Source organism: Paraburkholderia phenoliruptrix (genome assembly GCF_902859825.1).
Classification (GTDB): Bacteria; Pseudomonadota; Gammaproteobacteria; order Burkholderiales; family Burkholderiaceae; genus Paraburkholderia; species Paraburkholderia phenoliruptrix.
Genome location: NZ_CADIKB010000002.1, coordinates 115344 through 173014, shown reverse-complemented (window position 1 = coordinate 173014; position 57671 = coordinate 115344). Strand labels below are relative to the sequence as shown.

General features: G+C 63.8%; 49 protein-coding genes and 2 pseudogenes (1 of these 51 only partly in view). 29 read left to right on the top strand and 22 right to left on the bottom strand.

Going from position 1 to position 57671, the window contains the following annotated elements; genetic code table 11:
* Positions 1-154: 154 nt before the first annotated feature.
* Entirely contained in the window at positions 155-1369 is a 1215-nt protein-coding gene (locus tag HV711_RS03540; RefSeq protein ID WP_035477625.1) for an MFS transporter, read from the bottom strand.
* A gap of 189 nt (positions 1370-1558) precedes the next feature.
* On the opposite strand from HV711_RS03540, the gene HV711_RS03535 reads away from it, so the two are divergent.
* Entirely contained in the window at positions 1559-2479 is a 921-nt protein-coding gene (locus HV711_RS03535; protein WP_082201384.1) for a LysR family transcriptional regulator, read from the top strand.
* A 61-nt stretch (positions 2480-2540) separates the two neighbouring features.
* On the opposite strand, the gene HV711_RS03530 is transcribed toward HV711_RS03535, so the two are convergent.
* Positions 2541-3887, bottom strand: coding sequence for an MFS transporter (locus HV711_RS03530; protein ID WP_013591146.1), 1347 nt, complete (start codon positions 3885-3887; stop codon positions 2541-2543).
* Between the two features lie 321 nt (positions 3888-4208).
* Between HV711_RS03530 and HV711_RS03525 the strand changes: the two genes are divergently transcribed.
* From HV711_RS03525 to HV711_RS03515, 3 genes are all read left to right on the top strand, one after another.
* A complete protein-coding gene (locus tag HV711_RS03525; protein WP_014972553.1) occupies positions 4209-5273 on the top strand; it encodes a LacI family DNA-binding transcriptional regulator in 1065 nt (354 codons plus the stop codon).
* A gap of 190 nt (positions 5274-5463) precedes the next feature.
* Positions 5464-7248 carry an IlvD/Edd family dehydratase gene (locus tag HV711_RS03520; protein WP_035477628.1) on the top strand — a complete coding sequence of 595 codons (1785 nt, stop codon included), beginning with the start codon at positions 5464-5466 and terminating at the stop codon, positions 7246-7248.
* Between the two features lie 24 nt (positions 7249-7272).
* A complete protein-coding gene (locus HV711_RS03515) occupies positions 7273-8481 on the top strand; it encodes a fumarylacetoacetate hydrolase family protein (protein WP_035477630.1) in 1209 nt (402 codons plus the stop codon).
* A gap of 81 nt (positions 8482-8562) precedes the next feature.
* On the opposite strand, the gene HV711_RS03510 is transcribed toward HV711_RS03515, so the two are convergent.
* Positions 8563-9483, bottom strand: a complete 921-nt coding sequence (locus HV711_RS03510) for a LysR substrate-binding domain-containing protein (RefSeq protein WP_028361216.1) — start codon at positions 9481-9483, stop codon at positions 8563-8565.
* Positions 9484-9642: 159 nt separating this feature from the next.
* On the opposite strand from HV711_RS03510, the gene HV711_RS03505 reads away from it, so the two are divergent.
* The gene (locus tag HV711_RS03505) at positions 9643-11100 is read left to right on the top strand and encodes an aldehyde dehydrogenase family protein (RefSeq protein WP_035477632.1); all 1458 of its coding nucleotides are present in this window, start codon (positions 9643-9645) and stop codon (positions 11098-11100) included.
* A 58-nt stretch (positions 11101-11158) separates the two neighbouring features.
* Here HV711_RS03505 and HV711_RS03500 read toward each other — a convergent pair whose 3' ends face one another.
* The 5 genes from HV711_RS03500 to HV711_RS03480 all read right to left on the bottom strand — a co-directional run bounded on the left by HV711_RS03500 (position 11159) and on the right by HV711_RS03480 (position 18268).
* A complete protein-coding gene (locus HV711_RS03500) occupies positions 11159-12289 on the bottom strand; it encodes a DSD1 family PLP-dependent enzyme (RefSeq protein WP_035477634.1) in 1131 nt (376 codons plus the stop codon).
* A gap of 148 nt (positions 12290-12437) precedes the next feature.
* Positions 12438-13244: an oxidoreductase gene (locus HV711_RS03495; RefSeq protein ID WP_035477637.1), complete on the bottom strand. Its 807-nt coding sequence runs from the start codon at positions 13242-13244 to the stop codon at positions 12438-12440.
* 78 nt (positions 13245-13322) lie between these two features.
* A complete protein-coding gene (locus HV711_RS03490) occupies positions 13323-16460 on the bottom strand; it encodes an efflux RND transporter permease subunit (protein WP_035477638.1) in 3138 nt (1045 codons plus the stop codon).
* Complete coding sequence (locus tag HV711_RS03485; protein ID WP_175144998.1) at positions 16457-17566, bottom strand: efflux RND transporter periplasmic adaptor subunit; 1110 nt, start codon at positions 17564-17566, stop codon at positions 16457-16459. The genes HV711_RS03490 and HV711_RS03485 overlap by 4 nt, the downstream gene beginning before the upstream one ends.
* Before the next feature lie 84 nt (positions 17567-17650).
* On the bottom strand, positions 17651-18268 hold the full coding sequence (locus HV711_RS03480) for a TetR/AcrR family transcriptional regulator (protein WP_013591136.1): 618 nt from the start codon (positions 18266-18268) through the stop codon (positions 17651-17653).
* 124 nt (positions 18269-18392) lie between these two features.
* Between HV711_RS03480 and HV711_RS03475 the strand changes: the two genes are divergently transcribed.
* Positions 18393-19853, top strand: coding sequence for an efflux transporter outer membrane subunit (locus HV711_RS03475; protein WP_035480056.1), 1461 nt, complete (start codon positions 18393-18395; stop codon positions 19851-19853).
* A 62-nt stretch (positions 19854-19915) separates the two neighbouring features.
* A complete protein-coding gene (locus HV711_RS03470; protein ID WP_035480053.1) occupies positions 19916-21286 on the top strand; it encodes an MFS transporter in 1371 nt (456 codons plus the stop codon).
* A 69-nt stretch (positions 21287-21355) separates the two neighbouring features.
* Here the strand turns inward: HV711_RS03470 and HV711_RS03465 are convergent, their stop codons facing one another.
* Entirely contained in the window at positions 21356-22150 is a 795-nt protein-coding gene (locus tag HV711_RS03465; RefSeq protein WP_035480051.1) for an SDR family NAD(P)-dependent oxidoreductase, read from the bottom strand.
* A gap of 110 nt (positions 22151-22260) precedes the next feature.
* Between HV711_RS03465 and HV711_RS03460 the strand changes: the two genes are divergently transcribed.
* Positions 22261-23208, top strand: a complete 948-nt coding sequence (locus HV711_RS03460; RefSeq protein ID WP_035480063.1) for a GlxA family transcriptional regulator — start codon at positions 22261-22263, stop codon at positions 23206-23208.
* Positions 23209-23255: 47 nt separating this feature from the next.
* Here the strand turns inward: HV711_RS03460 and HV711_RS03455 are convergent, their stop codons facing one another.
* Both HV711_RS03455 and HV711_RS03450 read right to left on the bottom strand, forming a co-directional pair.
* Entirely contained in the window at positions 23256-23915 is a 660-nt protein-coding gene (locus HV711_RS03455) for a Vgb family protein (protein WP_035480048.1), read from the bottom strand.
* 9 nt (positions 23916-23924) lie between these two features.
* The gene (locus HV711_RS03450) at positions 23925-25151 is read right to left on the bottom strand and encodes a hypothetical protein (protein ID WP_035480046.1); all 1227 of its coding nucleotides are present in this window, start codon (positions 25149-25151) and stop codon (positions 23925-23927) included.
* 123 nt (positions 25152-25274) lie between these two features.
* Here HV711_RS03450 and HV711_RS03445 point away from each other — a divergent pair, with 123 nt between their 5' ends.
* The 7 genes from HV711_RS03445 (at position 25275) to HV711_RS03415 (ending at position 32427) form a co-directional block, all read left to right on the top strand.
* Positions 25275-26042, top strand: coding sequence for a DUF899 domain-containing protein (locus HV711_RS03445; RefSeq protein WP_013591129.1), 768 nt, complete (start codon positions 25275-25277; stop codon positions 26040-26042).
* A 7-nt stretch (positions 26043-26049) separates the two neighbouring features.
* Positions 26050-26868, top strand: coding sequence for a DUF2182 domain-containing protein (locus tag HV711_RS03440; RefSeq protein ID WP_035480043.1), 819 nt, complete (start codon positions 26050-26052; stop codon positions 26866-26868).
* 40 nt (positions 26869-26908) lie between these two features.
* Positions 26909-27418, top strand: a complete 510-nt coding sequence (locus HV711_RS03435; RefSeq protein WP_035480040.1) for a DUF1697 domain-containing protein — start codon at positions 26909-26911, stop codon at positions 27416-27418.
* A gap of 168 nt (positions 27419-27586) precedes the next feature.
* A complete protein-coding gene (locus tag HV711_RS03430; protein ID WP_028361203.1) occupies positions 27587-29521 on the top strand; it encodes a putative bifunctional diguanylate cyclase/phosphodiesterase in 1935 nt (644 codons plus the stop codon).
* 102 nt (positions 29522-29623) lie between these two features.
* Positions 29624-30043 (top strand): hypothetical protein, encoded by a 420-nt coding sequence (locus HV711_RS03425; RefSeq protein WP_035480038.1) that lies wholly within the window; start codon positions 29624-29626, stop codon positions 30041-30043.
* Positions 30044-30158: 115 nt separating this feature from the next.
* Positions 30159-31847 carry a purple acid phosphatase family protein gene (locus HV711_RS03420; RefSeq protein ID WP_035480036.1) on the top strand — a complete coding sequence of 563 codons (1689 nt, stop codon included), beginning with the start codon at positions 30159-30161 and terminating at the stop codon, positions 31845-31847.
* Between the two features lie 136 nt (positions 31848-31983).
* Positions 31984-32427, top strand: a complete 444-nt coding sequence (locus HV711_RS03415) for a hypothetical protein (RefSeq protein ID WP_013591123.1) — start codon at positions 31984-31986, stop codon at positions 32425-32427.
* A gap of 67 nt (positions 32428-32494) precedes the next feature.
* Here the strand turns inward: HV711_RS03415 and HV711_RS03410 are convergent, their stop codons facing one another.
* The 3 genes from HV711_RS03410 to HV711_RS03400 form a co-directional block, all read right to left on the bottom strand.
* Complete coding sequence (locus tag HV711_RS03410) at positions 32495-33253, bottom strand: enoyl-CoA hydratase (RefSeq protein WP_035480034.1); 759 nt, start codon at positions 33251-33253, stop codon at positions 32495-32497.
* Positions 33250-34416, bottom strand: a complete 1167-nt coding sequence (locus tag HV711_RS03405) for a CaiB/BaiF CoA transferase family protein (protein WP_035480031.1) — start codon at positions 34414-34416, stop codon at positions 33250-33252. The genes HV711_RS03410 and HV711_RS03405 overlap by 4 nt, the downstream gene beginning before the upstream one ends.
* Before the next feature lie 129 nt (positions 34417-34545).
* Positions 34546-35433, bottom strand: a complete 888-nt coding sequence (locus HV711_RS03400; protein WP_035480028.1) for a LysR family transcriptional regulator — start codon at positions 35431-35433, stop codon at positions 34546-34548.
* 296 nt (positions 35434-35729) lie between these two features.
* Here HV711_RS03400 and HV711_RS03395 point away from each other — a divergent pair, with 296 nt between their 5' ends.
* From HV711_RS03395 to galU, 4 genes and pseudogenes are all read left to right on the top strand, one after another.
* Positions 35730-37043: an MFS transporter gene (locus HV711_RS03395; RefSeq protein ID WP_035480026.1), complete on the top strand. Its 1314-nt coding sequence runs from the start codon at positions 35730-35732 to the stop codon at positions 37041-37043.
* A 540-nt stretch (positions 37044-37583) separates the two neighbouring features.
* Positions 37584-37967 (top strand): annotated as a pseudogene (locus HV711_RS03390) (helix-turn-helix domain-containing protein); the annotation flags it as partial.
* Positions 37960-38874, top strand: a complete 915-nt coding sequence (locus HV711_RS03385; protein WP_035480022.1) for a hypothetical protein — start codon at positions 37960-37962, stop codon at positions 38872-38874. The pseudogene HV711_RS03390 and the gene HV711_RS03385, both read left to right, overlap by 8 nt.
* A gap of 132 nt (positions 38875-39006) precedes the next feature.
* Positions 39007-39918 carry a UTP--glucose-1-phosphate uridylyltransferase GalU gene (gene galU / locus HV711_RS03380; protein ID WP_035480021.1) on the top strand — a complete coding sequence of 304 codons (912 nt, stop codon included), beginning with the start codon at positions 39007-39009 and terminating at the stop codon, positions 39916-39918.
* A gap of 54 nt (positions 39919-39972) precedes the next feature.
* On the opposite strand, the gene HV711_RS03375 is transcribed toward galU, so the two are convergent.
* Positions 39973-40743: a hypothetical protein gene (locus tag HV711_RS03375; protein WP_035480019.1), complete on the bottom strand. Its 771-nt coding sequence runs from the start codon at positions 40741-40743 to the stop codon at positions 39973-39975.
* A gap of 346 nt (positions 40744-41089) precedes the next feature.
* Between HV711_RS03375 and HV711_RS03370 the strand changes: the two genes are divergently transcribed.
* Positions 41090-41383: a DUF1330 domain-containing protein gene (locus HV711_RS03370; protein ID WP_013591115.1), complete on the top strand. Its 294-nt coding sequence runs from the start codon at positions 41090-41092 to the stop codon at positions 41381-41383.
* A gap of 101 nt (positions 41384-41484) precedes the next feature.
* Here HV711_RS03370 and HV711_RS03365 read toward each other — a convergent pair whose 3' ends face one another.
* The 3 genes from HV711_RS03365 to HV711_RS03355 form a co-directional block, all read right to left on the bottom strand.
* Positions 41485-42336 carry a carbohydrate ABC transporter permease gene (locus HV711_RS03365; protein ID WP_028361192.1) on the bottom strand — a complete coding sequence of 284 codons (852 nt, stop codon included), beginning with the start codon at positions 42334-42336 and terminating at the stop codon, positions 41485-41487.
* Positions 42333-43223 (bottom strand): carbohydrate ABC transporter permease, encoded by an 891-nt coding sequence (locus HV711_RS03360; RefSeq protein WP_035480017.1) that lies wholly within the window; start codon positions 43221-43223, stop codon positions 42333-42335. The genes HV711_RS03365 and HV711_RS03360 overlap by 4 nt, the downstream gene beginning before the upstream one ends.
* A gap of 202 nt (positions 43224-43425) precedes the next feature.
* Positions 43426-44658: an ABC transporter substrate-binding protein gene (locus HV711_RS03355; RefSeq protein WP_035480015.1), complete on the bottom strand. Its 1233-nt coding sequence runs from the start codon at positions 44656-44658 to the stop codon at positions 43426-43428.
* Between the two features lie 289 nt (positions 44659-44947).
* Between HV711_RS03355 and HV711_RS03350 the strand changes: the two genes are divergently transcribed.
* The 3 genes from HV711_RS03350 to HV711_RS03340 all read left to right on the top strand — a co-directional run bounded on the left by HV711_RS03350 (position 44948) and on the right by HV711_RS03340 (position 47755).
* Positions 44948-45721 carry an SDR family oxidoreductase gene (locus tag HV711_RS03350; protein ID WP_013591111.1) on the top strand — a complete coding sequence of 258 codons (774 nt, stop codon included), beginning with the start codon at positions 44948-44950 and terminating at the stop codon, positions 45719-45721.
* A gap of 27 nt (positions 45722-45748) precedes the next feature.
* Positions 45749-46831, top strand: a complete 1083-nt coding sequence (locus HV711_RS03345; protein WP_035480014.1) for an ABC transporter ATP-binding protein — start codon at positions 45749-45751, stop codon at positions 46829-46831.
* A 63-nt stretch (positions 46832-46894) separates the two neighbouring features.
* Positions 46895-47755 carry a MurR/RpiR family transcriptional regulator gene (locus HV711_RS03340; RefSeq protein WP_014972526.1) on the top strand — a complete coding sequence of 287 codons (861 nt, stop codon included), beginning with the start codon at positions 46895-46897 and terminating at the stop codon, positions 47753-47755.
* 158 nt (positions 47756-47913) lie between these two features.
* Here the strand turns inward: HV711_RS03340 and HV711_RS03335 are convergent, their stop codons facing one another.
* The gene (locus HV711_RS03335; RefSeq protein WP_035480013.1) at positions 47914-48750 is read right to left on the bottom strand and encodes an IclR family transcriptional regulator; all 837 of its coding nucleotides are present in this window, start codon (positions 48748-48750) and stop codon (positions 47914-47916) included.
* The gene (locus HV711_RS03330; protein ID WP_035480011.1) at positions 48747-49610 is read right to left on the bottom strand and encodes an IclR family transcriptional regulator; all 864 of its coding nucleotides are present in this window, start codon (positions 49608-49610) and stop codon (positions 48747-48749) included. Before HV711_RS03330 ends, HV711_RS03335 begins: the two co-directional genes overlap by 4 nt.
* A 273-nt stretch (positions 49611-49883) precedes the next feature.
* On the opposite strand from HV711_RS03330, the gene HV711_RS03325 reads away from it, so the two are divergent.
* The 6 genes from HV711_RS03325 to HV711_RS03300 all read left to right on the top strand — a co-directional run bounded on the left by HV711_RS03325 (position 49884) and on the right by HV711_RS03300 (position 56486).
* On the top strand, positions 49884-50843 hold the full coding sequence (locus HV711_RS03325; RefSeq protein ID WP_028361186.1) for an MBL fold metallo-hydrolase: 960 nt from the start codon (positions 49884-49886) through the stop codon (positions 50841-50843).
* Positions 50844-50917: 74 nt separating this feature from the next.
* Positions 50918-52627 (top strand): FAD-dependent oxidoreductase, encoded by a 1710-nt coding sequence (locus tag HV711_RS03320; protein WP_035480009.1) that lies wholly within the window; start codon positions 50918-50920, stop codon positions 52625-52627.
* A gap of 43 nt (positions 52628-52670) precedes the next feature.
* Positions 52671-52907 carry a DUF2783 domain-containing protein gene (locus HV711_RS03315; RefSeq protein WP_013591104.1) on the top strand — a complete coding sequence of 79 codons (237 nt, stop codon included), beginning with the start codon at positions 52671-52673 and terminating at the stop codon, positions 52905-52907.
* 79 nt (positions 52908-52986) lie between these two features.
* The gene (locus tag HV711_RS03310; RefSeq protein WP_028361184.1) at positions 52987-54318 is read left to right on the top strand and encodes an MFS transporter; all 1332 of its coding nucleotides are present in this window, start codon (positions 52987-52989) and stop codon (positions 54316-54318) included.
* Positions 54319-54386: 68 nt separating this feature from the next.
* Positions 54387-55088, top strand: a complete 702-nt coding sequence (locus tag HV711_RS03305; RefSeq protein ID WP_035480006.1) for a 4'-phosphopantetheinyl transferase family protein — start codon at positions 54387-54389, stop codon at positions 55086-55088.
* Positions 55089-55250: 162 nt separating this feature from the next.
* Positions 55251-56486 carry a YbfB/YjiJ family MFS transporter gene (locus HV711_RS03300; protein ID WP_035480003.1) on the top strand — a complete coding sequence of 412 codons (1236 nt, stop codon included), beginning with the start codon at positions 55251-55253 and terminating at the stop codon, positions 56484-56486.
* 16 nt (positions 56487-56502) lie between these two features.
* Here the strand turns inward: HV711_RS03300 and HV711_RS03295 are convergent, their stop codons facing one another.
* Both HV711_RS03295 and HV711_RS03290 read right to left on the bottom strand, forming a co-directional pair.
* Positions 56503-56976, bottom strand: coding sequence for an Lrp/AsnC family transcriptional regulator (locus HV711_RS03295; protein WP_013591100.1), 474 nt, complete (start codon positions 56974-56976; stop codon positions 56503-56505).
* A 546-nt stretch (positions 56977-57522) separates the two neighbouring features.
* Positions 57523-57671, bottom strand: a pseudogene (locus HV711_RS03290) (SDR family oxidoreductase); its annotated part runs 361 nt beyond the window's last position; the annotation flags it as partial.

Genomic DNA, 57671 nt, shown 5'->3' with positions numbered 1-57671 from the left:
GCCTTATTACGCGGCCGCATTGCTGAATCGCGGTTTCGTGGCGTCGCGACGGACTTTGCGTCTGAGCACGCCTTCTGCGACGACCATTTCGATTCAACGACTTACGACCGGACCCTCAGACGCCGCCCCGCCCCTTTGCAACCGCGCCGCGACATCAGGCGTGGCGCGCGGCGTGCGGGCGGCCGATCATCAGGTAGTGCGCCAGCGCGATCAGCGGAAAGGCCGTGGCGACCGCAGCCACGAGCGGCCAGCCGCCGTGTTCATAGAGCGGACTCGCGAGCGCCGAGCCCAGCGCGCCGCCCACGAAGATGCTGGTCATGTACAGCGCGTTCAGCCGGTTGCGGCTCGCCGCATGCAGTGCGTAGATCTCGCGCTGGCCCAGCACCATGTTCATCTGCACGGCGAAGTCGAGCACGATGCCGCTCGCGACGAGACCCGCCACGCCCCACGCCGGATGGATCAACGCGGGTGCATACGCGAGGGCGCCCACCACCAGCGCGATCAGCGTTGCGCGCATCGTGTGGCCGGCATCGGCGAGGCGGCCCGCCAGGGGAGCCGAGGTTGCACCGATTGCGCCGACCAGCGCGAAGATGCCGATCTGCGTCTGCGTGAGACCGAAGTGGCGCGTCAGTTCGACGGGAATCGCGGTCCAGAACAGGCTGAACGAGGCGAACATCAGTGCCTGGTACAACGAACGATGGCGCAATACCGGCATCGTGCGCACGAGGTGGCCGAGCGAGCCGAACAGTTCAAAGTACGTGGCCTGGTGCGCGGGCTGGCGGCGCGGAATGGTCAGCGCGAGCACGGTCGTCACAAGCGCCATCAGCACGGCGGCGGAACCGAACACCGCGCGCCAGCCGAAGTGTCCGGCGACCACGCTCGAGATCGGACGCGACAGCAGAATGCCGAGCAGCAGACCGCTCATGATCGTGCCGACCACCTTGCCGCGCGATTCGTCGGGCGCGAGATGCGCGGCGAGCGGAATCAGAATCTGCACGGCGACCGAGCTGAATCCGACCAGCAGCGAGATGACGAGAAACGCGCTGGGCTGATGCGCGAAGGCCGCGGCGGCCAGACTCGCGATCGACACGAGCGCCGTAGCGATCATCAGCTTGCGGTTTTCCAGCAGGTCGCCGAGCGGCACGAGAAAAAACAGCCCGAAGGCATAGCCGATTTGCGTGAGCGAGACGATCACGCTCGCCATGCCGCCGGACAGGTGAACGTCCGGTGCGATCAGTTCGGTAATGGGCTGCGCGTAATAGAGATTGGCGACGATGGCGCCGCAGCAGAACGCAAAGAGCGCGATGAGACCGTGCGTCAGTTTGACGGGACTGCCGGCGCTAGTCGCGGTGGTTAGCTGGGTTGACATGACAACTCCGTAAAGTGAAGACGCCGAAAACGAGGGGTCCGTGCGACCGGGGGGACGCGAGGCCTGTTACGTGCCTGAACGCGTCAAGCCCTGCATCGAAGCTTAAGCGTTGCGTTTGCGCGGGAGAATACGAATAGAATGCAAGCTAACGTTGCGTTTTTTGCAACGAAACTCCCCATGCGGTCACACATGGACAAATTCCTCGCCGTCAAAACCTTGCTGGAAGTCGCCGATGCCGGCGGCTTTTCGAAGGCCGCACGACGCCTCGGCGTGGCGACCTCTTCGGTGACTCGCCTGATGGATTCGCTGGAGGCGTCGCTTGGCGCGGCGCTGTTGACCCGCACGCCGCGCAAGGTCAGCCTGACCGACGCCGGCCTTGCGTACGTCGAACAGGTGTCGAAAGTCCTCGACGATCTGGCCGAGGCCGACGAGAGCGTATTTGACAGCGGCGCGGCGCCCGTCGGCTCGCTGCGCGTTTCGGTGCCGTCCACCTACAGCCGGTTATGCCTCGCGCCGCATCTGGCGGCCTTTCTTGCCGAGCATCCGCGCGTGGTGCTCGACGTCGCGGTGGGCGACCAGTTTGTCGATCTCGCGGTTGACCGGATCGACGTCGCCATCCGCATCGGCTTTGCGGAGCGCGACGCCAATCTGGTCGTGAAGAAACTCGCGGACAATCCGCGCTATGTCGTGGCGAGCCACGACTACCTGCAGCGCAGCGGCACCCCGCAGACACCCGCGGACCTCGCCGGGCACGAGTGCGTGCGCTTCGCCTATGGCGGCGGCTACCGCGCGCGCCAGAACTGGACGTTCGAGCGCGACGGCGTAGAGGAACGCGTCGACGTGCGCGGCCATCTGCTTTCGAACAATCTGGACATCCTCTTCGAAGCTGCGGTGGCCGGACGCGGCATCGCATTGCTGCCCGCCTGGCAGGTCGCCGCGGAAATCCATGCGGGACGCCTCATGCGACTCTTCGAGTCTTTCGACGCGCGGCTTCATTCAGGCGACGCGGTCGTGTATGCCGCGTATCTGCCGAATCGCCGCCAGTCGAGCAAGGTGCGTGCATTCGTGCAGTTTCTCGAATCGCGGTTGCGGGCGTCGCTCGAAGGTTGAGTGTCGAGCTCGGCTGTGCTCACCGAGCTTCGGGTGCGTGTGCAAGGCGCAAGGCGCCGCATCAAGCCTGCTGGTCGTTGTTCAGCATGCTCTTCGGGATGGACAGGATCAACACGCAACTGACGAGCAGACAGGCTCCCAGCGCGTAAGTGCCGTTGTTGATATTGCCCGTCATGTCCTTTGCAACACTCGTGATCATCGAACCTGTGAAGCCGGACAGGTTGCCCACGGAATTGATGAGGGCAATGCCCGCCGCCGCGGCCGTCCCGGAGAGAATCTGCCCTGGAAAGGTCCAGAATATCGGCATCAGACCCAGGATCGCGCAGGTCGCAATCGTCAGAAAGAGAATGGACAGCGGCACATTGTTCGCGAAGCTCGCGCTGAGAATCAGACCGATGCCGCCGATGCACGCCGGAACCGCTGCATGCAGCCGCCGCTCACCCGTCTTGCGCGAATGGCGTGCGTTCCAGATCATCGCCACGACAGCGCTCAGGTACGGGATGGCCGTCAGCAGGCCGATATTGAGCGTGCTCTTGACGCCGGACGCCTTGATGATGGACGGCAGCCAGAACGCGAGCCCGTAGAACCCCGTGTTGAACGTGAGCAGGATGAAGGTCAGCAGCCACACACGCGGGCTCTTGAGCGCGGCGCCAATGCTGTGGGTCTTCTTCGAACTCTCCTGTTCGAGGTTCTTTTGCAGCAGGGCCTTTTCGGAGGCTGTCAGCCATTTCGCCGACTCGATGCCGTCGCCCATGCGAGACAGCACGAGGAAGGCGACGAGAATCGACGGAATGCCTTCCACCAGCAGCATCCACTGCCAGCCTTCCATACCGAACGCACCGTGTGTGTTTTCCATGAGCCAGCCGGACAGGACACCACCGAGCGTCAGGCTCACAGGAATGGCGATCAGGAACCCGGACATCGCAATGCTCTGGCGCCGTGCGGGAAACCAGTAGTTCATATAGAGGATGATGCCGGGAAAGAAGCCCGCCTCGCAGACGCCCAGTAGAAAACGCAGGATGTAGAACATCGTGGACGTTTGCACATGAAAGAACGCGGCCAGCGGCGCAATAAATGCCAGTGACGAAGAGACCACGCCCCACGACACCATGATGCGCGCGATCCAGAATCGCGCGCCGTACCGGTGAAGCAGAAGGTTGCTGGGCATCTCGAAGAGGAAGTAGCCCCAGAAGAAGATGCTCGCGCCGACGGCGTACACGGCGTCGCTGAGCCCCAGCGAATCGAGCATCTGCAGTTTGGCAAAGCCGACGTTGACACGGTCGAGATAGGCCACGACGTAACACAGCAAAAGCAGCGGCAGGATCCGCTTCAGAACCTTCCGGTACAGCAGTTCTTCGGCATGATCGACCGCGACCGGCGCACCCGCGGTCTGAGCGATGGTTGGCATTCGGTTGTCTCCTTTATGCATGTCTTGAGCGCGAAAGCGGAGCGGGCCGCGCACATCGACTCGACGCTTGCCCGCGTGCAAGCCTCGACCCGGTCGCCGGGTCAGGAATTGACCGGCTATGTTACCGATAACAATTCGGGTCGAAGCTTTTCTCTCTGTTGTTATGTTATCGGTAACGAAGTTAGCATGGTGCGCCCTGAAGACGCAAGCTAGGGGAATCTACCTACGCCGTATGAGGCGTCGCGTCTATCATGGCGATTAGCCGTGAGCCGACGCGTGCTGTGCAACGGCTCGCCCCTCGTACAAGTACCCCAAAGCCCGATGGCCACCACCACCCGAACGCCGCGAACCGCGCGGCCGGCGCGCGCAACGCAGCCCGCCAACCCGCCGCGCATGGCGGACGTCGCGCATATCGCGCGGGTCAGCAAAATGACCGTTTCCCGCGTGCTGGCAGGGCACAGTGTTGCGCCGGCCACGCGCGAACGCGTCGAGCAGGCTATCGCGCAGTTGGGTTACGTGGCCGATGCGGCAGCAGGCGCACTCTCATCGGGCCGTTCCGATTTCGTCGCGGTGCTGGTGCCGTCGCTCGCGAGTTCGAACTTCTCCGATACGGTGCGTGGACTCACGTCCGTCCTGGAACCGGAAGGCCTGCAACTGCTGCTCGGCGATACCGACTATGGCCTCGAAAGAGAAGAGCGCCTCGTGCGCTCGATGTTGCGCTACCAGCCGCGCTGTATCGCGCTGACCGGCTCGCAGCACACGGACGGCACGCGGCACTTGCTGGAGCGCGCACGCATACCGGTTGTGGAGATGTGGGACCTTCCCGCCAAACCGATCGATCTGGCGGTCGGCTTTTCGAATGCCCGGGCGGCGCGCGAGATGGTGCGCTATCTCAGCGCCAAGGGCTATCGCAAGATCGGCTTTCTGTGCGGCGCGAGCGACCTCGACCGTCGCGGCCTCGAGCGGCTCAAGGGCTACCTCCAGGAGATGAAAGCACAGGGTCTAGGCGAGCCTCGCGTGGTGCGTCTCGGCGAGTCGCCCATCACGATGACGCACGGCGCGCCCGCGCTCGATGCACTGCTCGAGCAATGGCCCGATACCGACGCAGTCATGTGTGTGAGCGATATGTCCGCGTTCGGGGCCATCATGCAATGTCACCGTCGCGGGCTTCGCGTGCCGCGCGACATCGCCGTGGCGGGCTTCGGTAATTTCGAAGTTGCGCTCTGCAGCAATCCGACCATCACGACGGTGTCGGTCGACGCCTACGGCATCGGCCGGCGCACGGGCGAGCTGCTGCTGGCCGCTCAGGCGGGAAGCACGCACGCCGCGCGAGCGCAACGCAAGGTGGTTATCGACTATGCCGTCGTGGAGCGCGAGAGCGCCTAGATCTTCCCGTCTCGAAGATGCACAGCGCGTTCGCGCATGCTAATATCAAAAGATGTTACCGATAACACAGCGGCGCGAACAATACGGGTGATGATCCGGCGCAGCAGGCCGGCGCCCGGCATACAGATGAGCGCACAAGAGACGCCTCGCGCCTGACGATCTTCGGCAGGCCAGCATAAAGGAGTACGGTATGACCCCACCCAGCACACGCCGCCTGCGCAGTCAGGAATGGTTCGACGATCCCTCGCACGCCGACATGACCGCGCTCTACGTCGAGCGCTTCATGAACTATGGGCTCACACGTGAAGAATTGCAGTCGGGCCGCCCGATTATCGGCATTGCACAGACGGGCAGCGACCTCGCGCCCTGCAATCGGCACCACATCGAACTCGCCGAGCGCACCAAGGCGGGCATTCGCGACGCGGGCGGCATTCCGATGGAGTTTCCCGTCCATCCGCTCGCGGAGCAGAGCCGCAGGCCGACGGCCGCGCTCGACCGCAACTTGGCCTATCTCGGCCTCGTGGAAATCCTGCACGGTTTTCCGCTCGACGGGGTCGTGCTCACCACCGGCTGCGACAAGACGACGCCCGCCTGCCTGATGGCCGCCGCGACTGTCGATTTGCCGGCTATCGTTCTGTCAGGCGGCCCCATGCTCGACGGCTGGCATCAGGGAAAGCGCGTGGGTTCAGGCACGGTCATCTGGCATGCGCGCAACCTGCTTGCGGCAGGCGAGATCGATTACGAAGGATTCATGGAACTGACGACCGCTTCGTCGCCGTCCATCGGTCACTGCAATACCATGGGCACGGCGCTCTCGATGAACAGTCTTGCGGAAGCATTGGGCATGTCGTTGCCCGGCTGCGCGAGCATCCCGGCGGCGTATCGCGAGCGAGGCCAGATGGCTTACGCAACGGGCAAGCGCATTGTCGACCTGGTACGCGACGACGTGCGACCGTCGCACATCATGACCAAGGAAGCGTTCGAGAACGCGATCGTGGTGGCCTCGGCGCTGGGCGCATCCAGCAACTGCCCGCCGCATCTGATTGCGATTGCCCGGCACATCGGTGTGGACCTGAGCCTCGACGACTGGCAGCGCGTGGGCGAGCGGGTGCCGCTCATCGTGAACTGCATGCCTGCCGGCGAGTATCTGGGCGAGAGCTTTCACCGGGCAGGCGGCGTGCCCGGCGTGCTGCGCGAGCTCGACAAGGCAGGGCTGCTGCACCGCGATTGCGCGACCGTGTCGGGCCGCATCATCGGGGCAATCGCCGGCAGCACTGCCGAGCCTGACCGCGAGGTCATCAGGTCGACTGCGGAGCCGCTCAAGCACGGGGCGGGATTCATCGTGCTGTCGGGCAACTTCTTTGACAGCGCCATCATGAAGATGTCGGTGGTCGGCGACGCGTTCCGCCAAACCTATCTGAGCGAGCCAGGCGCGGAAAACACGTTCGAGGCGCGGGCAATCGTGTTCGACGGTCCCGAGGATTACCACGCGCGCATCAATGACCCGTCTCTTCACATCGACCGGAACTGCATTCTCGTCATTCGCGGAGCAGGCACGGTGGGTTATCCGGGCAGCGCGGAAGTCGTCAATATGGCGCCGCCCGCGGAACTGGTGCGACAGGGCATCACCTCGCTGCCCACGCTCGGGGACGGACGCCAGAGCGGCACGTCCGCGAGCCCTTCTATCCTCAACATGTCGCCGGAAGCGGCCGTCGGCGGTGGACTCGCGCTGCTGCAAACGGGTGACCGCATTCGCGTCGACCTGAACGCCCGCAAGGTCGACGTACTGGTTGACGAAGCCGAACTCGCGCGTCGGCGCGAGCATGCCACGTTTGCGATTCCCGAGGCGCAGACGCCCTGGCAGGAGCTTTATCGCAAGACAGTTGGGCAACTGTCCACGGGCGGCTGCCTGGAACCCGCTACGCTGTACCTGAACGTCATTGAAAAGCGCGGCAACCCGCGCCACTCTCACTAACGGACCGACAAGGAGACATCACAAATGAACGCCATTTCCGCAGCATCCTTCCTTCCGCGCGATGTCGGGCAGGCGCTGCTCGTCGGCCGCGTGTGGCGCAAACTGCATACACCCTCAGGCGAACTTCACGGCCCCTGCGTCGTGCTGGTGCGCAACGGCGAGGTGCTGGACATTACGGCAAGCGCGCCGACGACGGCCGACCTGTTCGAGCGGGAAGACCTCGTCGCGTTCGCGCGAACGGTGTCGGGCGAGTCGCTCGGCCCAGTGGACAAGCTGGTCGAGGCAGCGCTGCGCTCGGGATCGGCGGACGGCCTGCGCCTGCTCGCGCCCAACGATCTGCAGGCCATCAAGGCATGCGGTGTGACGTTTGCCGTGAGCCTCATCGAACGGGTTATCGAGGAACAGGCGGGAGGCGATCCGGCCAAGGCGCAGGAAGTGCGTGCGACCATTGCTGCAACCATCGGCACTGATCTCTCGAAGATCCAGCCCGGCTCCGATGCGGCGATGAAGCTCAAGGCGGAACTCGAGCGCCGCGGGGCGTGGTCGCAGTACATGGAGGTCGGCATCGGCCCCGATGCGGAGGTGTTTTCGAAGTCGCAGCCGATGTCGGCCGTCGGTCCCGGCGCAGACGTCGGCTTGCTCGCAGCATCGAACTGGAACAACCCTGAGCCGGAGATCGTGCTGGCTGTGAACAGCCGCGGAGAGATCGTCGGCGCAACGCTCGGCAACGACGTGAATCTGCGCGACATCGAGGGGCGCTCGGCGCTGCTGCTCGGCAAGTGCAAGGACAATAACGCGTCGTGCGCCATCGGTCCTTTCGTGCGCCTGTTCGACGACGAATTCAGTCTCGACGACGTGCGCAACACCAGCGTGAGCCTGCGCGTGGAAGGGGCGGATGACGATTTCGTGCTCGAGGGCGTGAGCCACATGAGCGAAATCAGCCGCGATCCACAGGATCTGGTTGCGCAGACATGGGGGCGCCATCATCAGTATCCGGACGGCTTCATGCTTTTTCTGGGGACGATGTTCTCGCCCATCAAGGATCGCGACACACCCGGCGGCGGATTCACGCATCACCTGGGCGATGTGGTCACCATCTCGGCCCCCGAGCTGGGCGCGCTCGTCAACACCGTGCGGCTCAGCACGGAAGTCGCGCCTTGGACCTTTGGCGTGCGCGCCCTGTACCGCAACCTGGCGCAACGCGAACTGATCCAGGTCGGCGGAAGGCGGTAGCCGTCGCGCGAATGGCGCCGACTACCTGATCGCCGATCGGGCCGCCGGCGTTGAACCTTTGCATCTTGCTCGACCAGCAGATCAATTCCGCCACGGAATCGGGTCGAAGGCGCGCTTCGCGGCATCAAGAAACGCACGCTGACGAATGGTGAGACCGTGGCGCGTGGGCACGAGCGCCATGACCGGTGCCGGTTCGAGATGCCATGCCGGCAACACGCGGCGCAGCTTGCCTCGCGCAATCAGGTGCGCGCAGTCCCATTCGGACCGCGCGGCCACGCCGAGCCCGTCGAGCGCCCAGTCTCGGACCACCGTGCCGTCGTTCGAGGACAAAGCGCCGTTCAACCGGACCGTGACAGGTTTGCTGACCCGCCTGCCCGCCGCATCGAGTTGAATGAAACGCAGACGGGTCACGTCTTCGTCGTTTTCGCGTAAGGTCAGGTACTCGCAGCGCGACAGTTCCGACGGATGCTTAAGCTTCGAGAGGCCGCGAGCAAGCGCGGGGCTCGCGCAAAGAATGCGTTCGTTCGGAGCCAGAAAATGCCCGATCCACGAGGACGCCTTGACCTGACCAATGGAAATCGCCACGTCGGCGCCCGATGCCGCCGCCAAAGGGCTTTCGACCAGAATCAGCGAGATCGTGAGATGAGGGTGCGAGCGACGCAGGTCGCGCACGAGCGGCGCGATATACGCGCGGCCGAAGCCGAACGGCGCCACCACGCGCAAATGGCCGCTTACGCCGTGCGACTCGCCGGACACGCGCGACGGAATGGATTCGATCCGCTCCAGGATTTCAATTGCCTCCTGAACGAGGCGCTGGCCTTCGTCAGTGAGCGATATGCCTCGCGCCGCGCGCGTGGCGAGGCGCACCGCCATCCGTTCTTCAATGCGCTGAAGACGCACCGTCACTGCAGGCGGCGTGAGATTCAGAAGCCTTGCGGCTGCGGCAAGCGATTGCGACACGCCGAGCGCACGCAGCAGTTGCATGTCTTCCAACTGAAGCATTAAGGCCTCTTTAATTGCGGGTTCATTGGATATTAAACAAGACAAAAACATTTTTCTCTATAGTGGATCGCACGAATCCGGCAACCGCAGTTCTTCTGGCGAGAGCGTGTCGGGTCTCATGGTGTAGGCCGAGTGGCACCGGCTCGAGGACACACTGCAATGAATTCACCTCTTCGTCACCTCCTGCAAGCGGGAAGGCTCGATCGGTTCTTTATCGACGGCGAGTGGGTCGCGCCGGAAGGTGCGGATCGCGTCGCGGTCGTATGCCCGTCCACGGAAAACACGCTCTGCGACATTCCGCTTGGCAACGCGCGCGATGTCGAGCGGGCGGTGCAGGCTGCGCGCAACGCGTTCGAAAGCTGGTCCGCGACTTCGCAGGAGGAGCGCGCCGCGGTGCTCGCGCGCGTTCATGCGCTGATGCTGGAGCGCAGCGAACTATTTGCCACGGCGCTGACCATGGAAATGGGCGCGCCCATCAGCTATGCGCGCGCGGCGCACGTGCCGCTCGCCGCCGAACACCTCCGCGTGGCACGCGACAACCTGAGGCATTACTCGTTCCGGACCCAGCGCGGAACGACCGCGATCGTGCGCGAACCCATTGGCGTGTGCGCGCTCATCACGCCATGGAACTGGCCGATCTATCAGATCACGGCCAAGGTCGGTCCCGCGCTCGCAGCGGGCTGCACCGTGGTTCTGAAACCGAGCGAGCTGTCGCCGCTCAGTGCCCTGCTGTTTGCCGAAGTGATCGCCGATGCCGGCGTTCCTGCCGGTGTATTCAACCTGGTGAGCGGAACGGGCGCGGAAGTGGGCACGTCGCTCGCGTTGCACCCGCAGGTCGATATGGTGTCGATCACCGGCTCCACGCGCGCCGGCGTGCTGGTCGCACAAGCGGCTGCGCCGACTGTCAAGCGCGTCGCGCAGGAGCTTGGCGGCAAGTCGCCCAACATCGTGCTACCTGATGCCGACCTGCGGCGTGCTATTGCGCCTGGCGTTGCGGCCGCTTTCCGGAACATGGGCCAGTCGTGCAGCGCGCCGACCCGCCTGATCGTGCCGCGCAATGCGCTCGATGCAGTCAATCAATTGGCCGTGGCCGCAACCGGACAGATGATCGTCGGCGATCCGTTTGCCGAAGCGACGACGCACGGCCCGCTCGCCAATCGCATGCAGTTCGCGAGAGTGCAGCAGATGATCGAAGCCGGCATCGACGAAGGCGCAGAGCTGATCGCCGGCGGTCCAGGAAGACCGGCAGGTTTCAGCAAAGGCTTCTATGCGCGCCCGACCGTTTTTACCGACGTCCGCACCGATATGAAGATTGCGCAGCAGGAGATCTTTGGTCCGGTGCTCGCGATCCTTCCTTACGACAGCGTCGACGAAGCCGTCGCGATCGCGAACGACACCGTGTATGGGCTCGGCGCGCATGTTCAAGGCACCGACATGGCACTCGTGCGCGCGGTGGCCGCGCGCATTCGCTCAGGCCAGGTGCATCTGAACTATCCGGCGTGGGATCCGCAGGCTCCGTTTGGCGGGTACAAGCAATCCGGCAATGGTCGCGAGTATGGGATCGAGGGTATGGAGGAGTACATGGAGGTGAAGTCGATCCTCGGGTACGACGATTGACCCCGCCGCTATGCCTCGCCCTGCAATTTGCCGACGAGGCATGCAGGGCTCGGGTTTATTACCAGCCGTAGAAGCGCGGCCACGTTTCTACGGTGCCGTCGGATTGCACCGCCAGATAGGCGGGATGCTGCGCCCCCGTGGCGCAGGCGTGGTTGGGCAGAATGCGCAGACGCGTGCCGACGGGAAAGCGCTTCTCGATCTGCTGGTCGGGGCTGCCGGCTCGCGAAATGATGCCGTGCTCCTGGTTAGCACCACTCATCAAATACTCTCCCAGCACCTCGCCGGTCTCGAGGCACACGAGCCCGTAGCCAAAGTCCTGTTTCTGGCGCTGTGTGCCGCGGTCGCGGCTCATGGCCATCCAGCCTGCGTCGACAATGGCCCAGCCTTTTTCGCTCTGATGGCCGATCACGGTGGTCAATACGCTCAAGGCAATTTCGGAGATGTCGTTGACGCCCACGTTGTGCATCACGAGATCGAACATTACGTAGACGCCGGCACGAACTTCGGTCACACCCTGCAGATGCTCGGCAGCCAGCGCCGTCGGCGTCGATCCCACGCTCACCACGTTGCATGGCAGGCCCGCCGCGCGAAGGCGCTGGGCGGCCCGCACGCAGCCTGCACGTTCCTGCTCGGCGATGCGAACCAGTTTGTCATGGGTATCGTAGTCGTAGCTCGAACCCGCATGCGCCAGCACTCCGCCGGCAGGCATGCCGCCGTCGGAGAGAATCTTCGCGACAGTCAGCAGCATGTCGTCCTCGGGCGCGATGCCCGAACGATGGCCGTCCACGTCGATCTCGATCCACACCTCGAATCGCTCGTCATGCTCCCTGCCAAAAGCGACGATGGCTTCCGCGCACGCGACGCTGTCGGCGACGACCTTGAGATCGCAGCCTTGTCGCCGCAGCGCGAGCGCCTGCGGTAGTTTGGTCGGCGCCATGCCGACAGCGTAGACAATGTCGCGAACGCCGCCGGCAAAGAACTGCTCGGCTTCCTTGAGTGTCGACACCGTGATGCCGCTTGCGCCTGCATCCATTTGTGCTCTGACGACCTGCTCGCATTTCGTGGTCTTCACGTGCGGGCGAAACTTGACGCCTAGCGCGTTCATGCGTTGCTGCATTCGCGCGATGTTGCGCTGCATGCGCTCGACGTCGATCAAGGCCGCGGGCGTGTTCAGCGACTCCAGGTTCATCTGTGGCTCCTTGCGATTCTTCGCGCCGCCGGCATGACGAGCCGGGCGCGTGGTGACAAGCCGCCACTATAGAAGTTGGGCGCGAAGTTGTGCTTAATGGCCGATAAACCGGGAGTTAAGCCCAGTTAAATGCGCGCTCGCACCAACCTCACGCGAGCCCCACCGTCTTCCTCACCCCGGAATCGACCGGGCCGGCCGGCATGAAACGGCGCAGTTTGCTGAGCAAAGAAGCCTTCCCCGACGGCGTGCGGCGCATGCGCCACGCGCCGAGGCCTGCTTCCACGATCGTGCTGGCTACGCCGTCGGGCTCGGGAGCGTCCTTTAGATTGTTGGCGACGGAGCGCGCCGCAATGTCGCGTTCGCGATCGTAGTCGGCGATAGTCGAGGCGGCCAGCGGCGAATTCGCGTCCAGACTCGTGCGCGTGTAAGACGGCTGGACCAGCGTGACGCGGATGCCGAATTGGCGCACTTCGTGATCGAGTGTTTCCGACAAGCCTTCCACCGCATGTTTGGACGCCGAATAAATGCCCATATACGGTGCCGGCAGAAAGCCGAGCACGGAGCTCACATTGACGATGCGTCCGCGACGCTGCGCTCGCATGTGCGGAAGGACAGCCTGTGTTGTCCGGAGGACGCCGAACACATTGGTGTCGAATAGAGATGTCGCCTCGGTAACGGCGGTTTCCTCGACCGCGCCGATCATGTTCATGCCCGCGTTGTTCACGAGCACGTCGATACGGCCTGCCCGGTTGATGATGGTTTGAATGCCGCGTTGAACGGAAGCGTCGTCGCGGATATCCATCTCGATCAGCTCGACGCCGGGCAAGGGCGTCGCTTGGGCAAGACGGCGCACGGTGCCGAACACCCGGCATCCGCGCTTCGCAAACTTCGTGGCGGCAGCGCGCCCGATACCCGACGACACGCCGGTGACAACGACGACGGTGGAATTCGACATGGTAGTTCCTTCGATAAGCGTAAGTAAGCAGGAGTGCAGATCAATGTCAATTTATCTTGCGCGCGAGGAGCGCGTCGTTCAACTTTGCCCCGCAGGCGACTCCTCGAGCATCTCTGTCAGAGGCGGCGCGTGCTTGTGCCGCTCGTTCCCTCTCTCCGTACTTCCGGGCCGGATCTTGAACCAGATCGAATACATGGCCGGCAGGAAGACGAGCGTCAGAATCGTTCCCGCAAAAGTGCCGCCGATCAGCGTGTACGCGAGCGTTCCCCAGAACACCGAATGCGTCAGCGGGATGAAGGCGAGAATCGCCGCCAGCGCGGTCAGGATCACGGGGCGCGCACGTTGCACGGTGGCCTCGACAACGGCATGAAACGGATCGAGGCCTGTCTGTTCGTTCTGATGGATCTGCCCGATGAGAATCAGCGTGTTACGCATCAGAATGCCGGACAGTGCGATCAGCCCAACCAGCGCATTAATGCCGAAGGGTTGCCGGAACAGGATCAGCGTCGGCACCACGCCGATCAAGCCCAATGGACTCGTCAGGAACACCATCACCATGGCGGAGATGGAGCGCACCTGCAAAATGATGATGAGCAGCGTGATCGCGAGCATGATCGGAAACAACGGCAGCATGGCGACCGTCGCCTTGCCCGATTCTTCGATGGAGCCCGCCTGCTCGATGCGATAGCCGTTGGGCAGCTTCGCGACGATCGGCTGCAGTTGCTTCGTGATCGCCGCCGACACGTCGGGCGGCTGCAGATCGTCGGCAATATCGCCGCGCACGGTCATGGTGGGCATGCGGTCGCGACGCCGGATGATCGGCTCCTCCATCCGCACGTCGACCTGGCCTACCTGAGACAGCGGAATGCGCTGACCATTCGCGCCGGCCAGCGTGAAGTCGCCGATTCTGGCCGGATCGAGCCGCACGTCGCCGGCCGAACGCGCCATAACCTGCACCGTGCGGATGTCCTCGCGCACGGTGGTGACCGGCACGCCGGACAGCAGGAATTGCAGCTGTTGCGCAACCGCGCTGGAGGTGAGCCCGACCGCCTGCAGCCGGTCCTGCTGCAACGTGAAGTGCAGCGTGGGCGTACGCGTGCCCCAGTCGGTGTTGACTGTGCGCATCATCGGACTGGCGTTCATGACGTGCTCGACTTGAGCGGCAATGCCGCGCAGCTTGTCAGGGTCGGGACCGGAGACGCGGTAGGCAACAGGGAACGGCGAGTACGGGCCGAAGACGAGTTGCGTGACCCGCACCCGCGCTTCGGAGGCGAGCCCGCCTGCCACCGCTTTGCGCAGTCGCAGCTTCAACGCGTCGCGTTCGTGCTGACTGTCCGTGCGGACCACGATCTTCGCGAACGACGGATCGGGCAGTTCCGGTCCCATCGCGAGATAAAAGCGCGGCGCACCCTGGCCGATGTAGGCGGTGACGATTCGCGCTTCCTTTTGCCCGGCGAGCCACGCTTCCACTTTTGCCGTGGCGGCGCTCGTCTCATCAATGGACGTGCCGTAGGGCATCTGCAGCTCGACGAGCACTTCGGGCCGGTCGGAGATCGGAAAGAACTGTTTCTTCACGACAGACATGCCGAGTACGGCCAGCACGAAAAGACCGACCACGGAACCGGCGACCCACCATTTGCGCCCGATCGCCCGCCCGAGCACCTGGCGAAACCGGTTGTAGCGCGGCGTGTCGTAGATCGCACCGTGGCCGCCTTCGACCTTTTTGAAGTCGGGCAGCAGCTTGACGCCCAGGTAGGGTGTGAAGACGACGGCGACAACCCACGAGGCAATCAGCGCAATGCCGACGATCCAGAACATGTTGCTCGTGTATTCGCCGGCGGTGGATCGCGCGAAGCCGTTAGGCATGAAGCCGACGGCGGTCACGAGCGTGCCCGCCAGCATCGGCGCGGCGGTATGGCTCCATGCATAGCCGGAAGCGGCCATGCGGCTGTAGCCCTCTTCCATCTTCACCACCATCATTTCGATGGCGATGATGGCGTCGTCCACCAGCAGGCCGAGCGCGAGTATCAGGGACCCGAGCGTGATGCGATCGAAATTCTTGCCGGTCGCGGCCATCACGACGAAGACCGCCGCCAGCGTCAGCGGCACGGCCGCGGCGACCACGAGACCCACCCGCCAGCCCATGCTGACGAAGCTCACCAGCATGACTACGAGCAATGCGGCGAAGAACTTGACCATGAACTCGTCGACGGCCGAGTTGATGTTCACCGCCTGATCCGTAACCTTGGTCAGGCTCATGCCGAGCGGCAGTTCAGCGTTGATCGAGCGGGCCTCGCCGTCCAGCGCCTTGCCGAGATCGAGCCCGTTCCAGCCGTCGCGCATCACGATGCCGAGCAGCAGCGCGGGTTCGCCGCCGTTGCGGATCATGAACGTTGCCGGATCTTCATAGCCGCGCGTGACGGTAGCAATGTCCGAGAGCTTCAGCGTGCGGCCTTGCACCACGACCGGCGTATCGCGAATTTTCTGCAGCTTGTCGAAAGCGCCGTCCACACGAACGAGCACCTCGGGTCCTTTCGTCTCCACCGAGCCGGCCGGCGTCAGCACATTCTGGCTATTGAGCGCGGCGAACACGTCCTGCGGACTCACGCCGAGAGTGGCGAGGCGGTCATGCGAGAACTGCACATAAATCCGCTCCGCCTGCTCCCCAATGATGTTCACCTTCTTCACACCCGGCACGTGCAACAGGCGCTGACGCAGCGTCTCCGCGTCGCGCACCAGGAGGCGCTGAGGCTCGCCCTTCGCCTTGAGCGCAAAGAGCGCGAAGGTGACGTCCGAGTATTCGTCGTTGACGATGGGCCCAATCACGCCGGGCGGAAGATTGCTTATTTCGTCGCCGACTTTCTTGCGGGCCTGGTAGAACTCCTCCTGCACTTCGGAGGGCGGCGTGCTGTCGAGCAACGTCAGCGTCGTGAAGGCGAGGCCGGGTCTCGTGTAGGTTTCCGTACGATCGTACCAGCGCAGTTCCTGCATGCGCTTTTCGATCTTCTCGGCGACCTGGTCCTGCATTTCCTGCGCGGTGGCGCCGGGCCAGGCGGTGACGATGGTCATCACCTTGACCGTGAAAGCCGGGTCTTCCGCGCGCCCGAGCTTGAAGAATGAAACGAGGCCGGCCAGCGAAATCAGGCAGATCAGGAACAGCGTGACGGAGCGCTCGCGCACGGCGAGCGCCGACAGGTTGAAACGGCGTTCGCTCACGGACGTGCTCCTTGAGTGGCGGCGGCCTGACCGGCGACGCGGACCACCTCGCCTTCGCGCAGCAGATGTGCGCCGAGCGCGACGACCCGCTCGCCCGGCTGAAGTCCACCGGCGATGTTGGCGCCGTCGTCGCCGAGATGCTGGACGGCAACGGGCCGCCAGGCGACCTTTGCCGGTTCACCCTTGATGACCCACACGCCGGGCCCCTTGCCCGCGTCGAACAGTGAGCCGATCGGCACCTGCAACCCGCCCTGCGCGGCGGAATTCGCATCGGGAATGCGGATTGTGACGGTCGTGCCCAAGGGCGCGTTGGCGAGCTCCCCGTCGAGCACATAGCGCGCCTCGAAGGTGCGCGTCAGGCGATCCGCCGTGTCCGAGAGCTGCCGCAGCGTGGCGGTAACGCTCACGTCTTCCTTGCCGAAGAGCGTGGCTTGCGCAATCGAGCCGACCGCGGGGCGCAGTGTTTCGGGCAACTGAATGACCGCTTCGCGGCGCCCCGCATGAGCGAGCCGCACGACGGGCTGCCCCGCGCTGACGACCTGGCCGGGCTCGGCCAGCGTTTCCATGACGACGCCGTCGCCGTCGGCGACCAGCTCCGCGTAGCGGCTCGCATTGCGAGCCACGTCGGCCTGGGCTTCGGCCGCGCTGAGCTGCGCTTTGGCGGCGTCCGCCGCTGCCTTGACCTGGTCGTACGCAGACGCCGAGATCGCGCCGGTGCCGCGCAGGTCGCGGTAGCGGGCTTCATCTTCAGCGGTCTGTTGGGCGCGCGCCCGGGCGGCGCTCACCGCTTCCTGCTGTGCCTGGGCGGCGAGCTTCAGATCGACAGGGTCGATGCGCATGAGCGGCTGCCCGCGCCGCACGCTCTGTCCGGCGTCCACGAGCCGCTCCAGCACCTTGCCGGACACGCGAAAACCGAGGTCGCTTTGCACCCGGGCGGCGACGGTGCCCGTGAAGGAACGCGACGCCGGCGTCGCGCTCTGGACGATGGCGGAGCGCACGAGCGGCGCCTCCGTGCGCGGATCGGATGGGGCTTTGGCGCCGCAAGCGGCCAGCGCAAAGGGCAACGCACAGACGACGGCAGAAGTGGCGAGGCGACGCGAGAACATGGAAGTCCCATCCGCGAAATGATGATGGCTCACATTATGGTTCTAGTGACCAAATCAGTCAATGGTCACAACGACTTCTTTTTCTCAGGGCGAGAGGCTGCGCAGAACGAGGCTCGACAGCTGCGCCGGCGCTTCCTCGGCAGAGTCGAAGCTGTGCTGCAGGATCAGCGGATTCAGATAGGGGCGCATGACCAGGTAAATAGCGGCGGCGGTCTCGTCGAGCGGCGTCTTGCGCTCGAAGTCGCCGCTTTGCCGGCCTTCCTGCAGGATTGCCTGAAGCATCTCCTGAATTCGTTTTTCGTAGGCGAGCGTGACCTGCCAGTGCTCGGTGGCGGCCGACGCGGCGATCTCGTACAGCTTCTGGTCTTCGGAAAAGAGCCGCAGGCTCGCCTCGACGATTGCCTTGAACATGCGGCGCAGCTTCTCCGGCGGGCGGTCGGCCTCGTCGACCGCGGCCTTCACCGCGCATTCCATTTCGCGCAGGCAGTTCGCGCAGATCATTTCTCCGATCGCCTGCTTGGACTCGAAGAACTTGTAGATATAGGCCTTGGAAAAGCCGATTGCCTTGGCGAGGTCGGACACGGTCGTCTTCTCGTAGCCATACCGGCTGAAGTGCTCGGTGGCGGCCGCGACGATCTGGTCGCGGACATCGTGATCGGCCGGGCCGCGGCCCGAGATGGGATAGGTAAGAGCGTTTTTCATAGGGTCCTAGGTTACCGCCGCATGTGAGAATCGACAACGTGTGACCAAAATGTATTATAGTCACTATGACGAGTCGTCACATGACGGGTCGTCTCGTCCCTCATCCTCTCGCCGGAAAAAGCTCATGCTGCTCACACGCACTTTTGCCATGCTCATTGTCGCCGGCCTGGCGGCAGGCTGCGCCGTCGGCCCCGACTACGTCCGGCCAGAGGTGGCCATGCCGGCGCGGTTCGAGGGCCAGGCCGCGGTCGATCAGCGGCAGGCCGCCGCGACTGCAGACCTTGCAACATGGTGGGCCGGCTTTGGCGATCCGCAACTGACCCGCTACGTCGCGCTTGCGCTCGAAACGAACCTCAATCTCGCGCAGGCGTCGGCGCGCGTCGCGCAGGCCCGTGCCGGACTGGGCGCGGCGAACGCGGCGCTGCTGCCTTCGGGCAATGTCAGCGGCCAGGCGGCGAGAGCCTACCAATCCATTGAAACACCGCTCGGGCGGCTCCAGAACGCCACGCCGGGCTTTGACCGCTACGGCAACGACTACGAAGCCAATCTCAACGCGAGCTGGGAACTGGACGTGTTCGGCGGATTGCGGCGCGGCCGGGAAGCGGCGCTTGCCGACTACGAGGCGTCGGAGGCGGGCGCAGCGGCCACGCGCCTCGCCGTGGCCGCACAGACCGCGGACATCTACATCAGCATTCGTGGCTTGCAGGCGCGTCTGAATGTCGCCCGCCGGCAGGTGCAGACGCAACAGGACCTGCTCTCGACCATCAAGCTTCTGTATGGCAAAGGGTTGGCGGCCGAGCTTCAGGTGAGTCAGGCGGAGGGCGCGCTCGCCCAGGTCAAGGCGTCGGTGCCGGTGCTCGAAACCGGTCTCGACGCGGCTATGAACGCTCTCGACGTGATGCTGGGCGCGCAGCCCGGCACGCATCGCGCCGAACTGCTGGAGGGCGGCGACATTCCCGCCGCGCCGCGCATCGGGGCGACCGGCTCGCCGGGCGAGCTTCTCAGACGCAGGCCTGACCTGATCGTGGCGGAGCGGCGCCTCGCGGCATCTAATGCGCGGATTGGCGTCGCGATTGCCGAGTACTACCCCAAGCTGTCGTTGAGCGGACTGATCGGCAGTGCGACTTCCGTGGCGAGCGGCAATCTGTTTTCGAGCGGCGCGAATCAGGCTGCCGGCGTGCTGGGTCTGCGCTGGCGTCTGTTCGACTTCGGCCGCATCAATGCGCAGATCGACGAGGCGAAGGGCCAGAAGGCCGAGATGCTGGCAGCCTATCGGCTCACGGCGCTCCACGCGACGGAGGACGTCGAGAACGCTTTTTCGGCACTGGTCAAGCGCGAGGAGCAGGCCGCTCTTCTGGCTGACGGCGTCGACTCGCTCAGCCGCGCGCGCGCGGCGTCGTTCGCGGCGTATCAGCACGGCGTCGTCAGTCTGATCGAGGTGCTGCAGGCCGACGACAGCCTGTTGCGCGCCTCGGATGCACGAGTGCAGGCGCAAGCGGAGTCAGCGCAAGCGGCTGTCGCCGCCTTCAAGGCGCTGGGCGGCGGCTGGCAGCCGGCGGGGGCGGAGGCGGTGGCCGTGAGGTGACGGAACCTGGCTCCCATCCGCGTGTCAATACAGCATGTCGCGCATTCGTTCGGGGATGCCAAATGACTGCCATACAACCGGGGGCGGCGCCCCTCTCCGAAGAGGACGCACGGCGCCAGCTGCGCCGCGCCGTTCTAGCCAGCACGATCGGTACGACGATCGAATGGTATGACTTCTTTCTCTACAGCACGGTAACCGGTCTCGTCTTTGCCAAGCTGTACTTTCCAAAATCGGACCCGCTCGTCGGCACGCTGGAAGCGTTTCTGATCTACGCGGTGGGCTTCATTGCGAGGCCGGTGGGCGCGGCCATATTCGGGCATTACGGCGACCGTATCGGCCGCAAAGCGACGCTCATCGTCACGCTGCTGCTCATGGGGCTCGCCACGTTCGCCGTGGCGTTTGTTCCGACCTATGCGTCGATCGGAGTCTGGGGCGCCGTAATTCTCACGGTGCTGCGCTTTATTCAGGGCGTGGGTGTGGGCGGCGAGTGGGGCGGCTCAGTGCTGATGTCGATGGAATGGGCCCGCACCAACGCGCACCGCGGCTTCGTCGCGTCGTGGCCGCAGTTCGGCGTGCCTGCGGGGCTCTTCGTCGCGAATCTCGCGGTGCTCGCCATGAGCGCCATTTCCGGCGACGCGTTCGTCACATGGGGCTGGCGCGTGCCGTTCTTTTTGAGCATCGTGCTGGTCGGAATCGGCCTCTATATTCGGCTGAACATTCTCGAAACGCCCATTTTCGCGAAGCTTCTCGCGGAGCGCAAAATCGAAAAGACGCCGATGCTCGAAGTCATTCGCCGCCAGCCGAAAGATATTCTGCTGTCGGCCTTTGCGCGCATGGCCGAACAGGCGCCGTTCTACATCTTCACGGCGTTTGTTTTCACGTATGGTGTGCGGACGCTGGGCGCCTCGCGCGATCTGCTGCTGACGGCGGTGCTCGCGGCATCGGTGCTGGAATTCTTCACCATTCCGCTCTTCGGCCATGTGTCCGATCTGATTGGGCGCCGCCGCATGTATATGATCGGCGCGGCCGCCGCCGGCCTGTTCGGCTTCGTGTATTTCGCCATGGTCGATACGCGCAACCCGACGTGGATCTTCGTGGCCATCGTGCTTTCGCTCGTGCCCCACGCGATGATGTACGGACCGCAAGCGGCGCTGATCGCGGAGTCGTTCACGGGGCGGCTGCGTTATAGCGGCGCATCGCTCGGTTATCAGCTGGCGTCGGTGATCGCGGGCGGCCCGGCGCCGCTCATTGCAACCGCGTTGTTCGCCTACTATCGCTCGGGCTATGCCATCGCCTTCTATGTGTTCGTGTGCGGGCTGCTGAGCCTGTTCGCCGCTTCCCGTCTCGGGGACTACACGAACAAGGACATCTCAGCGGAGTACGACGAGCCGCAGTCGATTAGCGGTAGCGGGCACGGCCATCGGCATGCCTGAATGAACCGGGCAGCGAGCCGGGCCGCGTGCAACGCAATCTGACGCGGCCCGGCTGTTCGTTGCTGCGGCTCAGGCCTTATAGCGCGCGGCCGGCGTATTGGTGGACAGCAGCGGGGCCATCGCGCGGCGCGCAGCCTCGTAGTCTTCCCACTTCTCCACCGCGTGCAGCGACGGAATGGTGACCAGCTCGCGGCGATCGAAGCCGACCAACGCGGCGTCGACCATGTCGTCGGCGGACATCACAATGGACTTGTCGAGGTTATCGAGCGGCAGGCCACCCGTCTGCCAGAATTCGGTCGCCGTCGCGCCCGGCAGAACGGCCTGCACCTGAACGCCCTTGTCGCCCAGTTCATGATGCAGCGACTGGCTGAAGGCCAGCACGAACGCCTTGCTGCCGCCGTACACGCCGTTCAGCACCTCGGGCGCGATGGCCACGATCGACGCAATGTTGATCAACGCACCCTTGCCGCGCGCAACGAAACCCGGCACCGCCGCATAGGTGAGCCGAGTCAGCGCGCTGACGTTGAGGTCGATCATGCGCTGCATCGCGTCAACGTTGCTCCCGAGGAGCGGCGTATGCGTGCCGACGCCCGCGTTATTGACGAGCAACGTAATGCTCGCGTCTTCCTTCAGTTTTGCTTCGACGGCGGCAAGGCCCGCCTTGTCGTTCAGGTCCGCGTCCAGAATCTCGACGCTACGGCGCGTGCCGGTCGTGATACGGCTCGACAGCGCGGCGAGGCGCTCGCGGTTGCGGGCCACCAGAATCAGGTCGTAGCCGCGTTTCGCAAGACGGTCGGCATAAATGGCGCCGATGCCCGACGACGCGCCCGTGATCAGTGCAGTGCCTTTGTATGTTTCAGCCATGGTGTCGCTCCTTCGCATTGGGTTGTGACGGTGTGAGCGAATTCTGGTCTGTTTTGACGGCGGCGCAAATGACATATATCGTCATGTTTTCGGACATGGGAGGCTTCCGCATGCACCGCATCGGATATTTGCTGAGCGACGGTTTCCAGGTGATGGCGATCGCGACTCAGGCCGCCTTCGAATATGCAAACCTGGTGGTGGGCGAGCCGTTCTACCACGTGGAGAATTTTTCGACGGCGGGCGGCGAGGTGCGTTCGTCGCTGGGCATGAGCATCAGTACGCGGCCGGTCCGGTCACGCCGCCAGGTCGACACATGGATCGTCGCGGGCGTCAACGATCCAGTGGGTATGCCGCCGCCTGAGGACGTGCTCGCGTTTCTGCGCAGGACGGGACCGCGCGCGCGGCGCATCGGCGGTATTTGCACGGGCGGCTTCGTGGTCGCGGAGGCGGGTCTGCTCGCGCAGCGCCGCGCCACCACACATTGGGCCTACGCGCGCGACATGCAGAAGCGCTTTCCGGACGTTCGGGTGGAAGACGACCGCATTTATATCGTCGACGGTCCGGTGTGGACGTCAGCTGGCATGACTGCTGGTCTCGACATGGCGCTTGCGATGGTCGAAAAAGATCTCGGCGCCGAGGTGGCGCGCTCGGTCGCGCACAAGCTCGTCATGCACCAACGGCGCTCGGGCGGCCAGTCGCAGCACTCGGAAATGCTCAACCTCGCGCCGAAGTCGGACCGCATCCAGCGCGCGCTGAATTACGCGCGCGAGAACCTGAGCCGCCCGCTCACCGTCGACGAACTGGCGGAGCAAGTGAACCTCAGCCCGCGTCAGTTCAGCCGCGTCTTTACGCTGGAAACGGGACAGTCGCCGGCGCGTGCCGTGGAAAGCCTGCGACTCGAAGCGGCGCGCCTGATGATCGAGCAGAGCCGGCATCCGCTCGACGTGATTGCGAAAGAGACCGGCTTTCGCGACCGGCGCCATTTGCGCGAGGCGTTCATACGCGGTTTTGGACTGCCGCCGCAAGCCGTGCGGCGCGAGGCGCGCAACGCCGCGTGACCCGCGCACGCGCACAGGCGCGATTTGCGGCCCGATGCGAATGCTGCTTATCTGACTTCGGCTTCGCCCGTCTCACGTTGAGGACGTCGCACCGCGCGCACTTTGCCGCTATTGCCGCCGCCGCAGAAGAACTGTTCGCCGCCGTCCGATTCGAGACCCGACACGCCGACGCCCGCGGGCATCTTCAGGCTTTCCAGCACCTCGCCGGTACGCGGATCGATATGCCGCAGCTCGCTCGCATCGTCTTCCCACGTGCCGTGCCAAAGCTCGCCCTCGACCCATGTGACGCCGGTCACGAAGCGATTTGACTGAAGGGTGGAGAGCACCGCGCCCGTCTGCGGATCGATCTGGTGGATCCTGCGCTCCCGATACTCGCCGATCCAGAGCGACCCCTCGGCCCACGCGAGTCCCGAAGCGCCCTCGCCGCCGGGCGCGGGAATGGTTGCCAGGATGCGGCCGCTGGCCGGATCGATCTTGTGGATGCGGCCCCCGGCGATCTGGAACAGATGCTGGCCGTCGAAAGCCGTGCCTGCGTCGGCGGCGATCTCGATGGCGCGCAGCGTTTCGCCGCTCGCGGGATCTAACGCGTTCAGCGTCTTGCCGGCCGCGATCCAGACCTGCCGGCCGTCGTAAGTGACGCCGCCCACTTGCTCGACGCCGGGAAACGGGCCGTATTCACGGATGATAGTGGCGTTTGATTGGTTCATGCTGTCATCCTAATTGAGCGTAACCGGCGTGGGGAGTAACAAGGTTGTCGCGAATCCGGAGGCGGGCGGCGCGGTCCAGCGGCGCGCGCGTCCGTGGCCGAAAGACTGGGCCTTGCCCGCGGCCGCGAGCGAATCGAGCGCGCGTTGCACGGTGCGCTGGCTTGCGCCGAGCGCCAGCGCGAGGGCCGAACTCGACCATGACTCACCGTCGGCGAGAAGCGCGAGCATCGCCGCGTGCGCTTCGTCGACGGGGCGCGCGAGCAGCACAACCCGGTTGCCGCGATGCGGCGCCAACGCGAAGCCGCGCCGCGTCGCGCCGACATCGGCGAATGCGCGCAGCATCGTGCGCAGCCGGCCCATTTCGACGCGCAAGCGCGCGCGATGCGAGTCATCGGCATGCTTTGTCCTGAAAGCGCCTGCGATCAGCGTGTCGCGCGGCACATCGGCGGGCCATGTCTCTGCAAGCTGATAGGCGAGATTGAACAGCACCGGACGCCGTGTCAGCGAGACAACCGTTCCGCCCGTTTGCACGACGTGCCGGCATGCATCGACAACCAGCGCGTCCGAGGCGAGCAAGGCCTCCACCTCGTCGAGCAGCAGGAGCTGCGCTTCGCCGCCCGCGATCAGCCGCGCGGCCGGCAGTCTCAAGGTGTGCGAAGCATTGTCTACTTCGGCAATCAGCGCGGGAATACCGGCTTCATGCGCGGCATGCCTCGCCCGGGCAAACGCGACGCGCGCCGCGGCAGTCTGCAAACGCCGCAGCGCGACGCCTGCTGCGACCAGCTCGTGCGCGGCCCTGAGGGCAGGCGGCAGCGGTTCGGGGTCGAGTGCGCCGAGCATGCGCTCGGCGTCGTCGATATGGCCGATCAGCACCAGCTGCCGGACCTCCAGATAGCCTGCATGCGCGGCGTTGGCGCGGTCGCCTGAGGCTTCGAGTGTCGCGCGTGCGTCGGCGAGCGCCTTGGCCGGCCACGCCAGATCGCGCGACGCGAGCGCGATTTCCGCTTCTGCGACGACGCACCGCGCGCGGGCGACCGCGTGTCTCGCGCCGAACGCGCGCGCCGCGCTTCGCACGAGCGCTTTCGCCCGGATCAGATCGCCGAGCTGCGCCATCGCGATGCCTCGCAGCGCGAGCGCCGGCGCGTCGTCGCGCAACGCGACGCGCTTCAGTGCGCCAAGCGGATCACCGGCTGCGAGCGCCTGCGCTGCAGCCTGAATCAGCGGATCCGTCTTCATCGAAATCGCGCCACACTTGTCACTCCCACCGTCAGGAATCCCGGTACTAATCTAGCACGACCGCTAACCAGTACGTCGTATCGAAACCGACCGAACGACGATGCCAACCCGACGGAGAAAGCCATGGCCACGACACACACCACCGGAACCCGCGAGCAATGGCTCGCGGCGCGCCTCGATCTGCTGAAGGCGGAAAAGGAGCTGACGCGGCGCAGCGACGAACTGGCGCGGCGCCGCCAGGAACTGCCCTGGGTTCGCGTCGACAAAAGCTACCGGTTCGAGACCGAGGAAGGCAGCGCCTCCCTCGCCGATCTGTTTGCGGGGCGCTCGCAGCTGCTTGTCTATCACTTCATGTTCGGGCCGGATTACAAGGCGGGTTGCCCGTCGTGCTCGTCGATTGCGGACGGCTTCGACGGATTCGCGGTTCATCTGGCGAATCACGACGTGCGGTTGATGGCGATATCGCGCGCGCCGCTCGCGAAACTTCAGGAATACAAGCGGCGTATGGGGTGGACGTTTCCGTGGGCGTCATCCGCGGGCAGCGACTTCAACTTCGACTTCAATATCTCGTTCACCGAGGCGCAGCAGCGCGAGGGCACGGTCGAATACAACTATCAGCGCGGGCACCATGCCATGGACGCCGTGCCGGCGCCGGAGCCCGTCGCGCAGTTCGCGGCGACCTGCGGAACGGACGCGTCCACCTACACGCGCGACCGGCCCGGGCTGAGCGCGTTCGTGCTCGAGGACGGCGCCGTGTACCACACGTATTCGACCTATGCGCGTGGACTGGACGGCCTGTGGGGCATGTACCAGTGGCTCGACCGTGCGCCGAAGGGGCGCAACGAGACGGGCATCTGGTGGCGTCGGCACGACGAATACGGACAGCGCTGAGGGCGTGATGGACTGCGTGAGCTCAGACGCATCCGGCAAGCCGGCAAGCAATGAGACCCGTGCGCGGGCCTGTTCGCGGGCGGCTTTCTACGGCGTGTGCGGCTTGCTGTTCGCCGTCAGCGCGGCAGCGACTATCGCGGCATGCATGCCCATGCCCGGCGGCTCCGCGCCCTCGATGATGTGGATGCCTACCTGCGGGCGGACGTGGCTGCGCGTCGCGGCATCGTTCGTGGGCATGTGGCTTGTCATGATGATCGCGATGATGATGCCTTCGTTGGCGCCGGCGTTATGGCGCTATGGCGAAGCGCTCCGCGGTGCAGGACACGCGCGAGTGGCATCGCTCACATGGCTTGCGGGCGCCGGTTATTTCGCCGTCTGGGGCGTGCTGGGTGCGACGGTGTTCGCACTCGGCGGGGCGTTCGCCGCGCTCCAGATGCGCATGCCGGCACTCTCGCATGCCGCCCCGGCGGTAGCCGGCATAATCGTGTTGCTTGCCGGTGCATTGCAATTGTCCGGGTGGAAGACGCATTATCTCGGCTGCTGCCAAAGGGCGCCGCAATGCGGGCAACCTGCATTGCCGTCGCGTGCTAGTGCTGCATTGCGCTACGGTTTGCGCCTCGGCATGCATTGCTGCTTGTGCTGTGCGAGCCTGACCGCGGTGCTCGTCGTGACCGGTGCGATGAATCTGCGTGCGATGGCGCTGGTGACGGCTGCCATGACGCTTGAACGCCTTGCGCCGCGCGGTCAGCTTGTTGCGCGAGGGGTGGGATGGTCGATCATCGGCATGGGTGCGCTGATGATTGTGCGAGCCGCCGCGCTTGTATAAAAAACTGATTCGCAAAACTGAATAAAACACCACGAGACCGATGACCCGATATATCGCTTTTCTGCGCGCCGTGAACGTCGGCGGCACCGGCAAGCTTCCCATGGCTGACTTGCGCGCCATGTGCGAGTCCCTCAGCTTTACTCGCGTCCGCACGTACATTGCGAGCGGCAACGTCGTGTTCGAAAGCAAGCTCGGCGAAGCCTCGGTGAAGAGCCGGCTCGAGCGTTGTCTCGAGGAATACGCGGGCAAGCCGGTGGGCGTCGCGGTTCGCACGGGAGCGGAACTCGCGCAGGTGCTGGCCGCCAATCCCTTCAAGTCGGCAGCGCCCAACCGGACCGTCGCGATTTTTCTCGACGCGCCCCCGCCTGCCGATGCACTCGCTCACGCGAGCGGCCAGCGCGACGAAGAAATGGCGCTCGGCACACGCGAAATCTACGTGCATTACAACGACGGCATGGCGGATACGAAACTGAAAATCCCGGCCGCCAGGACTGGAACGGCACGCAACATGAATACGGTTGCGAAACTTGTCGAGATGGCGAACGAGTAGCACGCAGCTTTCGCGTCGAAATCAGGGTTAACCTTAGGAAAGACTGACATCTGCGAGCGTCGCTTGCCGCCACCGCCTGGCGGAATTAACCTTTTGACCAACGTTTACGTAATAATCAGCGCGCACGCTGCCGGATTCGATCCACCCACCATTAAAAATGCGTAGGTCATGGCTTTTAGCGAACCAAGGTCTCCATTTTTCAGGTGGATCGTCTCTTCCGCTCAGAACCTGAGCGCCGAAAACCGGCAGATACTCCTCGCCAATCTTTTCACGCGCACCGCGTCTATTCTCTTCGCGTCCATCTGCGAAATCAGCGTCTGCGCGACCGCTTACTATTTGCACCCCAGCCTGCTGTACGCCACGTGGACGGGCGCCGTGGTCGCGCTGCTGTTCGTGCGTCTTGCGCTGATCTGGCTGTGCCGCCATCGCAGCGCGCAGAATCTGCCTACGCCCACCGCGGCTTTCCTGTTTGCGAGCATTCTGTGGAGCGCGTTATTCGGGTTCGGCGCGCTGCTCTGCAATATCAGCGCAGACGCGACGCTTTTTCTGCTCGGCAATGTGTGCGCGGTGGGCGTTGTCGGCGGCCTGGCGGGACGTAATGCGGCCACGCCGCGGCTCGTGATGCTGCAAATCGGCTTCATTCTCGGTTTGCTCGGCCTTGGCGCCGCGCTGTCGCCCGGTTCCGGGAAACTCGTGCTGCTGTTTCAGGCGCCGTTTTGCGCAGCGGGTTTTCTGACCGTGGCGCTGCGCAGCAATCGCGACACCGTGGCCCTGCTGCTCGCACGCGAAAGCAGTCAGCGGCTCGCGCATCACGACAGCCTGACGGGCCTGCCGAACCGGGCGCGCATCAACGAGCTGCTGCTCGAACGCACGGCGGCCGGCGCTGCGCAACGCGACGGGTTGTTCGCTGTTCTACTGATCGACCTGGACGGCTTCAAGGCGATCAACGATAGTCTCGGCCATGCCGCGGGCGACCAGATTCTGCAGGAAGCCGCGGTTCGGCTGCGTGAAGTGATGCCGGCCACCGACATTGTCGGACGCCTTGCAGGCGATGAATTCGTGGTCATTTCGGAAGCGCCCGAACCGTCGCGCGATGTGCGCTTGCTTGCCGACAGCATCGTCAAGACGCTGGCGCGGCCATTCTCTTTGAGCGAAGCGCTCGTGCATATCGGCGCCAGCGTGGGCGTGGCGCTGTACCCCGAGCATGCGTCGACCGGGCCCCAACTGCTGATCTGCGCCGACCGTGCGCTGTACGCTGTCAAGCGCAGCGGCAAGAGCGCCTACGCTATTTTCGATGCCGAGCAGCATGTCTCCGACGAAAGCCTGAGCCTGCTGCGTAGCGACCTGGAAGGCGCGTTGCGTACGTTCGGCGGACTGCGCATGGAGTACCAGCCGATTGTGGATCTCGCGAGCGGCGCGGTAACGGGCCGCGAAGCGCTGATTCGCTGGACGCATCCGACGCGCGGCGAACTCTCCCCGTCCGCGTTCATTCCCACTGCGGAACGCACCGGACTGATACTCGCGCTCGGCGAGTGGGCGCTGCTGCAGTCGTGCAAGGAAGCGGTCATGTGGCGTGACAAGGTGCCGGTTGCCGTCAACGTGTCGCCGGTGCAACTGCGCGAGGAGACGTTTGCTTCCATCGTGGCGGGCGTGCTGCGCAAGACGCGCCTGCCGCCCGAGCGCCTGAACATCGAAGTGACGGAGACCGTGCTGCTGAACGACGACATCGTGACGCGGCGCAATATTTCGCGGCTGCGTGCGTTGGGCATCGGCCTTGCGCTCGACGATTTCGGCACCGGCTTTTCGACAATGTCCACGCTCGTGCGCTTCACGTTCGACAAGCTGAAAATCGACAGCTCGTTCGTCAAGGAGTCCGTGCACCGGCGCGAGTCCGCCGCGGTGGTGCGAGGGATCGTTGCATTGGCGCGCGAGATCGGCATGCCGACCACGGCCGAGGGTATCGAAACCGAGGAGCAACTGGACTTCGTGCGGCGCTCCGGTTGCACGCATGCCCAAGGCTTCCTGCTTGGCCGACCCGTGCACGGCAGCGAAATTGCACGTATCGACGAAAGGCTGTCTGCGCAGTCCTTGAACCAGGCGTAAGCGGCCGGCCGCTTTGTCTTGATGCCCGCCCTTGCTGATGCCGCTTTCACGTGAAAGGGCGGTTGTGCGCGGGCGCCGTTTTCATCGAACAGCGAGGCACACGTGGACGCGACACTGAAATTTCAACTCCGGCTCACCGTGTCGGAGGAACTCGCAAACGCGCTGCGCGCCGATTCTTCGGGCGACGCGCACCTGAGGCTTGCGCAAGTCTTGCATCGGCATGATGCGACGGTGAAATGCCAGTACGACGCTTTTGCGGACTACGTGAGCGAAGCCGGGCGATTCGGCATCCACAGGTACCCGCTTTATGAGTGGACGCGCGACACGATCGCAAATCCAGACAAGAAAGCCAAGTACCTGCGATCGTTCACGGTGTACGTGAAGGGCGAACAGATCTACGAGAAGCAGGTGGCCGATGCCATGGAGAACGAACTATTGAAGCTCGTCGGCGAACACGGCATTGAAAGCGTTTCGAAGTTCGACACGAATCCCGCCCACAGCCCGCAGCCGCCAACGCGTTAGTGGCGGCCGTCCGCGAGAGCGTATTGGCGATGCGCCTTTTCATTCAACTGTCACCGTTTCGCGACTAGGATCACGGGTCAAAAGCCGCCTGTCCTTCCTACCCACAAACACAGACATGTCGAATACAAAAAACGCTAAGGCCTCGCCAGCCGATCAGGGCGCTTCCATCGTTTCGCGTCGCGGGTTTCTGAAGTTTGCCGGCGCATCCGGTCTTGCTTCGGCCGCCAATGCGCTGTCGACGGCGCGCGCCGCGAGCAGCACGCCGGACGGCACGCCAGAACAGGTTCACCTGACGTGGGGCAACGATCCGTCGAGTGAAGTGACGGTGTCGTGGGCGTCGCTCGCGGCCGCCGTGAAGCCGCACTTGCGCATTGGCCGCACGGGCGACGCGAAGCACGTCGTGCATGGTGTGCAAACCACCTACACGGACGGCTTGAACGGCGAGGTCGTGTTCAACTATCACGCGCGTCTGCGCGATCTCAAGCCAGACACCCGCTACGAATACGAAGTCACGGCCGAGAATGACAGCAACGCGGCGCAGCCCTTTAGCGGCAGCTTCCGCACAGCGCCGCGCGGCCGCGCGCCGTTTCGCTTCACGAGTTATGGCGACCTCGCCACACCGAACACCGGCTGGGTGTTGTCGTCGCCGCAAAGCCGCTTCGCGGTGCAGGCAGTCGAGCGCTTTCAGCCGCTGTTCCATCTGCTCAACGGCGACCTGTGCTATGCGAATCTGAACCCGACGCACCAGCCCGACGTGTGGCGCGATTTCGGCAACAACTGTCAGACGTCCGCGGCGAATCGTCCATGGATGCCGTGCCCCGGCAACCACGAAATCGAATTCCATAACGGTGAGCAAGGCTTTGCGTCGTATCTCGCGCGCTATACGCTGCCGGAAAATCACACGCGTTTTCCGGGCCGCTGGTATAGCTTCCGCGTGAGCTCGGTGCTGTTTATTTCGCTCGATGCCGACGACGTCGTCTATCAGGACGCCGCCGCCTTCGTGGCCGGACCGAATCCGCTCGTGCCGGCCGCGAGCACCGGCAATCCGTCGATCCAGCCGGGGACCTCCTTCTATGTGCGCGGCTACAGCGGCGGCGAGCAGACCCGCTGGCTCGAAAAGACCTTGCGCCACGCGGCCGAAGACGACGACATCGACTGGATCGTCGTGCAGATGCATCAGGACGCGCTGAGCTCGTCGAAGACGGGGAACGGTTCAGACAAGGGCATTCGCGAGGCGTGGCTGCCGCTCTTCGACCGCTACGGCGTGGACCTCGTGCTGTGCGGCCACGATCACGACTACGAGCGCAGCTACCCCGTGCGCGGCTGCAATCATCACAAGGGCACCGACATCGCAACCGGCCACCCGGTCGATACCTTGCAGCCGAAGCCGGTCATGTCGGCAATCTCGGCGGGCGCGTCGACCTTCGACACGAGCCAGGGCACGATCCACCTGATTCTCGGCGGCGGCGGCACGAGTGCGCCGCTCGACGTCTATGGTGTCGACGCCGGCACCGGCCTGCCGCAAGCGCGTATCTTCACGCGGCCCAACCGTCCGGTGCCGGGCACGACGGCGGGCACCTTCGTCCGGGCAAGCGCCGATGCCGTCGAAGACGCGATCTGGTCCGCGCAACGCGACACCGGCACGGGCTACGGCATCGCCGTGTTCGATCATGATCCGGGCCAGGCCGGCGGCGAAACCACCATCACGATGAACTACTACCATGCGCCCGGTGCCGATCAGACGCCGACTGCCAACTACGAACTGTTCGAAACCATCCAGCTGAAGAAGAAGCGCAAACGCTGAGCCGCGGACAGTAAAGGTAAAAATGACGGCGCCATCATTTGTTACACGTCTTACCGGTAAGGCGTGCCGTAGTTACAGGATGCTTTCATGCCACCGGTTATACTCGGCGCCGTCTCATAAAAAACACAGACCTTTTATGTCCAGAAAAATCCTCCAGATTGTGGCTGTTGCAGCGCTCGCGAGCGCGGCGTCGTTGTCGGCGGTGGCCGGCGACATGAACAACGCGCTGGGCGGCGCGCTCGGTGGCGTCGCGGGTGCGGCACTGGGTGGCGCGGTCGGCGGCAGCACGGGTGCCGTGATCGGTGGTGCCGTGGGCGGCGGCGCGGGCGGCGCGGTGACGTCGAATCGCCGCGAGCGCACGGGCGCGATTATCGGCGGCGCGCTGGGCGGCGGCGCGGGCACGGCGGCAGGCAACGCAATGGGCGGCCGCGGTGGCGGCCTCGTGGGCGCAGCGTTGGGCGGCGGCGCAGGCGCGGCGCTCGGCGGCAATATCTCGCGCTCGAACTCCTATGCCGACGACTACTCGCGCGGCTATCGGTCGGGCGGCAAGAAGCATCATAAGCACCGGCACTACGATTGAGTGATGCGTGACGAGAAGGCGCCGCAATTGCGGCGTTTTTTTGCGTTTTAGCAGTGGTGCTCTACCGTCACCTCTTCGAAGAACTAAACGCCACCACCGCCTCCTTGAAACGGCTGCTGCCGTATACCGCTTCGATCAGATCCTCGTCGTCGAGCCGCTGTTCGATCACGATGCGGCGCAAGCTTTCCTTCACCGCCTGCTGCGTGACCGGCGATAGCGCTATCAACCGTTGCGCGAGCGCATGTGCCGCGTCCTCCAGCGCCTCGCGCGCGCAGATCTCGTGCACATATCCGCATGCGAGCGCTTCGTCCGCGCCCAGGTAGTCCGCGAGCATGAGCATCTTCTTGACGCGCGGCGTGCCGAACGCCGCCTGAAGCCGCGCGAGATTGCGCGAAGACAGCGTGTTCGACAGCGTCTTTGCAATCGGCGCGCCGAAACGCGACGCGCCGGTGCACACGCGAAAATCGCAGGCAGTGGCGAGCGCAAGACCGCCGCCCACGGCCCAGCCGTCGATCACGGCGATGGTCGGTACCGCAATTCGCTCGACGGTGTCGATCACGCGCTCGACAAACGCTTCATACGCGAGCCCATCGCGTCCGTCGCGGAAGTCCCTGAAATAGCCGATGTCCGTGCCGGAAATGAAAGACTTGCCGCCGGCCCCGCGCAGCAGCACGCAGCGCACCCCGCTGTTTGCTTCGCACTGCGCAATGTGCGCGAGCAGCGACTCGTACATGGCGAGCGTCATTGCGTTGTGCCGCTCGGGTCTGTCGATCAGGATTTCTGCCACGCCCGAGGCATGAACGGTAAGGCGAACCGGTTCGCTCATGACGCACCTCCGTTGATCTCCGCGAAAATTTCGTCGTTGTGCTCGCCAAGCAGCGGAGGGTGGCGCCGCACGGTCGGCGGCGTGCCGAGCAGTTTGACCGGGAAGCCGATGTTCTTCACGGTGCCCTCGTTCGGATGCTCGATCTCCATGCACATGTTGCGATGCCGTGCGTGCTCGCTCCCAAATGCTTCGGGATACGAAAGAATAGGTCCAGAAGGAATGCCGGCAGCGAGCAGCACCTCGACCCACTCCGCGCTGTCGCGTTTGCCGAATTCCTGCTCCAGCACCTCGATCATCGCCTCGCGATTTTTCAGGCGCAGCGCGACACTCGCGTAATCGGCGTGATCGATCAGATCGCGGCGATCGAGCACTTCGCACAACCTCGTCCATAGCTTCTGATTGGTTGCACCCATGACAAAGTACCCGTCGCGGGCCTTGACGGCCTGATAGGGCGCGCTCATCTTGTTGCTCGTGCCGAGCGGCGTGGGCGGCACGCCTGTGCCCCAATAGTCGGACATGTCCCAGATCGAGAACGCCATGATCGAGTCGAACAACGACGCGTCGATATGCTGGCCTTCTCCGCTTCGCTGCGCACCGATATAGGCCGACAGCACGCCGTACACGGCAAAGAGCGCGCAACCGATATCCGCGACGGGCACGCCGGCTTTCACCGGTTTGCCGCCCTTATAGCCGGTCACGCTCATCACGCCGGACATGGCCTGGGCCATCAGGTCGAAGCCCGGCCGCGACGCCCATGGCCCGCTTTGTCCGAAGCCGGAAATGCTCGCATAAACGATCTTCGGATTGATCGCCTTGATGGACTCGTAGTCGATCCGCAAACGCTGCACGACACCGGGCCGATAGTTCTCGACGATGACGTCCGCTGTTTTGGCGAGCTTGTAGAACATTTCGCGCCCTTCGTCGCTTTTCAGGTCCAGCGTGACGGAGCGCTTGTTGCGGTTGAGGTTCAGAAAGCCCATGCTGTCGGGGCCCTTCATCTTGAAGCCCATCGAGCTGCGCGTCTGGTCGCCCTCGGGCGGCTCGACCTTGATGACGTCCGCGCCCAGGTCCGCGAGCATCATGCAGGCGAACGGACCTGCCATGACCTGGCTCACGTCGAGCACGCGTATGCCTTGCAGCGGTAATTGCGGTAATTGCGCCATGGGGGCCTTCTCCTCGATCGGGTGACTCGTGTCGTGGCTCCACTGTCGCCGAGTGCGAGGGCGCGCCGCAAGAATCGCCGCGTCATGGCTGGTTTCGCGGTTCGCGAAACCGCGGTGTGTGGAAACGCGCTAGCCGCCTGCCAGCAGCTCAGCGACGACATTGCGCAGCGTCTCTTCCTGCGCGTGTCCTTCGACGCAGGACAACACGTAACTGCGCCGTGACCAGTCTCCGTCGAGGTCAGTCGACGCAAGCGCTCCCTCAGGGTGGAAGCTCTGCAAGACATCAGGCGGCATGAGACCGACGCCGAGGCCGTGACGCACCATCGCCAGCATGGTGTCGAAGCCGGTCACCGTGAAATTGTTCGGAAAGAGCCGGCCGCGGCTGCGATACGCGCGCTCCACGGCCGACAGCACCGCCGAGCCCCTGCCGAGGCTCACAATGGGAACATCGAGAATATCGTCGATGCCGACGGGCCCCTTGCCGAATTCGAAATGCGTTCGGCTATACACCAGCACGAGGCGATCTTCGCGGTAAGCGGATTTGTCGAGATCGAGAAAGCCGCTTTTCTTCTCGTAGATGCCGACGTCGATCACTCTGTCGCGCAGCAGCTGCTGGACGATCTTGCTGTTTTCTTCGACGATCTTGAGCGCGATGCGTGGATACTTGCGCTGGATCGCGGCGATCTCGCGGGCCAGAAACTGGATCACGACAGCCTTCGGCGCGCCGATGATGATGCGTCCTTCGAGGCCGTGAATGAGCGCCTGCGCGTCGCCTTCCATGCGGTCTATCAGGTTGTCGATCTGCCGAACGTATTCCACCAGCCTGGCGCCCGACTCGGTCAGTTCCGCGCCGTGCGGCACGCGCCGGAAAAGCTTCGCGCCGAGTTGCTCCTCGAGGTCCGACACGCGCCGCGACGCAGCCGCGACGGCCAGGCTGAGCTTGTCGGCGGCTCGCGAGATGCTGCCTTCTTCCGCAATCGCAAGAATAAGCCGGACGGTGGTCGTGTCGAATTTCACTTCGTCTCCGTGGGTATGGAATCAGGCATCAAACAAGTATCAACGACGAACCGGCGCCTGCATTGCCCGATAGTGTAGTGCGCCGCGCGCGGCGGCTCGACCTGGCGATGCATGGGCGCACGCGCCGCCACGATAACGAAAACGCTATCGCCCCATGCAGTTTCGACATTGGAGGTCTCGCGTTCCGGTCCGTACACTTGTCGTTCAGTACATGCATACAAGTGCGGCGTTCTGCTGCACCGTGCATGTCCGCAACGACGAATGGTCGTGCATGGCCATCTGGACGGAGACACGATTTGGACAAGCCCACTGGTTCGCTCACGGCCGCCGCAGTGCAGCCCACACGCCTAAACTTCCGCTGGCACGTGCTCATCTGGCTGCTGATCGGCGGGATCATCAACTACATGGACCGTGCGAGTCTTTCCATTGCCGCGCCGGGCATGATTCAGGACCTCGGTCTCACTCGCACGCAGATCGGTTTGCTGGGCAGTGTGTTTGCGTGGACCTATGCGGTGATGCAATTGCCGGCCGGCTGGGTGATCGACCGCTTCGGCGCAAAGCGCGCCTACGCGCTCGCGATGATCTGGTGGAGCGTGGCGACGTGGCTCACCGGCGTGGTGGGTTCCATTTCCGGTCTGCTCGTGATGCGTGCCTTGCTTGCTGTCGGCGAGGCGCCGTGCTGGCCGACCTCCGCGAAAATCACCGCTGCATGGTTTCCGGCAAAAGAGCGTGGCTTCGCAACCGGCGTATGGGATTCGTCGTCCAAGTGGGGACCCGCCATTGCGCCCGTGGTGCTTGTCGCGCTGATGGTCGCGTTTGGCTGGCGCTCGCTCTTTCACGTGACGGGCGCATTTGGCATTGCATTCGCGCTGCTGTTCCTGATGTTGTATCGCAATCCGGTGGACAGCAAGCGTCTTTCGAGCGACGAGCGCGAGTACATTGAAGCGGGCGGCGGCGGTCATGAACGATCGCTCGTCCATTCATCGCTGCGCTGGCGTTCGCTATTCGCGCGACGCAGCGTGTGGGGCATGATTCTCGGCTACTTCTGCACAATCTGGCTGTGGAATATTTTCCTCGTGTTCCTGCCGCTCTATCTGCTCGACCGCTTTCATATTTCATTCGCGCAGCTTGGCGTCTATGCGGGTATCCCTTGGGCCGGCGGCGCGCTCGGCGAGATTGCGGTCGGCTATCTTGCGAAGAAAATGGTCGATCGCCAGTTCGCTTCGCCGATTGCCGCGAAGCGTCTCCTGATTGCATGTTGCGCGGTGGGTGCCGCCGTGTGCGCAATCGCGCTGCCGTTCACGCAATCGTTCAATGTGACGCTCGCGCTGTTCACGGTAGGCCTCGCTTTCGTCGCGGCCGTGGTGGGCTCCGCGTGGGCGCTTGCGGCGGACATCGCGCCTTCGTCGATGATCGCCTCGGTCAGCGCGATCCAGAACTTCGGCGGCTATTTTGGCGGCGCGTTTTCGCCGGTCGTTGCCGGGTTCATCGTGGATCGTACCGGGTCATACGCGCTTGCCTTTATTTCAGGCGGCGCGATTGCCGGATGCGCCGCGCTGTTTTACTGGTTCATGGCGCGCAAGCCGATTGTCGAGGACGCCGCTGCGTAAGCGGCATGACAAAAAAAAGCCTGCCGCCCGAGGGAACGGCAGGCCGAAAGTCGAGGGACGGGGTAGTCCTGAAATAGCGATCCCTCGAAGACCGAAGCGGAGTGTAGTCGCGCGGGAGCACCGGTTGCCGACGCGCGGCTGTTTTACCCAAGCTCTTGGCCGAACGCGACAATCGCGCCGCATAAAAGCTTCGCAATACAGATGAATGTGCGCCGGCTACCCGTCAGGCAATCGGCGCCTTTGCAGCCGACGTCTTCATCACGTCTTCCACGCGAGCGCCGACCGGCGCGCATAGCGTAGCGTTCCGTCAGTTCAATCTCCTCGCACCCGTCCTGAGCGCGCTTGGTCGCATCCGCCAATAGCTGGATGCAATCGGACACCTTCAAATTGAGCGTGAAATGAAGCGCCTATGATGCACCGCAGAAAAAGCGGATTTCGCCATGTTGCGGGGGCAGCCATATGAATTGTGCGTGCGATCTACTCTGGACCGGAACAGCGGCGCCGATGCGCGCGAGCATCGAAACGCCGGAGTCGCAACCGAGCGAGCCGATTCGCGCAGCGGCGGAGCAGTTGCGCGTAGGCGTGGAAGGGCGCGTCTCGATCGCTGCGGTCGCGCGTGCGGCGGCGATGAGCGAGCGCAACTTTCTGCGGCGCTTCAGAAAGGAAATCGGTGTAACGCCGACCGAATTCGTTCTGCGTTTGCGGCTGGAAAAAGCCTGCCACATGCTGATTCAAACGGAGTTGCCCGCCGACAAGATCGCGCGGCGCACCGGTCTAAGCAGCGGCGACCGGCTCGCGAAGCTCTTCAGGCAGCATCTCGCGATATCGCCCACCGGCTATCGGAACGCGGAGCGTCAGCGTCTCGCTGCCATCGCGTTGTCGACACCGCAAGAGCTAGCGGAACGCGAGGGCCACGATGACTGATCTGCATCGTCTGCTGAAGGACGCCCAACTCGCGTCGCTCCTCGACCGCCTCGGCATGCGGCGCGGCGAATCGCGCGACGGTGCGATGCCGCTGTGCCTCGTCGCGTCCATCTTCAACGTGCGGCAGATCGAGGCGGCGTACGAGCGTGCACTCGGCGCCACCGTGCGGCGCGCGGTGCTGGAACGCGCGCGTCAGCTCGTTGCCGCGGAAGGCGGCATGGTCGCGCGCAGCGGCGATCACATTCTGTTTGCGTTCGACGCCGGTTCGCCGGCCGAGTCGCTGAGCGGCGCATTGCCGATGCGCGAGGCGAGTTTGCCGGACCGCATCGTCGAGGCGCTCGGCGGCGCTCCCGTGTATGGAGAGAGCGGAACCGTTTATCCGGCTATTTCCGTGCGCATCGCAGGCTATGGCGATGGACCGTTCGACATCGACGCGATCGGAGCGGCTTCGCTTGCGCCGGGCCGACTGCCGGGCTGGCGCGAGCAGTACCACGGCGACATGGCCACCGCCATCGCGCTGTTTCGCGCGATGGACGAGGGACGGCTCGCACTCGAACTCACGCCGCTACGTGAAGGGCTGGATGCCCAGGTCACGACCTATTGTGCGCTTGCATTGACCGAGCGGACGGGCGGCAAGACGAGGCCGCTGGGCATTGCGCTGGAGGCCGTCGAACGGCTTGGCCTGACGCGCCGTCTTGACAGATGGGTCGTCAGCAGCCTGCGCGAGCGGCTCGTGCTGGATCCGTCGCTCAAGGTGAAGCTGAACACGTCGATTGACGGCATGCCGCCCGAAGCGTGGCGGCTGCGCGTCATGAACGCGTTGCTGCTGTCGCCCGACACGGCTGCGCGCGTGAGCATCGACGCGGCTGATGCGGCGGCATCGCCGACTCAGCGCGGCGCCGCCTGATAGCTTGCGGCGCGGCCGCAACGGCGAGCGCCGGATTCGATTCGAGCGCATTTCGCATCTGCTGGCGCGAGGCAAATCTTCTGCAAGCGGCGCGAATTCGCAGACATTCAATGGTCTATTGCGGGGTGCAATATGTTGAAAGTGACGAAGGCCGTCTTTCCGGTGGCGGGGTTGGGCACTCGGTTTCTGCCTGCAACGAAGGCAAGTCCGAAAGAGATGCTGCCGGTTGTCGACAAGCCGCTGATTCAATATGCAGTGGAAGAAGCGATTGCCGCGGGCATCACCGAAATGATCTTCGTGACCGGCCGAAGCAAACGGGCGATTGAAGACCACTTCGACAAGTCGTACGAGATCGAGGCGGAACTCGAAGCACGCGGCAAGCAGAAGCTGCTGGAGCTCGTGCGCGGCATTAAACCGGCCAACGTCGACTGCTTTTATGTGCGTCAGGCCGATGCACTCGGCCTCGGCCACGCGGTGCTATGCGCGGAGAAGCTGGTGGGCAATCAGCCGTTCGCCGTGATTCTCGCCGACGACCTGTTGCACGGCGAGCCGCCCGTGCTGACGCAAATGGTCGACGTGTTCAACCATTACCATAGCTCGGTCATCGGCGTGGAAAGCATTTCGCGCGAGCACAGCAGTTCATATGGCGTGGTAGGTGGACGCGAGTGGGACGACGGCTTGCTGAAGGTGTCGACGATCGTCGAGAAGCCTGCACCGAAAGATGCGCCGTCCAATCTCGGCGTGGTGGGGCGCTATATCCTCACGCCGGCGATTTTCCGGCATATCCGCAACCTGTCGCCGGGAGCGGGCGGCGAATATCAGCTCACCGATGCATTGCAATCGCTGCTCGCGGACGAGCAGGTGCTCGCGCACCGTTACGCGGGCACACGCTTCGATTGCGGCAGCAAGCTCGGCTACCTGAAGGCGACCGTGGAGTTCGCGTTACGGCATCCAGAAGTCGCAGAGGCATTCGATGCGTATCTGCGCGAGCAACTCGCCTCGAGAATGCAGTTCCCTGACGCCGTGGATATGGCCGCTGCGTGACCCAGTCCGTGGCAAGCGCGGCGCTTGCGTCGGCCGCTGCGTCGGCCGTTGCGTCTATTGCGTGCCCGGCTGCTTTTGCGTGCCGGACGCGGGCGCCACGCGCGCGGACTCCTTGACGAGTTGATCGGTCATCGCGGCTGCGACGGGATTCGAGCTGCGGCGATTCAGGTCGACGGGATCGGTCGGCGGCGGCGGGGGCAACGAAGGATCGAGTTTCGCCGACTCGCGCACCAGCAACTCCGTCATCAATGCGCCAACCTCGTTGGAACCGTGGCGGCGCAGATCCTCGTGGCCGCGCGAGTCGTCGGCGTGCTGCGTGGTTTTCGACCTCGCGTAGGAGCGTTGGGGCTGTGCCTGCTGCTGCGCTTGCACTTGCACCTGTTGCTGCTGCTGCATGGGCTGCTGCGCCGCCGCTTGCGGAACTTGCGAAAGCGGCGCCTGCGTTTGCATATCCACGGCGGGCATATTCGCGAGGTTCGTGGCAGGGGCAGCAGGAGCCGCTGGCATGGCCGGCATTGCAGGCTGGAGCGCTGCTATCTGAGCCGAAGACGGCGACGGCCGCACATCCACGCGGCTCACCTTCGTGCCGTTTTGAGCGCTGCCGTTGTTCGCGTTCGCAGCCGTCTCGGGCGACCCGGGACGAACGATGCTGCCCGCGATCACATGCGTTTCGGCGGGGCGGGAATCGACGACGTCAGGCGCGGTGAGCGCCGCCTCGGGCGCAGCCGCCGACTTCTTTTCCTCGCGCGGATAGAGTAAATAGGCGCAGATCACCAGGTCCGCCAGCACGAGGCCGACGATCAGCGTCTTTCCGGTATTGGTCATATCTGAAACTGAAGCTTCTTCGAAAGGCACACGTCCATGATAAACGACGACTCGTTGCCTTACCGTGAACGCGACTCGCTGCGTTTTAAACACGAACGGTCGATCATCGACACATCGCGTGGATCGTACGGAGAGTTTCTATACAACTCGGCGGTTTGTCACCCGCCGCGGTTCAACGTTTTGGGCCATCTTTTCCAGCCGCGTGGCGCGATTTGACGAATCGAACCTGCGTATGGGCCGGTTCGGGCGATGGACCCTCGCTCCGATAGGGCCGCGAGGGGCAGAACTAGGCGCTGCGCAATCTCTGTTACGCTCCTGCATCATCATCAACCACGAGGAGCGTCACATGAGCAAGGGGTATTGGGTAACCACGTATCGCAAGATCAACGACCCGTCGAAGCTGGCGGCCTACGGTCAGTTGGCGGCTCCGGCGGTGGCGGCCGCGGGCGGCAAGTTCATCGTGCGTGGCGTGGCGGACGAGGTTCGCGAGCACGGCATCAAGGAGCGGACGGTGGTGATCGAATTTCCGTCGTATGAAGAGGCAGTCGCCGCCTACGATAGCGACGACTACAAGAAAGCGCTTGCGGCGCTGGGCGACGCCGTCGAGCGCGATTTGCGGATTGTCCGCGGCGCGGAATAAGGCTTCGGGAGTTCAGCGCGGCGCGCGTCGAGCTCGCTGACCATGCATGACCGCGCTGAGGCAGTCAGACATCAGCGCGGCCCGCTAAACTCAACTCAACGCTACTTCACGGCCCCGAGCGCGAGGCCTTTCACCAGATACCGCTGCAACCACGCGAACACGACCGACACCGGCAGCGTGGCGCACAGCGTGGCGGCCATCACCAGATGCCACTCCACCACGTATTTGCCGGCGACCATATCGGTCACCTGGACGGTCAGCGTCTTGTTTTCCGGCGAGCGTATCAGCGTGTACACCACGGCAAATTCATTCCACGCGTTGATGAACGTGAAGATCGCCGTGACGACAATTGCGGGTACGGCAAGCGGCAGGAACACCTTGAAAACGGCTCTCGCTCGTCCGCATCCTTCGAGCCACGCTGACTCCTCGAGATCGCGCGGCACTGTTTGAAAATACGAGGACAGCATCCACACGGCGAACGCGATATTGAAGGCCGCATACGAGACGATCACGCCGATTTTCGAATCGACGAGATTACCGTCGCCATAAGGAATCATTGCAGCAAGCCGGAACAGGCCGACCACGAGCAGAATAGGCGAGAGCATCTGCGTGACGAGCAGAAACTGGCGGTACGGTCCGCGTCCGCGAAACGGGAAGCGCGCCAATGCATAAGCGGCGGGCAAGCTCACCGCGAGTGCAAGCAACGTCGACAGTAAGCTGATGACGGTGCTGTTGCGCAGCGCCACGCCGAAGTTCGCGGCCTGCCACATATCGACAAAGTTGTTCCACTGCCAATGCACCGGCAGCCAGCGCGCCGGATACACAAAAATCTCCGAAGCGGGTTTCAATGCAGTGAAGAGCATGACCGCAAACGGGAACAGCACGACCACCACCAGCGGCGACAACGCGAGCCAGCACCACAGCGAGCGTTGGGCTTTCGTGCTGAGCGTCATGACGGCTCTCCTTCTTTTGCCGGCTGCAGGCGCAGATATGCCATCGAGAAAACGAACAGCATGACGAGCATGATGAGCGACACGGCGGCGGCTTCGCCGGGTCGTCCGAGCCTGAAGCCGAGTTCGTAGAGATAAGTCACGAGAATATGCGTGCTGTTGTCCGGACCGCCTTGCGTCATCACCCAGATAATCGGGAAGGAGTTGAACACATAGATCACGTTCAACAATATGGCCATATTGATGAAGGGCCGCAGCAACGGCAGCGTCAGCTGGCGAACCTGCTGCCACGCACTCGCACCGTCAATGCGCGCCGCTTCGTAAATGTCGCCCGGCACCGAAGAGAGCCCGCCGAGCAGAATGGTGACGGTAAACGGAATCGACACGAGGATGCCCACGGCGATTTCGACCGGGAACGCGAGCTCGGGAGTGGCGAGCCAGTGAATCGGGCCGCCAATGAGGCCGAGGCGTTGCAGCGTGACGTTGACCATGCCGTAGTCGTCGTTGAAAGCCCAGCGCCACACCACCGCCGTCATGGTCAGCGAAACGGACCACGGCAGCATGACGATGGTTCGCGCAATGCCGCGTCCGTAAAAGTCCTGATTCAGTACCAGCGCGACCGGCACCGAGATGACGACGGTGCCGCCCACCACGAAGACCGTCCACACAATCGTGCGGCGCGCAGCCGCGAGAAAGGTGGGGTCGCCGAAGATCGAGTAGAAGTTCTGCAAGCCGGTGAAATCGCGAATCGCGCCGAAGCGCGATACCTCATGCAGCGATTGCCACACGATATTGAAAATCGGATAGCTGATGATAAACAGCGCCAGCACCAGGCTCGGTGCAATCAGTAACCACGGCGCTTGCAGACGTGAAGAGGCGGAACGGCGCATACGTGCTCGATCGTGAGACGCGCCCGCATGAAGCTTGCGAGCTCGCCGGAATGGGCCGGATTGTCGGGGGCGGCCAGCGTAAAGGTCGGGAAGGGCCCAAAAGGGCCGGAAAGCGCGCCGCGCTTTTTGCAAAGGCGGCAATCGCAACGAGGCGACGCGCTTCCTGTACAGCGGATCACCGCAAGTTCGCCGTGTCGGCCGCTTAGTGGCCCAGCGACTTGTTGGCTTGTGCGGCTGCCGCGTTCAGTGCATCGGCCGGCTTTGCCTTGCCCAGATAGATGGACTGCATGGCGTCGGTGACGGCTTTCGCGGTATCTTCCCAACCCGTCACAGTCGGTGCAAAGCGCGCGGTGGGCAGTAGTGCGACAAACGCTTTGGTGTCCGGATCATTGAACGCCGGGTCCGAAGATTCCGCCTTGGTGGTCGGCAGGAAGCCTTCCGTTGTCGTGAATTCGACGCGCGGTTCCTTCGTGAACAGATAGTCGAGGAACTTCCACGCAGACTTCTTCACCTTCGAATTCTTGAACATCACGATCGAATCGGTGACCGCGTAGGTGGCGTGTGTGGTGCCCATCGGAATCGGATCGATGCCGTACTTGAGGTTGGGCGCTTCCTTCTTGATCTGCTTGGCGAGGAACGGCGCGGAAATCATCATCGCCACGCGGCCTTGCTTGAAGAGGTTCTGCACGTCCTCGCGGCTATAGCCGGTCACGCCCGGCTGCGTGAGGCCCTGATCGATCAGCGATTTGTACAGCGTGGCCGCTTTCACGCCCGCCGCCGAGTTGAAGGCCGCCTTGTTGTCCTTGCCGACCACCTCGCCGCCGTTGGTCCACAGTGCATAGTAAAAGTAGACGTCCGTTTCGATTTCCTTGCCCTGCAGACCGAAGCCGGCAATGCCCTGCGCCTTCAGCTTCTTCGACGCTTCGATGACGTCGTTCCACGTTTTCGGGCCGTCCGGATAGCCGGCCTTGGCGAGCAGCTCCTTGTTGTAGTACAGCGCCCGCGCGGACGCGGCAATCGGCAAGCCATAGACCTTCCCGTTGATCTCGCCCGGCGCGAGGAAGGGACCGATGAAGCGTCCCTTGAAGTTCGCGTCCATATAGCCGTCGAGCGGTTCGGCCACGTCGTCCTTCACGAAGTCGAGCAGCCAGCGTGTGCCCACAATCGCGAGGTCGGCATTGGCGTTGCCGGAAATGTCCGTTTGCAGCTTCTGTTGCAACGTATCCCAGTTCACATCTTCGATCTTGATGGTGGTGCCGGGATTGGCTTTCTCGAAGTTGCGAGCCATCTTTTCGAAGTACGGCGCGGTGGCGTCGCTGTAATGCGCGACGGTCACGCGGACCGTGTCGGCCTGAGCCGCCACGGCGATACCTGCAAACGCGAGCGCCACGGCGACTTTGCCGAGCGCGAGGGAAGCACGGGCATGCAACGACATTTCTCTCTCCTCAATGGGTCCGCTGCCGTCGCCGGCCGCCGGGGTTGCGTTGTTGGTTAAATTGTTTGAAAAAATCCTACACGGCTAAAAACGCCTTGTCACGTAGGGTCTGCGATATTTTTTATCGCCCGGGTTTGTGCATAAGATGCCTGTAAAACAGGCGTATTTTCGGCCTGGCTAAGCAGCCGATTGCCCAATATTCGGGATGCCGAACATGATGCGCCGCACGGTGCTGTAAGAAATTTTCACGGTCTGCGAAGACGCATGTCGGCCTGAAGGCGAGGGAAAAATGAATCGAGTCGTATTAGTCACGGGCGCCTGCGGCGGTATCGGCAGCGTGTTATGCAAGCGTTTCGTCGAGCAAGGCGATACGGTGCTGGCGCTCGACCTCGACGCGTCGGCGCTCGCGCGCCTTTCGAAGCAACTCGGCGAAACGCAGGTCACGCCGCTGGTTGCCGATCTCGGCGACGCCGCCGCGGTGCAGCAAGCCGTGGCCGCAGCGGTCGCAAAACGCGGACCGGTGGACGTACTGGTCGCGAACGCGGGCGCAGCCGAAGGCCTCACGCTCGCCACGACCGACGCCGCCAGCTGGCAGCGCGATATTCATCTGAACCTGAACGGCACGTATCACACGGTCGAAGCCGTACGCGCGTCGATGATCGAACGCCAGCAGGGCGCGCTCGTGCTGATTGGCTCCGTGAACGGCATGGCCGCGCTCGGGCATCCTGCATACAGCGCGGCAAAAGCGGGCTTGATCAGTTACACGAAGGCGCTCGCGCTCGAACTCGGCCGCCATGGCATTCGCGCGAATATCGTGTGTCCGGGCACCGTGAAGACGCAGGCATGGCAAGCGCGCGTCGACAAGAACCCCCAGGTCTTCGAAGATCTGAAAAAGTGGTATCCGTTGCGCGATTTCGCCACGCCCGACGATATCGCCGACGCCGTGCTCTTTCTCGCCTCGCCGATGGCGCGCGTGATCACCGGCGTCGCGTTGCCCGTGGACGGCGGCCTGATGGCCGGCAACCGTCTGATGGCGCAAGAACTGACGCTCGAATCGCTTTGACCCAAACCCGCAGACGATGAGGACAGCATGGCAGCAGTGCAACTGAGCGGCATCTTCAAGCGCTACGGCGATACGCAGGTGGTGCATGGCATCGACCTTCACATCGACGACGGCGAGTTCGTCGTGTTAGTCGGCCCGTCGGGCTGCGGCAAGAGCACGCTGATGCGAATGGTGGCGGGGCTCGAGGAAATCAGCGGCGGTGATCTGATGATCGGCGGAACGCGCGCGAACACGCTTGCGCCGCAGCAGCGCAATATCTCGATGGTATTTCAGAGCTACGCGCTCTATCCGCATCTGTCGGTCTACGAAAATATCGCCTTCGGTCCGCGCATTCGTAAGGAGTCCCCCGCGAATTTCAAGCCGCGAATCGAGGCTGCCGCAAAGATGCTCAATCTCGGCGGCTACCTTGACCGTTTGCCGCGTGCCTTGTCGGGCGGTCAGCGGCAGCGCGTGGCGATGGGGCGCGCTGTGGTGCGCGAGCCGTCGCTATTTTTGTTCGACGAGCCGCTCTCCAATCTCGACGCGAAATTGCGTGTGCAGATGCGCACGGAAATCAAGGCGCTGCATCAGCGACTGAAAAACACGGTGATTTACGTGACGCACGATCAGATCGAAGCGATGACGATGGCCGATCGCATTGTCGTGATGAACGCGGGGCGGATTGAACAGATCGGACGCCCGCTCGAGCTGTACGACTGTCCGGCGAATCTGTTTGTCGCGAGCTTTCTCGGCTCGCCGTCGATGAATTTCGCCGAAGGCGTCGTGGTGAACCGTGCTCAGGGCTCGGGGCTCGCGTTGAAACTCGCGGACGGCAGCGAGATCACGCTGGAAGGCGCCCCGGCTTCGGCCACGGCCGGCGCGAAGGTCACTTTAGGCGTGCGGCCCGAGCACATCGAAACGGTCACGCAGACGCCCGACGCGGCGATGGAAGTCGAGGTCATCGAGCCGACTGGCGCGGAGACGCATTTGTACGGGAAAATAGGCGGCAACACGTGGTGCGTGACGACGCGTCAACGCTCGAACCTCGAGCACGGCGAGCGTATCGCGCTGCATTTGCCGGCTAGTCACATTCACCTGTTCGATACGGAGAGTGGACGCAGACTGGCCTGAGCCGCGTGTTGCCGATTGAAGCTGCGAGCGACGCGGATTCATTTAACCCTCAAGGAACACCGGGTGTCCGCACCGAATCTGATTCCCCACATCCGCAGCGCACTCGCCAGTTTGCGGCCCGCCGAACGCAAGGTCGCCGACATGGTGCTGAACGACGTCGACTTCGCCATGCGCGCGAGCATTACCGAACTCGCGCAGCGCGCGGACGTCTCCGAGCCTTCGGTCACGCGTTTTTGCCGGGCGATCGGGGCGCATGGTCTGCGCGACTTCAAGATGCAGCTTGCGCAGAGCGTGGCGGGCGGGTTGCCGTATGCGTCGGCCGCCATTGCGCGCGACGACGACGTGCAAACGCTGATGGACAAAGTAGGCGAAGCCGCCGTCGACGGCATCACGCACGCGCGCGGCGCGCTGGATCCGGCGGTGGTCGAGAGCGCGATTGCGGCGCTCTCGGGGGCGCGGCGTGTGTTCTTTTTCGGCGTCGGGTCAGGCTCCGGCCTCGTCGCGCAAGATGCGGCGTTGCGGTTTTTGCGCCTCGACATCGCGTCCACCGCTTTTACCGACGCGCACCTTCAACGTCTCTATGCCGGCATGATGGAGCCAGGCGACGTGGCCTTTGCGATTTCGCATTCGGGGCGCAGCGTCGAAGTGAACGAGAGTATTCAGATCGCGAAGGAACGCGGCGCCACCACCATCGCGCTCACCAATGTGGGCTCGCGCCTCGCGTGGCTCGTGGATATACCGCTGCTGCTGCGCGTGCCGAGTCCCATTGATCCGAATACGCCGGGCGTGTCGCGGCTCGTGCACCTTTGCATCATGGACGCGCTCGCCATCGGCGTCGCGCTCAAAGCGGGGCCGAAGACGCTGGAGAAGATGCGGCACGCGAAGGCAAGGTTGTCCTCGCACGAGCCGCAGACGGGCGATTAGGGGCTGGCTTCATCGGCGAAGGCTTCGGCGATCGCGTTGACGATCGCCACGCCGCCCGCATCAGTTTCGGTTATTCGTCCGCCAAAACGATTACAAAACGCCGTTTTCACGAAAAAACGATTACCGAAGGGGGCGCAAGAGCGCCTGCCCGCCTCACGTCACCCCATCCACCCAAACCGCCGCGACAACCGCAGCGCGGCGGCCTGCAACGTCTGCGCAGGCCCGGCTGTGGCGGCGCTGTCGAAGCTGCCGCTCGGTCCCATCAGGGCGAGCACGAGGCAGATGCTGCCGGTGTGATCGAGCACCGGCGCGGCCAGCGTGTCGATGCCGGGCACGGGCCGGCTGAGCGCGGTATCGATCCCCTCGGCACGAATCTGGGCGAGTCGCTGCGCGTAGGTTTCCTTCAGCGCCGTCGGCGCGCCTTTGCCCACCGGAACGTCCGTTTCCTCGGCGCCCGCCAGCCGCAGATGGTCCTGGGCGAGCAGCCCGGCCCGTACGTCGTCAGCGACGTGGGCGGCGAAAACGCGCCCGATTGCCGTGTTCACGAGCGACATGACCGTGCCGACCCGCAAACTCACATGCAGTGGCCGCGGCGATTCCTCCAGCCGCACGACCGTCGGTCCGAGCGGGCCGAGCACCGCCATTGCGACGCTCATCGCCGTGGATGCCGCCAGTTCCACCACCTCGGGCTCGGCCTCGCGCACGGGCGACAGCCGCTGCAGGCTGATCAACCCGAGCTCCAGCGCAAGCGACCCCGCTTCGAAGCAGCCGGCGGCGTCGCGGCTCAGCAGGCCGATCTTCAGCAAGCTCACCAGATGCGGAAAGGCTTTGGCCGGCGGCATGCCGGCTGCGGCTGCGAGGTCGCGCAAGGTCAACGGCCGCGCCGCGGCGACGAGCGCTGCCAGCAGCTCGCCGGTGTTGTCGAGCGACTGGATGCCGCGCTGCGGTTTGGCATCCGCGGAAAGGGGGGGAAGGTTATCGGATGACGCAGTCACGATATAGACGAGGCAAGCCGTGAGGATTGAGCCGCCAGCTCGGCGCCGATCTCTCGAGCGGTACCGAGCAACGCACGGGCGATCGGACCGTCGGCGGCCACATTCATTGCGCCCGTCGAGCCGATCACCGTCAATGCCAGTGCCAGATGCCCCTGCGGGTCGAGCACCGGCGCGCTCACACTGCTGATGCCGGGGCTCGGAGCATCCACGCTGCTTTCGAGGCCGCGCGCGCGGATTTTCTCCAGCGACGCCTGGAAAGACGCGTCGCGCGGCGCGGCCCGCATGCTTTTTTCGGCACCAGACTGATTGGCCCACATCGCGTCGAGCGTTTCGCGCGGCAAGTAAGCGCAGAAAACGCGTCCCGTCGATGTGGCGGGCAGCGACATCACCGTGCCCACGTGCAGATTCACATGCAATGGAAAGCCCGCATGTTCGTATCGAACGATGGTCGGCCCCTGCGGACCGGCGATGCAAATGGCCACGCTAAAGCCGATGGCTTCGGCCAGCGCGGCCACGCGTGGCACGGCGGCGCGAAATGCCGGCTGGTGTTCCAGGTGCAGCAGGCCCAGCCGCAGCGACAGCGGACCGGGCTCGTAACGGCCCGACAACTCGTCGCGCTTGACGAGGCCGAGGCGGCTCAAGCTCACCAGATATGCATGCGCCTGCCCCGGCGCGAGATCCGCCGCGATGGCGAGATCGGACAGCGCGAGGGGCACGCGCGCCTGCGCGAGCGCGAAGAGCAGCCGGCCGCCGACTTCCACGCTCTGAATGCCGCGCTGCGTCTTGCCGCCATTCGCGGTTTCGTTTCCGCCTGCGCCCGTGCCGACTGCCTTGGCCGCGTTGGCTGCTTTGCTGACCACCGTGCTTGTCCGTAAAAAGGGTCTATGTTAACCGAACCGTGAGGGCAAACCGCCACTGCCCATGGTGTCTATCTTAGGCTTGGGAAGATTTGCGTATAGCGATACATTTCGCTATTGACAAATAAATCGCCGCGGTCATAAGATGCATTCACCCCGACATACCGGCGCAGTCACAGAGTCAAAACGGGGCGAGACAATCTCCAGTACTGTCAGCCTGCCCACGTCGCGCGGCCGGCCGTCTCGCCTCACATCCAACTTTTGAGGGAGACGAGCATGGCAAAGGCATTCGCATCGCAGGCCGATCTGGAAGTCAAGAAAGTCACATGGACGCAGTTGTCCGATAACGCCTACGCGTACACCGCGGAAGGCGACCCGAATTCGGGCGTGATCATCGGCGACGACGGTGTGCTGATCGTTGACACCACCGCCACGCCGGCCATGGCACAAGACCTCATCGCAAAAATCCGCAGCGTCACCGATAAGCCCATCAAATACGTCGTGCTCTCGCACTATCACGCGGTGCGCGTGCTCGGCGCGTCGGCGTACTTTCAGGAAGGCGCGCAGGAAATCATTGCGAGCCGCGGTACCTACGAGATGATCGTCGAACGCGGCGAAGCGGACATGAAGTCGGAAATTGAGCGCTTTCCGCGTCTTTTTGCCGGCGTCGAGACGGTGCCGGGGCTGACATGGCCGACGCTCGTCTTCGAAAAGGAAATCACGCTGTTTCTCGGCAAGCTCGAAGTGCGCATCGCGCATCTGGGCGCGGGTCACACGAAGGGCGACACAGTCGTGTGGCTGCCGTCGCAAAAGGTGCTGTTCTCCGGCGATCTCGTCGAATACGACGCAGCTTGCTATTGCGGCGACGCGCAACTCGAACAATGGCCGGCGACGCTCGAAGCACTGCGCGCGCTCAATGCGGAAAAGCTGGTGCCGGGCCGCGGCCCCGCGCTGACCACGCCGCAAGACGTCAACAAAGGCCTCGATTACACGAAGGATTTTGTCACGACGCTGCTGCAGCAAGGCCGCGAAGCCGTCGCGCAGAAGCTCGATCTGAAAGCCGCCATGGCGCACACGCGCAAGGCCATGGATCCGAAGTTCGGCCATGTGTTCATCTACGAGCACTGCCTGCCGTTCGACGTTTCGCGTGCTTACGACGAAGCGAGCGGCATCACCCATCCGCGCATCTGGACCGCACAGCGCGACAAGGAAATGTGGGACGCGCTGCAAGCCTGACAGGCCTATAACAATAAAAGCGAAGCGCAGCGCGGACGTAGAGCAGAGAAAGCGGAGAAGGACGGAGACACAAGATGAGCATCAACTACCAGACGCTGTCGTTCGAATATCAGCCGTGCCGGGAGCAAAGCCCGCAGACCGGCACGGAGCAGACGGTCTATCCGGTGATCGTGGTCGGCGCGGGGCCCGTGGGCCTCGCCACCGCAATCGACCTCGCGCAGCAGGGCGTGGCCGTGGTTCTGGTGGACGACGATTGTTCGTTGTCCACAGGTTCGCGCGCGATCTGCTTTTCAAAACGGTCCCTCGATATTTTCGACCGGCTCGGATGCGGCGACCGGATGGTGGACAAGGGCATCAGCTGGAATGTCGGCAAGGTGTTCCTGAAAGACGAACTCGTCTACACGTTCAATCTGCAGCCGGAGGCGGGGCATCACCGGCCCGCGTTCATCAATCTTCAGCAGTACTATGTTGAAGGCTTCCTGCTCGAACGCGCGCAGGAAATGCCCAACATCGAGATTCGCTGGAAAAGCAAAGTGGTCGGCGTCGAGCAGAGCGGAACGCCGGGCACATGCGACGCCGCCGTCACGCTGACGGTCGACACGCCGAACGGTCAATACGCATTGCGTGGCCGCTATGTGGTCGCCGCCGACGGCTCGCGCAGCCCGATCCGCAATCTGATGGGGCTCGACAGCAAAGGCGTGACCTTCAAGGATCGTTTCCTGATCGCCGACGTGAAAATGGAAGCCGACTTTCCGACCGAGCGCTGGTTCTGGTTCGATCCGCCGTTTCATCCGAATCAGTCGGTGCTGCTGCATCGTCAGCCGGACAATGTGTGGCGTATCGACTTCCAGCTTGGATGGGACGCCGATCCGGTGCTCGAAAAAACGCCTGAGCGCGTCATTCCGCGTGTGCGCGCGTTGCTCGGGCCGGATGCGAAGTTCGAGCTCGAATGGGTGAGCGTCTATACGTTTTCGTGCTTGCGCATGGAGCGCTTCCGCCATGGCAATGTGCTGTTTGCGGGCGATTCCGCTCACGGCGTGTCGCCGTTCGGCGCGCGGGGCGCGAATAGCGGCGTGCAGGACGCGGAAAATCTCGCGTGGAAGCTCGCCATGGTGCTGGACGGCAAGGCAGCGGACGCACTGCTCGACACGTATGCGAGCGAGCGCGAATTTGCCGCCGACGAAAACATCCGCAACTCCACCCGCTCCACCGATTTCATCACGCCCAAGAGCCCGGTGAGCCGCGTGTTTCGCGACGCCGTGCTGAAGCTCGCGCGTCATCATCCGTTTGCCCGGCAACTGACGAACAGCGGCCGCCTGTCGGTGCCCGCGGTGTTGAGCGATTCGCCGCTCAATACGGTGGATTGCGACAGCTTCGCGGGCCTCATGGTGCCGGGCGCCTCGTGTGTCGATGCGCCGGTGCGGGCGGCTGGCGAACCCGCGTGGCTGCTTCGGCATCTCGGCCAGCAATTCACCGGTGTGCTGTTTTGCGGCGATAAAGGCATCGACGCCGCCACCGAAGCCGCGCTCAATGCGCTGCGCACGAGCGCGATTCCGTTGAAGCTCGTCGTGATCGCGCGCGGCGACACAGAGCCGCCCGCCATCGCGGATGTGACGATTCTGCGCGACGCCGAGGGCCTCGCCGGCGCGCGCTACGACGCGCAGCCCGGCACGTTCTATCTGATCCGCCCGGACCAGCATGTGTGCGCGCGCTGGCGGCAACTCGAGCCGCTTGCGGTGGAGCATGCGCTCAAGCGCGCGCTGTGCGTCGAAGGTATAGCGTAACGGCCGCGGCATAAGCGCAAAAAATAGAATCTGGAGACACACCATGGCACTGAACACGCAACCGAACCTCGCGCGTCCGGACGATTTCTACGAGGCGCTGATCGACATGCATCGCGACCTCGACGACGCACGGAGTCAGTCGGCGAATGCGCAACTCATTTTGCTGCTGGCCAACCATATCGGCGATCACGCGACGCTGCTCGAAGCGATTCGATACGCGCGCGAAGGCGTGGCCGATGCATCGCCGGAAGGCGGCGAGGTCCACCCGCTCGCGGCCTGATTCGCGGTTCCGTACAGCGCAACACTGCCGGACCCGCGGGTCCGTTGGACGCATCACGCCTCATGTCTGGAGATAAACGATGAGTCAATCCCTCGCCTCGGCGCTCGAGCCCGGTTCAAGCGCCGCCGCGCATGACGATCTGCTGTATCGCAAGGTGTCGCTGCGCATTATTCCTTTTCTGTTTCTCTGCTACGTGGTGTCGTTTCTGGACCGCATCAACATCGGCTTCGCGCAGTTGCAGATGAAGCACGACCTCGGTTTCAGCGACGCGATGTACGGGCTCGGCGCGGCCGTGTTCTATGTCGGCTATGTGTTGTGCGAAGTGCCGAGCAACCTGCTGCTCGCCAAATTCGGCGCGCGCCGCACTTTCACGCGGATCATGTTGCTGTGGGGCGTGGCGTCGGTCGGCATGATGATGGTGTCGGCGCCCGCACATTTCTACTTGCTGCGCTTCATGCTCGGCGTGTTCGAGGCGGGCTTCTTTCCGGGCATCGTGCTGTATCTCACGTATTGGTACCCGGCCCGGCGACGCGCGGCCGTGCTCTCGGTGTTCTTTGCGGGCGTCGCGGTGGCGGGTGTGCTGGGCGGCCTCGTGTCGGGCTGGATCATGCGCGATATGGGCGGCGTGCTCGGCCTCTTCGGCTGGCAGTGGATGTTCGTTATCGAGGGGGCGCCCGCGGTGATCCTCGGTCTCGTCGCGGCCGTCTATCTGGTCGACGGTCCACAGCACGCGAAGTGGCTCAGCGCCGACGAAAAGGCGCGGCTCATCGCGCAACGCGACGAGGAAGGCGCCGCATCGTCGCACGCGGCACATTCATCGCACTCGTTCGTGCAGGCTTTGCGCAATCCGCGCGTCTATCTGTTCGCGTTCATCTATTTCTCGTTGACGTGCGCGTCGTTGACGCTCAACTTCTGGATGCCGTTGATGATCCGCGACTTCGGCATTCGCGATGTGCTCGCAATCAGCCTGTACAGCGTGATTCCGAATGCGGTCGGCGCCGTCGGCCTGATTCTGATTGCCCGTCATTCGGACCGGCGCGGCGAACGCCGGCGGCATTTCACCGTATGCACGATTGGCGGCGGCCTCGCGCTTTCGCTTTTGACGCTGCATTTAAGCAGTTTTGCTGCGATGCTCGCGATTCTCTCGCTCGCTGCCGTGCTGATTTTTGCGGCACTGCCGATCTTCTGGACCGTGCCGTCGCGCTATCTGTCGGGCGCGGCGGCGGCAGGCGGCATCGCGTTGATCAGCAGCATCGGCATTACGAGCGGCATTGTGAGCCCCTGGGTGATCGGGCAGATCAAGACGCACACCGGCAGCATGGACAACGCGCTGTATCTGCTGACCGTGCTGTTGTTTGCAAGCGGCATTGCGCTGCTGATCGGCGTGCCGAAGGAGAGCCGGCCCGTCTGAACGCAGCGCACGTTGCACGAGGCTCATCGTGTAGAGTCGCGGTAATTTCATTGCGCCCCGTTCTTGCGATGTCGGCCACTATCCAGGTTGTTCCGCTGCAACACGAAGGCCCGCCCGATGTGTCGGTGTGGCGGGTCGATTTTTCTTTCGACGCATCGCTCGACGCCGCAATCTTCCAATCGCTCAGCGACGACGAACGCGACAGAGCGCGGCGATTCCGTCGACAAGAAGACGCGCTGCGCTTCGCGACCACGCGCGCCGCGCTGCGCGAACTGCTCGCGCGCAACCTCGGCATCGACGCTCGCGCCGTGCGTTTGACGGCCGACGCAAACCGGCGCCCGCAGCTCGCAGATACGACGGCACTCGACTTCAACGTGTCGCACGCGGGCGCGTACGGTCTGATCGCGATGTCAGCGGCGCGGCGCGTGGGCGTCGACATCGAGCAGTGCAACGACACCTTCGACTGGCGCGCTATCGTCGCCCTGACGCTCGACCCGGACGAGGCTGCATGGATCGAGCGCCTCGATGCCTCGGCGCAACTGGCGGCGTTTTACGACGCCTGGACGGCCAAGGAAGCGCTCGTGAAGACGACGGGCGCGGGCATCGCGCGCGGCCTGCAGCATTTGACCGTGTTGCCGCGCGAAGGCCTGCGCGTGACGCTGCGCAACGCCATTGCGGATGACATGCGCGCGCTGGCGGCGCAATGGCTCGCCGCGCCGCGCGGTTACGCGGCGTGCCTGGCATGGTCTGCCGCGCCGCGTGATGGGTAGCGCGCCGACGTCAAACGCGTTCCATCGGCTTTTTTTGCTTGGCAAGATGCAACTAACTGTCAGCCCCGCGCGGCGTCTCCAGATATGATGGCGAAGCGCGAAAAATCCTGCATCGACCAGCAAAACGGCCTCGCAACAAGGTCCCGTCTTCCGCACTAACGCATGCCGACCCATCCATCCGAAGCTGCTGATTCCAACGTCGTCGACGAAGCCGCACAACGCTTGCCGACCCTGCTGCAAGCCGCCGCGCTGTCCCTGGGAAGCGCGATCGCGCTGGGGCTTGCGCGCTTCGCCTACGCGCTGCTGTTGCCGTCGATGAAACTCGACCTGAACTGGAGCTTCGCCGAAGCCGGCGCGATGAACACCGCGAATGCGCTCGGTTATCTGCTCGGCGCGCTGGCTTTCCCGCGAATTGCGCGTCGCTCGAGGGTGGACACGTTATTCGTCGCGGGTTGCGTCGCGACGGCATTGTTGATGGCCGGCAGTGGTCTCGTCGCGGACACCAACCTGCTCCTGCTGTTGCGCGTGATCACAGGCGCGGCCAGCGCGGCGATCTTCATCAGCGGCGGCGTGCTGGCGGCGCGGCTCGCATCGGCAAGACCACGCGATGCGGGACTCGTGCTCGGCTTGTACTACGGCGGCACGGGATGGGGCATTGTTGCTGCGTCGCTGCTCGTGCCGTTGACGATTCTCAACCGCGCGCATGGCTGGCAGTTCGCGTGGTTTGCGCTGGCTGCCGCGTGCGCTGTATTGACCGTGGCGGCCGTTGGCGCCGCGCGAAAAATCGAGGGCTTGCACGCTACTGCGGCACCGGCCGCGCAACGCGTGGCCACAGATCACGCCGCGCGCTGGCCCCGCTTTGCTTGCGCGCTCGCCGGCTATGCGTTGTTCGGCGTCGGCTATATCGGCTACATGACGTTTATCGTCGCGCTGTTGCGCAACGCGGGCATGAGCGCCGCAGTCGTAACGGCGTTCTACCTGTTGCTGGGCGTTACGACGGTGCTTTCCGCGCGTGTGTGGTCAGGGCTGCTCGACCGCATGCGCGGCGGTCAGGCGCTCGCCGTGCTCAATGCGCTGCTCGCCGTCGCAACGCTGTTGCCCGCGCTCTTCACGCAACCGTGGATCGCCTTTGCGTCCGGCGCGCTGTTCGGCGCGACGTTCCTGTCCGCTGTGGCATCGACGACGGCATTCGTGCGCCACAATCTGCCGGCGAGCCATTGGGCCAAGGGCATCAGCGCGTTCACCATCGCTTTCGCGTTCGGGCAGATCGTCGGGCCGATGGTGATCGGCTGGGTGTCGGACGGAGCGGGTCTGGCTCGCGGTCTCATCTATTCCGCGCTGCTGCTCGCGGGGGGTGCGCTGCTCGCCGCGTGTCAAAAACCGCTGCGCGAAAGTTGAGGCCCGTGGCCGCGCGTCAGATCTGCACCGACGGAATGCTCTTCATGCAACGCAGCGCGAACATGGAACGGCTATGACGAATGCCCGCGATCTTGTAGAGCTTTTCGCGTAGAAAGCGCTCATAACCCGCCGTGCCGTCCACGGCCACTTTGACCAGATAGTCGTAATCGCCGGACACCAGATACGCCTCGAGTACTTCGGTGAGGGTCGCCAGTTCCGCGCCGAAGCGGGCGAGGGCGTCGTCGTCGTGACGATCGAGCGTGACTTCGAGCAGCACGATATCGGCGAGGCCGAGTTTCTGTTGGTCGAGCAGCGCAACATAGCCGCGAATGTAGCCCTCGCTTTCGAGTTGACGCGTGCGGTTCCAGCAAGCCGTCGTCGACATGCCGACCTGTTCGGCAAGCTCCGCATTGCTCACGCGCGCATTCTTTTGCAATGCGCGGAGGATTCTGCGGTCCTGATTGTCCAGCGCGCGGGTCTTGGTGCTCATGTCGGGGATAGGAAGATTGTTCGGTCAGACGTCATTCTATCGGAAGAACATTCCTGGAGTCGCCGTGTGGGCTCGCGCTTTAGGAAGCCTATCCAGCACGGCTGCCGGTATATTTTCAGGGTGCATTCGCGCCCGGGAGAACCGTCCGGCTCGCCAACCGTCCGGCAGCCACGCGCGGCCACAAGCCGCTACGGGTATGACGCTGCTTTTACCGAAGCCAGCATGAGGGGAAACTGCGACACTACCAGGTCGCAGCCAACGCTCGCTCGGGCCCGAACGCATGTAGGGCACTGGCGCGCGAATCGAGGCATGAAAGAGACGCGCGGCCACGTAAGGGCCGCGCCACGGAGCGTGTTTCGAATGATCAATGGAAGATCAGGTACAGAATCACCAGCACGATCACCGGAACACCCAGAAGCCAGCCAAGTAGGTAAGGCATGATGTCTCTCCTTTCGTATCGAGTTGGAATACGACGGAGATTCAGCATGGCGCGTGCCTGAGGTATTCACCGCGCGTGCCGCCGCCGCGTTCCAAATGTCGCACTGTTTAGCCGTTGCCGACGAATCCCGGATAGAGCGTCATTCCGCCGTCCACGAATAAGGTTGTGCCCACAACATAATCGCTTTCGTCGGATGCGAGCCACACGGCGGCCTTGCCGATATCTTCTACTTCGCCGACCCGCCCGTAAGGGATCA

What these genes read in the sequence shown, in the direction of transcription:
- HV711_RS03540 (WP_035477625.1), bottom strand. Translation starts at nt 1,369, where the DNA reads ATGTCAACCCAGCTAACCACCGCGACTAGCGCCGGCAGTCCCGTCAAA.
- HV711_RS03535 (WP_082201384.1), top strand. Translation starts at nt 1,559, where the DNA reads ATGGACAAATTCCTCGCCGTCAAAACCTTGCTGGAAGTCGCCGATGCC.
- HV711_RS03530 (WP_013591146.1), bottom strand. Translation starts at nt 3,887, where the DNA reads ATGCCAACCATCGCTCAGACCGCGGGTGCGCCGGTCGCGGTCGATCAT.
- HV711_RS03525 (WP_014972553.1), top strand. Translation starts at nt 4,209, where the DNA reads ATGGCCACCACCACCCGAACGCCGCGAACCGCGCGGCCGGCGCGCGCA.
- HV711_RS03520 (WP_035477628.1), top strand. Translation starts at nt 5,464, where the DNA reads ATGACCCCACCCAGCACACGCCGCCTGCGCAGTCAGGAATGGTTCGAC.
- HV711_RS03515 (WP_035477630.1), top strand. Translation starts at nt 7,273, where the DNA reads ATGAACGCCATTTCCGCAGCATCCTTCCTTCCGCGCGATGTCGGGCAG.
- HV711_RS03510 (WP_028361216.1), bottom strand. Translation starts at nt 9,483, where the DNA reads ATGCTTCAGTTGGAAGACATGCAACTGCTGCGTGCGCTCGGCGTGTCG.
- HV711_RS03505 (WP_035477632.1), top strand. Translation starts at nt 9,643, where the DNA reads ATGAATTCACCTCTTCGTCACCTCCTGCAAGCGGGAAGGCTCGATCGG.
- HV711_RS03500 (WP_035477634.1), bottom strand. Translation starts at nt 12,289, where the DNA reads ATGAACCTGGAGTCGCTGAACACGCCCGCGGCCTTGATCGACGTCGAG.
- HV711_RS03495 (WP_035477637.1), bottom strand. Translation starts at nt 13,244, where the DNA reads ATGTCGAATTCCACCGTCGTCGTTGTCACCGGCGTGTCGTCGGGTATC.
- HV711_RS03485 (WP_175144998.1), bottom strand. Translation starts at nt 17,566, where the DNA reads ATGTTCTCGCGTCGCCTCGCCACTTCTGCCGTCGTCTGTGCGTTGCCC.
- HV711_RS03480 (WP_013591136.1), bottom strand. Translation starts at nt 18,268, where the DNA reads ATGAAAAACGCTCTTACCTATCCCATCTCGGGCCGCGGCCCGGCCGAT.
- HV711_RS03475 (WP_035480056.1), top strand. Translation starts at nt 18,393, where the DNA reads ATGCTGCTCACACGCACTTTTGCCATGCTCATTGTCGCCGGCCTGGCG.
- HV711_RS03470 (WP_035480053.1), top strand. Translation starts at nt 19,916, where the DNA reads ATGACTGCCATACAACCGGGGGCGGCGCCCCTCTCCGAAGAGGACGCA.
- HV711_RS03465 (WP_035480051.1), bottom strand. Translation starts at nt 22,150, where the DNA reads ATGGCTGAAACATACAAAGGCACTGCACTGATCACGGGCGCGTCGTCG.
- HV711_RS03460 (WP_035480063.1), top strand. Translation starts at nt 22,261, where the DNA reads ATGCACCGCATCGGATATTTGCTGAGCGACGGTTTCCAGGTGATGGCG.
- HV711_RS03455 (WP_035480048.1), bottom strand. Translation starts at nt 23,915, where the DNA reads ATGAACCAATCAAACGCCACTATCATCCGTGAATACGGCCCGTTTCCC.
- HV711_RS03450 (WP_035480046.1), bottom strand. Translation starts at nt 25,151, where the DNA reads ATGAAGACGGATCCGCTGATTCAGGCTGCAGCGCAGGCGCTCGCAGCC.
- HV711_RS03445 (WP_013591129.1), top strand. Translation starts at nt 25,275, where the DNA reads ATGGCCACGACACACACCACCGGAACCCGCGAGCAATGGCTCGCGGCG.
- HV711_RS03440 (WP_035480043.1), top strand. Translation starts at nt 26,050, where the DNA reads ATGGACTGCGTGAGCTCAGACGCATCCGGCAAGCCGGCAAGCAATGAG.
- HV711_RS03435 (WP_035480040.1), top strand. Translation starts at nt 26,909, where the DNA reads ATGACCCGATATATCGCTTTTCTGCGCGCCGTGAACGTCGGCGGCACC.
- HV711_RS03430 (WP_028361203.1), top strand. Translation starts at nt 27,587, where the DNA reads ATGGCTTTTAGCGAACCAAGGTCTCCATTTTTCAGGTGGATCGTCTCT.
- HV711_RS03420 (WP_035480036.1), top strand. Translation starts at nt 30,159, where the DNA reads ATGTCGAATACAAAAAACGCTAAGGCCTCGCCAGCCGATCAGGGCGCT.
- HV711_RS03415 (WP_013591123.1), top strand. Translation starts at nt 31,984, where the DNA reads ATGTCCAGAAAAATCCTCCAGATTGTGGCTGTTGCAGCGCTCGCGAGC.
- HV711_RS03410 (WP_035480034.1), bottom strand. Translation starts at nt 33,253, where the DNA reads ATGAGCGAACCGGTTCGCCTTACCGTTCATGCCTCGGGCGTGGCAGAA.
- HV711_RS03405 (WP_035480031.1), bottom strand. Translation starts at nt 34,416, where the DNA reads ATGGCGCAATTACCGCAATTACCGCTGCAAGGCATACGCGTGCTCGAC.
- HV711_RS03385 (WP_035480022.1), top strand. Translation starts at nt 37,960, where the DNA reads ATGACTGATCTGCATCGTCTGCTGAAGGACGCCCAACTCGCGTCGCTC.
- galU (WP_035480021.1), top strand. Translation starts at nt 39,007, where the DNA reads ATGTTGAAAGTGACGAAGGCCGTCTTTCCGGTGGCGGGGTTGGGCACT.
- HV711_RS03375 (WP_035480019.1), bottom strand. Translation starts at nt 40,743, where the DNA reads ATGACCAATACCGGAAAGACGCTGATCGTCGGCCTCGTGCTGGCGGAC.
- HV711_RS03370 (WP_013591115.1), top strand. Translation starts at nt 41,090, where the DNA reads ATGAGCAAGGGGTATTGGGTAACCACGTATCGCAAGATCAACGACCCG.
- HV711_RS03365 (WP_028361192.1), bottom strand. Translation starts at nt 42,336, where the DNA reads ATGACGCTCAGCACGAAAGCCCAACGCTCGCTGTGGTGCTGGCTCGCG.
- HV711_RS03360 (WP_035480017.1), bottom strand. Translation starts at nt 43,223, where the DNA reads ATGCGCCGTTCCGCCTCTTCACGTCTGCAAGCGCCGTGGTTACTGATT.
- HV711_RS03355 (WP_035480015.1), bottom strand. Translation starts at nt 44,658, where the DNA reads ATGTCGTTGCATGCCCGTGCTTCCCTCGCGCTCGGCAAAGTCGCCGTG.
- HV711_RS03350 (WP_013591111.1), top strand. Translation starts at nt 44,948, where the DNA reads ATGAATCGAGTCGTATTAGTCACGGGCGCCTGCGGCGGTATCGGCAGC.
- HV711_RS03345 (WP_035480014.1), top strand. Translation starts at nt 45,749, where the DNA reads ATGGCAGCAGTGCAACTGAGCGGCATCTTCAAGCGCTACGGCGATACG.
- HV711_RS03325 (WP_028361186.1), top strand. Translation starts at nt 49,884, where the DNA reads ATGGCAAAGGCATTCGCATCGCAGGCCGATCTGGAAGTCAAGAAAGTC.
- HV711_RS03320 (WP_035480009.1), top strand. Translation starts at nt 50,918, where the DNA reads ATGAGCATCAACTACCAGACGCTGTCGTTCGAATATCAGCCGTGCCGG.
- HV711_RS03315 (WP_013591104.1), top strand. Translation starts at nt 52,671, where the DNA reads ATGGCACTGAACACGCAACCGAACCTCGCGCGTCCGGACGATTTCTAC.
- HV711_RS03310 (WP_028361184.1), top strand. Translation starts at nt 52,987, where the DNA reads ATGAGTCAATCCCTCGCCTCGGCGCTCGAGCCCGGTTCAAGCGCCGCC.
- HV711_RS03305 (WP_035480006.1), top strand. Translation starts at nt 54,387, where the DNA reads ATGTCGGCCACTATCCAGGTTGTTCCGCTGCAACACGAAGGCCCGCCC.
- HV711_RS03300 (WP_035480003.1), top strand. Translation starts at nt 55,251, where the DNA reads ATGCCGACCCATCCATCCGAAGCTGCTGATTCCAACGTCGTCGACGAA.
- HV711_RS03295 (WP_013591100.1), bottom strand. Translation starts at nt 56,976, where the DNA reads ATGAGCACCAAGACCCGCGCGCTGGACAATCAGGACCGCAGAATCCTC.